The 56730-nt window shown below is 75.2% G+C and carries 50 protein-coding genes and 1 pseudogene (1 of these 51 only partly in view); 29 read left to right on the plus strand and 22 right to left on the minus strand.

Features of this window, described 5'->3' with window-relative positions; all coding sequences use genetic code 11:
* Positions 1-26: 26 nt before the first annotated feature.
* A complete protein-coding gene (gene rsgA / locus RND61_RS08810; RefSeq protein WP_315877261.1) occupies positions 27-1133 on the minus strand; it encodes a ribosome small subunit-dependent GTPase A in 1107 nt (368 codons plus the stop codon).
* 643 nt (positions 1134-1776) lie between these two features.
* Here rsgA and RND61_RS08815 point away from each other — a divergent pair.
* The 4 genes from RND61_RS08815 to RND61_RS08830 are packed head-to-tail and all read left to right on the plus strand — an operon-like array spanning position 1777 to position 6657.
* Positions 1777-3258 carry an alanine racemase gene (locus RND61_RS08815; protein WP_315877262.1) on the plus strand — a complete coding sequence of 494 codons (1482 nt, stop codon included), beginning with the start codon at positions 1777-1779 and terminating at the stop codon, positions 3256-3258.
* On the plus strand, positions 3255-4589 hold the full coding sequence (locus tag RND61_RS08820) for a pyridoxal-phosphate dependent enzyme (RefSeq protein WP_315877263.1): 1335 nt from the start codon (positions 3255-3257) through the stop codon (positions 4587-4589). Before RND61_RS08815 ends, RND61_RS08820 begins: the two co-directional genes overlap by 4 nt.
* 11 nt (positions 4590-4600) lie before the next feature.
* Positions 4601-5842: an aminotransferase class V-fold PLP-dependent enzyme gene (locus tag RND61_RS08825; protein ID WP_315877264.1), complete on the plus strand. Its 1242-nt coding sequence runs from the start codon at positions 4601-4603 to the stop codon at positions 5840-5842.
* 32 nt (positions 5843-5874) lie between these two features.
* Positions 5875-6657 (plus strand): class I SAM-dependent methyltransferase, encoded by a 783-nt coding sequence (locus tag RND61_RS08830; RefSeq protein ID WP_315877265.1) that lies wholly within the window; start codon positions 5875-5877, stop codon positions 6655-6657.
* A 63-nt stretch (positions 6658-6720) separates the two neighbouring features.
* On the opposite strand, the gene RND61_RS08835 is transcribed toward RND61_RS08830, so the two are convergent.
* Positions 6721-7959 carry a cation:proton antiporter gene (locus RND61_RS08835; RefSeq protein ID WP_315877266.1) on the minus strand — a complete coding sequence of 413 codons (1239 nt, stop codon included), beginning with the start codon at positions 7957-7959 and terminating at the stop codon, positions 6721-6723.
* Between the two features lie 2 nt (positions 7960-7961).
* Positions 7962-8432: a cation:proton antiporter regulatory subunit gene (locus RND61_RS08840; protein ID WP_315877267.1), complete on the minus strand. Its 471-nt coding sequence runs from the start codon at positions 8430-8432 to the stop codon at positions 7962-7964.
* Between the two features lie 177 nt (positions 8433-8609).
* Between RND61_RS08840 and RND61_RS08845 the strand changes: the two genes are divergently transcribed.
* Positions 8610-9005 (plus strand): VOC family protein, encoded by a 396-nt coding sequence (locus RND61_RS08845; RefSeq protein WP_315877268.1) that lies wholly within the window; start codon positions 8610-8612, stop codon positions 9003-9005.
* On the opposite strand, the gene RND61_RS08850 is transcribed toward RND61_RS08845, so the two are convergent.
* A complete protein-coding gene (locus RND61_RS08850; RefSeq protein WP_315877409.1) occupies positions 8945-9709 on the minus strand; it encodes a helix-turn-helix domain-containing protein in 765 nt (254 codons plus the stop codon). The genes RND61_RS08845 and RND61_RS08850 overlap by 61 nt on opposite strands.
* On the minus strand, positions 9706-10917 hold the full coding sequence (locus RND61_RS08855; RefSeq protein WP_391653117.1) for a YihY/virulence factor BrkB family protein: 1212 nt from the start codon (positions 10915-10917) through the stop codon (positions 9706-9708). The genes RND61_RS08850 and RND61_RS08855 overlap by 4 nt, the downstream gene beginning before the upstream one ends.
* 17 nt (positions 10918-10934) lie before the next feature.
* Here RND61_RS08855 and RND61_RS08860 point away from each other — a divergent pair, with 17 nt between their 5' ends.
* Entirely contained in the window at positions 10935-12599 is a 1665-nt protein-coding gene (locus RND61_RS08860) for an acyl-CoA dehydrogenase family protein (protein WP_315877270.1), read from the plus strand.
* Positions 12600-12925: 326 nt separating this feature from the next.
* Positions 12926-13285, plus strand: a complete 360-nt coding sequence (locus RND61_RS08865; protein WP_315877271.1) for a hypothetical protein — start codon at positions 12926-12928, stop codon at positions 13283-13285.
* On the opposite strand, the gene RND61_RS08870 is transcribed toward RND61_RS08865, so the two are convergent.
* The 4 genes from RND61_RS08870 to RND61_RS08885 all read right to left on the minus strand — a co-directional run bounded on the left by RND61_RS08870 (position 13279) and on the right by RND61_RS08885 (position 16684).
* Positions 13279-13971 carry a helix-turn-helix domain-containing protein gene (locus tag RND61_RS08870; RefSeq protein ID WP_315877272.1) on the minus strand — a complete coding sequence of 231 codons (693 nt, stop codon included), beginning with the start codon at positions 13969-13971 and terminating at the stop codon, positions 13279-13281. The genes RND61_RS08865 and RND61_RS08870 overlap by 7 nt on opposite strands.
* 215 nt (positions 13972-14186) lie before the next feature.
* Positions 14187-14891 carry an aspartate/glutamate racemase family protein gene (locus tag RND61_RS08875; RefSeq protein ID WP_315877273.1) on the minus strand — a complete coding sequence of 235 codons (705 nt, stop codon included), beginning with the start codon at positions 14889-14891 and terminating at the stop codon, positions 14187-14189.
* A 1-nt stretch (position 14892) separates the two neighbouring features.
* Positions 14893-15669: a sulfite exporter TauE/SafE family protein gene (locus RND61_RS08880; protein WP_315877274.1), complete on the minus strand. Its 777-nt coding sequence runs from the start codon at positions 15667-15669 to the stop codon at positions 14893-14895.
* A complete protein-coding gene (locus RND61_RS08885; protein WP_315877275.1) occupies positions 15662-16684 on the minus strand; it encodes a TauD/TfdA family dioxygenase in 1023 nt (340 codons plus the stop codon). Before RND61_RS08885 ends, RND61_RS08880 begins: the two co-directional genes overlap by 8 nt.
* A gap of 304 nt (positions 16685-16988) precedes the next feature.
* Between RND61_RS08885 and RND61_RS08890 the strand changes: the two are divergent.
* Positions 16989-18023, plus strand: a pseudogene (locus RND61_RS08890) (benzoate/H(+) symporter BenE family transporter); the annotation flags it as partial.
* Positions 18024-18035: 12 nt separating this feature from the next.
* Here RND61_RS08890 and RND61_RS32655 read toward each other — a convergent pair.
* Positions 18036-19100 carry a helix-turn-helix transcriptional regulator gene (locus RND61_RS32655; protein ID WP_391653121.1) on the minus strand — a complete coding sequence of 355 codons (1065 nt, stop codon included), beginning with the start codon at positions 19098-19100 and terminating at the stop codon, positions 18036-18038.
* Positions 19101-19738: 638 nt separating this feature from the next.
* On the opposite strand from RND61_RS32655, the gene RND61_RS08900 reads away from it, so the two are divergent.
* The 14 genes from RND61_RS08900 to RND61_RS08965 all read left to right on the plus strand — a co-directional run bounded on the left by RND61_RS08900 (position 19739) and on the right by RND61_RS08965 (position 35445).
* A complete protein-coding gene (locus tag RND61_RS08900) occupies positions 19739-21058 on the plus strand; it encodes a helix-turn-helix domain-containing protein (protein ID WP_315877277.1) in 1320 nt (439 codons plus the stop codon).
* Positions 21059-21337: 279 nt separating this feature from the next.
* The gene (locus RND61_RS08905; RefSeq protein ID WP_449343275.1) at positions 21338-25246 is read left to right on the plus strand and encodes a wHTH domain-containing protein; all 3909 of its coding nucleotides are present in this window, start codon (positions 21338-21340) and stop codon (positions 25244-25246) included.
* Positions 25247-25353: 107 nt separating this feature from the next.
* Positions 25354-25920: a GNAT family N-acetyltransferase gene (locus RND61_RS08910; RefSeq protein WP_315877279.1), complete on the plus strand. Its 567-nt coding sequence runs from the start codon at positions 25354-25356 to the stop codon at positions 25918-25920.
* Positions 25921-26057: 137 nt separating this feature from the next.
* Positions 26058-26141: a putative leader peptide gene (locus RND61_RS08915; RefSeq protein WP_315877410.1), complete on the plus strand. Its 84-nt coding sequence runs from the start codon at positions 26058-26060 to the stop codon at positions 26139-26141.
* Positions 26142-26267: 126 nt separating this feature from the next.
* Entirely contained in the window at positions 26268-27965 is a 1698-nt protein-coding gene (locus RND61_RS08920) for a nitrite/sulfite reductase (RefSeq protein WP_315877280.1), read from the plus strand.
* Positions 27962-28141, plus strand: coding sequence for a hypothetical protein (locus RND61_RS08925; RefSeq protein WP_315877281.1), 180 nt, complete (start codon positions 27962-27964; stop codon positions 28139-28141). Before RND61_RS08920 ends, RND61_RS08925 begins: the two co-directional genes overlap by 4 nt.
* A complete protein-coding gene (locus RND61_RS08930) occupies positions 28138-28839 on the plus strand; it encodes a phosphoadenylyl-sulfate reductase (RefSeq protein ID WP_315877282.1) in 702 nt (233 codons plus the stop codon). The genes RND61_RS08925 and RND61_RS08930 overlap by 4 nt, the downstream gene beginning before the upstream one ends.
* Entirely contained in the window at positions 28836-29402 is a 567-nt protein-coding gene (gene cysC, locus RND61_RS08935) for an adenylyl-sulfate kinase (RefSeq protein WP_315877283.1), read from the plus strand. Before RND61_RS08930 ends, cysC begins: the two co-directional genes overlap by 4 nt.
* Entirely contained in the window at positions 29399-30337 is a 939-nt protein-coding gene (gene cysD / locus RND61_RS08940) for a sulfate adenylyltransferase subunit CysD (RefSeq protein WP_315877284.1), read from the plus strand. The genes cysC and cysD overlap by 4 nt, the downstream gene beginning before the upstream one ends.
* Positions 30338-30339: 2 nt before the next feature.
* Complete coding sequence (locus RND61_RS08945) at positions 30340-31677, plus strand: sulfate adenylyltransferase subunit 1 (RefSeq protein ID WP_315877285.1); 1338 nt, start codon at positions 30340-30342, stop codon at positions 31675-31677.
* Between the two features lie 199 nt (positions 31678-31876).
* Entirely contained in the window at positions 31877-32992 is a 1116-nt protein-coding gene (locus tag RND61_RS08950) for an ABC transporter substrate-binding protein (protein WP_315877286.1), read from the plus strand.
* A 35-nt stretch (positions 32993-33027) separates the two neighbouring features.
* Positions 33028-33822 (plus strand): ABC transporter ATP-binding protein, encoded by a 795-nt coding sequence (locus RND61_RS08955; RefSeq protein WP_315877287.1) that lies wholly within the window; start codon positions 33028-33030, stop codon positions 33820-33822.
* Positions 33809-34702, plus strand: coding sequence for an ABC transporter permease (locus tag RND61_RS08960; RefSeq protein WP_315877288.1), 894 nt, complete (start codon positions 33809-33811; stop codon positions 34700-34702). The genes RND61_RS08955 and RND61_RS08960 overlap by 14 nt, the downstream gene beginning before the upstream one ends.
* A gap of 5 nt (positions 34703-34707) precedes the next feature.
* Entirely contained in the window at positions 34708-35445 is a 738-nt protein-coding gene (locus RND61_RS08965) for a sirohydrochlorin chelatase (protein ID WP_315877289.1), read from the plus strand.
* A gap of 129 nt (positions 35446-35574) precedes the next feature.
* Here RND61_RS08965 and RND61_RS08970 read toward each other — a convergent pair whose 3' ends face one another.
* Genes RND61_RS08970 through RND61_RS08990 form a run of 5 tightly spaced genes read right to left on the minus strand, consistent with a single transcriptional unit; the run spans position 35575 to position 40726 of the window.
* Entirely contained in the window at positions 35575-36444 is an 870-nt protein-coding gene (locus RND61_RS08970; protein ID WP_315877290.1) for an STM4011 family radical SAM protein, read from the minus strand.
* A 6-nt stretch (positions 36445-36450) separates the two neighbouring features.
* The gene (locus tag RND61_RS08975) at positions 36451-37830 is read right to left on the minus strand and encodes an STM4012 family radical SAM protein (RefSeq protein ID WP_315877291.1); all 1380 of its coding nucleotides are present in this window, start codon (positions 37828-37830) and stop codon (positions 36451-36453) included.
* Positions 37827-38633 (minus strand): STM4013/SEN3800 family hydrolase, encoded by an 807-nt coding sequence (locus RND61_RS08980; protein ID WP_315877411.1) that lies wholly within the window; start codon positions 38631-38633, stop codon positions 37827-37829. Before RND61_RS08980 ends, RND61_RS08975 begins: the two co-directional genes overlap by 4 nt.
* Before the next feature lie 19 nt (positions 38634-38652).
* The gene (locus RND61_RS08985) at positions 38653-39762 is read right to left on the minus strand and encodes an STM4014 family protein (protein ID WP_315877292.1); all 1110 of its coding nucleotides are present in this window, start codon (positions 39760-39762) and stop codon (positions 38653-38655) included.
* 10 nt (positions 39763-39772) lie between these two features.
* Entirely contained in the window at positions 39773-40726 is a 954-nt protein-coding gene (locus RND61_RS08990; RefSeq protein ID WP_315877293.1) for an STM4015 family protein, read from the minus strand.
* A gap of 166 nt (positions 40727-40892) precedes the next feature.
* Between RND61_RS08990 and RND61_RS08995 the strand changes: the two genes are divergently transcribed.
* Both RND61_RS08995 and RND61_RS09000 read left to right on the plus strand, forming a co-directional pair.
* The gene (locus tag RND61_RS08995) at positions 40893-41219 is read left to right on the plus strand and encodes a hypothetical protein (protein ID WP_315877294.1); all 327 of its coding nucleotides are present in this window, start codon (positions 40893-40895) and stop codon (positions 41217-41219) included.
* 34 nt (positions 41220-41253) lie between these two features.
* Complete coding sequence (locus RND61_RS09000; RefSeq protein WP_315877295.1) at positions 41254-42279, plus strand: DUF6745 domain-containing protein; 1026 nt, start codon at positions 41254-41256, stop codon at positions 42277-42279.
* Between the two features lie 12 nt (positions 42280-42291).
* Here RND61_RS09000 and RND61_RS09005 read toward each other — a convergent pair whose 3' ends face one another.
* Positions 42292-42912 (minus strand): mycothiol-dependent nitroreductase Rv2466c family protein, encoded by a 621-nt coding sequence (locus RND61_RS09005; protein ID WP_315877296.1) that lies wholly within the window; start codon positions 42910-42912, stop codon positions 42292-42294.
* Between the two features lie 43 nt (positions 42913-42955).
* Positions 42956-43519 carry a DUF1697 domain-containing protein gene (locus tag RND61_RS09010; RefSeq protein ID WP_315877297.1) on the minus strand — a complete coding sequence of 188 codons (564 nt, stop codon included), beginning with the start codon at positions 43517-43519 and terminating at the stop codon, positions 42956-42958.
* A 337-nt stretch (positions 43520-43856) separates the two neighbouring features.
* On the opposite strand from RND61_RS09010, the gene RND61_RS09015 reads away from it, so the two are divergent.
* The gene (locus RND61_RS09015; RefSeq protein ID WP_315877298.1) at positions 43857-44717 is read left to right on the plus strand and encodes a phosphotransferase enzyme family protein; all 861 of its coding nucleotides are present in this window, start codon (positions 43857-43859) and stop codon (positions 44715-44717) included.
* Positions 44718-44778: 61 nt separating this feature from the next.
* A complete protein-coding gene (locus tag RND61_RS09020) occupies positions 44779-45603 on the plus strand; it encodes an alpha/beta fold hydrolase (RefSeq protein ID WP_315877299.1) in 825 nt (274 codons plus the stop codon).
* 10 nt (positions 45604-45613) lie between these two features.
* On the opposite strand, the gene RND61_RS09025 is transcribed toward RND61_RS09020, so the two are convergent.
* Entirely contained in the window at positions 45614-46354 is a 741-nt protein-coding gene (locus tag RND61_RS09025; protein WP_315877300.1) for a 3'-5' exonuclease, read from the minus strand.
* Between the two features lie 109 nt (positions 46355-46463).
* On the minus strand, positions 46464-47705 hold the full coding sequence (locus tag RND61_RS09030; protein WP_315877301.1) for an SAV2148 family HEPN domain-containing protein: 1242 nt from the start codon (positions 47703-47705) through the stop codon (positions 46464-46466).
* A 527-nt stretch (positions 47706-48232) separates the two neighbouring features.
* Here RND61_RS09030 and glgX point away from each other — a divergent pair.
* Both glgX and treY read left to right on the plus strand, forming a co-directional pair.
* Positions 48233-50356 (plus strand): glycogen debranching protein GlgX, encoded by a 2124-nt coding sequence (gene glgX, locus RND61_RS09035; protein ID WP_315877302.1) that lies wholly within the window; start codon positions 48233-48235, stop codon positions 50354-50356.
* An 82-nt stretch (positions 50357-50438) separates the two neighbouring features.
* Positions 50439-52775: a malto-oligosyltrehalose synthase gene (treY, locus tag RND61_RS09040; protein ID WP_315877303.1), complete on the plus strand. Its 2337-nt coding sequence runs from the start codon at positions 50439-50441 to the stop codon at positions 52773-52775.
* Between the two features lie 64 nt (positions 52776-52839).
* Here treY and RND61_RS09045 read toward each other — a convergent pair whose 3' ends face one another.
* Positions 52840-53391, minus strand: coding sequence for a DUF1707 and FHA domain-containing protein (locus RND61_RS09045; protein ID WP_315877304.1), 552 nt, complete (start codon positions 53389-53391; stop codon positions 52840-52842).
* A 155-nt stretch (positions 53392-53546) separates the two neighbouring features.
* Here RND61_RS09045 and treZ point away from each other — a divergent pair, with 155 nt between their 5' ends.
* The gene (gene treZ, locus RND61_RS09050) at positions 53547-55304 is read left to right on the plus strand and encodes a malto-oligosyltrehalose trehalohydrolase (RefSeq protein WP_315877305.1); all 1758 of its coding nucleotides are present in this window, start codon (positions 53547-53549) and stop codon (positions 55302-55304) included.
* Between the two features lie 127 nt (positions 55305-55431).
* Here treZ and RND61_RS09055 read toward each other — a convergent pair whose 3' ends face one another.
* On the minus strand, positions 55432-56316 hold the full coding sequence (locus RND61_RS09055) for a LysR family transcriptional regulator (RefSeq protein ID WP_315877306.1): 885 nt from the start codon (positions 56314-56316) through the stop codon (positions 55432-55434).
* 61 nt (positions 56317-56377) lie between these two features.
* A protein-coding gene (locus tag RND61_RS09060; protein ID WP_315877307.1) for a nucleoside/nucleotide kinase family protein crosses the window boundary here: on the minus strand, positions 56378-56730 show its 3' portion. 274 nt of this gene lie beyond the right edge of the window; only the last 353 of its 627 coding nucleotides appear in the window; the start codon falls outside the window, past its right edge; it ends in the stop codon at positions 56378-56380.

A 56730-nucleotide genomic window follows, 5' to 3' on the forward strand; every position in this document is an offset into this window, starting at 1 on the left:
CGGGCGGCTCCCGTGCGGGCCGGGCGTCAGCGGGCCGGGCCGCCGCGCTTGGCCCGCAGGGCGGCACGGCCCTCCGCGCCCTTGCGCTTCCAGTCGCGCCGCAGCTCCGCCCGGACCCGGGCGTCGGTCTTGGCGACGATGTACTGGTTCTCCCGCAGCAGCTTGCGGTAGCTGTCCAGGCGCCGTTCCGGCAGGGTGCCGGCCTCGACGGCGGCGAGGACCGCGCAGCCGGGCTCGGCGCCGTGGGCGCAGTCGTGGAAGCGGCACGAGGAGGCCAGCTCCTCGATCTCGGAGAAGACCTGCCCGACGCCCGCCCCGGCGTCCCACAGGCCCACCCCGCGCAGCCCCGGCGTGTCGATGAGGACGCCGCCGCCCGGCAGGGCGAAGAGGTTGCGGGTGGTGGTCGTGTGGCGGCCCTTGCCGTCGACGTCCCTGATCTCCTGGACGGCCATGGCGTCCGTGCCGAGCAGGGTGTTGGCGAGGGTGGACTTGCCGGTGCCGGAGACGCCGAGCAGGACGCTCGTACCGCCGGCGACGGCCTCGCGGAGCGCGTCGACCCCCTCACCGGTGGCGGCGCTGAGGGCCAGCACCGGCACGCCGGGGGCGGCGGTCTCCACGTCGTGGACGAGGTGGGAGACCCCGGCCGCGTCCGGTACGAGGTCGGCCTTGGTGAGGACGACGAGCGGCTGCGCGCCCGACTCCCAGGCCAGCGCCAGGAACCGCTCGATCCGGCCGAGGTCGAGCTCGGCGGCGAGGGAGACCGCGACGATCGCGTGGTCGACGTTGGCGGCGAGGATCTGCCCCTCGGACCGCTTCGACGACGTGGAGCGCACGAAGGCGGTGCGGCGCGGCAGGTACGCCCGTACGTAGCGGGGCGTGCCGCCGGCCGGGTCGACGGCGGCCCAGTCGCCGGTGCAGACGACCCGCAGGGGGTCGTGGGGCGTCACGAACGCGGTGTCCGCCCGGATGACGCCCTCGGGGGTGATGACGTCGCACTGCCCGCGGTCGACGCGGACGACCCGCCCGGGCAGCAGGCCGCGCTCGGCGTACGGGGTGAACTCCGCCTCCCAGTGGGTGTCCCAGCCGTAGGAGGAGAGCGGGGAGGAGGAGGTGGTGGTGAACGAGGAAGACAAGGGGTGCCCTTCGCGAGGGTGGCCCCGGCGGCGCGCGCCTCGACGGGCGCGGCGGGAAAGGACTCGGGTCAGCCGGAGACCACGGGAGCGGGAATGCTGATCTTCTGAGGCCGGGTCAGCGCCCGGGCGGCGGCAGTCGTCAACGTCCTCACCTCCCTGGTTCGTCGCGTCGGGTCGTCGTCGGCGTTCACGCTAGCCGGGGCGCGTCCGGACGCGCCACCGGTTTTTCCACCGCAGCGCCCGTACGGCAGACGACGTATGACAAGGCCCCCCATTTCGCCGTATCCGGGAGCGGCGCCCGATGGCGATCCGTCGAGGTGTGCGTACGCCGGTCGCAGGATGTGGTCGCCCGCGACGGGCCCGCGCGCCTGGTCCTCGCGCCGGGGCGCGCCCAACGGCGCACCCCAGCCAGCCCACGGAACAACACCTTCCGTTTGCGCGGGATCGGTGCTGGACGCGGAGAACGCTTATGACAACCATTGTCGTTTGATGGCATGCTCGTCCTCCGTCCGTCCCGCCGCCACACTCGGGCCCAGCACGCAGTCCTGCCCAGTTCCACGCCCCGTCCCTTCGAACAGTCCGCTCGAGCAGTCCCTTCGAGACGACCTCACAGAACCTTCGAGAGGACCAGGACCAGACCCGCATGAGTGAACCGCTGTATCTCGCGCCACGCCTGGAGCCGCGGCTCGCGGCGCTGCTGGACTCCCCCGCCTTCCTCCACCCCCTGGTGACCGCCCTGGGCTCGCCCCTCAACATCGTCCTGCCGGACCAGATCGCCGACAACGTCCGCGGCTTCCGCGACGTGTACGCCCGGCACCGGCTCACCGGGCGGATCTTCTTCGCCCACAAGGCGAACCGTTCGAGCGCCCTGGTGCGCCGCCTGGCCGCCACCGGCCCCGAGGCCGCCGTCGGGATCGACGTGGCCTCGCTCGGCGAGCTCCAGCACGCGCTGGGCGGCGGCCTCACCCCGAACCGGATCGTCGCGACCGGCCCCAAGGACCCCGACTACCTGTGGCTCGCGGCCCGTACGCGCACCACCGTCGCCGTCGACTCCCCCGCCGAACTGACCGCCCTCGCCGCGCTGGTGGAGCGGTTCCGGCTGCCGCGCGTGCCCGTCCTGCCGCGGCTCTCGGAGTTCACCGCGCCGGGCACCCGCGTCCTCACCCGGCGCAGCCGCTTCGGCACCCCGGCCGACGACGCCGGCGCGCTGCTCGACCTGGCCGAGAAGCACCAGGGCAGCGTGGAGTTCACCGGGGTCTCGTACCACCTCGACACGATGGGCCTCGCCGAGAAGGCCGTCGCCCTCGAAGGCTGCCTGCGGGTCCTCGACGAGGCCCGCCGGCGCGGGCTGCGGCCCCGGGGCCTCGACATCGGCGGCGGATTCGGCGTCGACTACCTCGCGGACGGCGCCCAGTGGGAGCGGTACACCACCGAGCTGACCCGGGCCCTGCTCGGCCGGCGCGCCCCGCTCACCTGGGAGGGCCACGGCTACGGGCTGCGCGGCGAGAACGGCACCCTGCGCGGCGCCCTCGGCGTCTACCCGGGCCACCGCCCCGTCGCCGGCCCCCGCTACCTCGACGAACTGCTCGCGCAGACCGCCCCGTCGCTGGGCCGCCCGCTGGCCACCCTGCTCCTGGAGAACCTGTACGACCTGCACACCGAACCCGGCCGCGCCCTCACCGACCAGTGCGGCCTCACCCTCGCCCGGGTGCTGGAGGTGCGCGTCACGGCGGCCGGCGAGCGGCTGGTGCGGCTCGCGGCGAACGCCCGCGACATCGGCCTGGAGGACCACGGGCTGCTCCTCGACCCCGTCCTCGTACCGGGCGCGCCGGAGGAACCGGGGCGGGGCGGCCCGCCCGTCGGGGTGTACCTCCTGGGCAACCTCTGCCTGGAGTCGGACCTGATCAGCCGCCGCCTGGTGTTCCTGGAGCGCGAGCCGCGCCCCGGCGACCTGCTGGCCTTCGCCAACACCGCCGGGTACTTCATGGACTTCACCGCCGACCACGCCCTGCACCAGCCGATCGCCCGGAAGGTCGCCGTGTACCGGAGCGGCGAGGACGGCCCCTGGAGCTGGTGCCTCGACGAACAGTACTGGCCACACCTCACCGCGGGGGACGACGAATGAGGTACGAGCACATCACCGACGCCATCGGCGACACCCCCCTCGTCCGCATCGACCCCGAGGTCCACGGACTGCGCCACATCGACCTGTACGCGAAGCTGGAGATGCTCAACCCGTTCGGCTCGGTGAAGGACCGGGCCGCCTGGCACATGGCGCGGCCCCACCTGGAGGAGGCCCGGCGGCAGGGCCGTACCGTCGTCGAGCTGTCCAGCGGCAACACCGCCAAGGCCCTCGCCGTCATCGCCGGCATGCACGGGCTGCCGTTCCGCAGCGTCACCAACCGGATGAAGGTCCCCGAGATCAAGGACCTGCTGCTGCTCCTCGGCGCCGAGATCGAGGAGCTGCCCGGCCAGGCCGAGTGCCTCGACCCGACCGCGACCGAGGACCCGCTCACCCGCATCCACCGGATGCTCACCGAGGACGACGGCCGCTACCTCCACACCGACCAGTACTACAACCCGGCCAACGCGGAGGCCCACGCCTCCGGCACCGGCCCGGAGATCGTCAAGGACCTGGGCGGGACGGCCCCCGACTGGTTCGTCGCCTGCGTCGGCACCGCCGGGTCGTCCACCGGCGCCGCCCGCGCCCTGCGCGCCCACGACCCGGCGACGCGCGTGGTCGGGCTCGTCGCGCAGAAGGGCGACTTCGTGCCGGGCATCCGCAACATCGACGAGGTCCACGAGGTCGGCCTGTTCGACCCGGAGACGTACGACGCGCTGGAGGCCGTCTCCGCCGACGAGGCCATCGACGGCATGCTGACGCTGGTCCGCCGCTGCGGCATCCTCGGCGGGCCGACCGGCGGGGCCGCGTACTTCGGGGCCGTACGCCACCTGCGCGAGCGGGACGCCGAACTCGCCGAGGCCGGCGGCGGGCGGCGCGCGACGGCCGTCTTCATCGTCTGCGACCGCGTCGAGAGCTACATGAGCTACGTGCGGCAGCGCCGCCCCGAGCTGCTGCGCCGCCCGCCGCGCCCCAACTCCCCCGCCACGCTCACCCCCCAGGAGCTGGCGGCCGTGCACGTCATCGGGGTCGAGGAGGCCCGGGCGTGGATCGCGACCGAGCGGCCCGTCGTCGTCGACCTGCGCGGCTCGTTCGCGTTCGCGGCGCTGCACATCGAGGGCTCCGTCAACATCGTCGACGAGCTGTTCGAGGAGCTGCTGCACGGCGGGCTGCCGTTCGGCCGGTCGCAACCGGTGCTGCTGGTCTGCCCGGTCGGCGAGCAGTCGGTGACGTACGCGGCGCTGCTCACCCGCATGGGGCACCGCAACGTGCGCAGCCTGGCCGGCGGGGTGATCGCCTGGCGGGACGCGGGCGCGCCGATGGTGCGGGACTGAGGGGGCCGCCGATGCGTACTTCTCCGACCGGCACCGCCCCGGCCGCCGGGCTGCGCGAGTGGCAGCGGCCGCTGCGGGAGCAGTTCCCGATCGTCACCGGGCACCCCGGCCTCGCCTACCTGGACAGCGCGGCCACGGCGCAGAAGCCGAAGGCCGTCCTCGACGCCGCGCAGGCGTACCTGACCGGTTGCAACGCCAACGCCGGGCGCGGCACGTACACGTGGGCCAACCGGACGACGGCGCTGATCGAAGAGGCCCGGGAGCGCGTCAAGGCGTTCCTGGGCGACCCGGACCCGGACCGGTCGACGGTGTGGTTCACCAGCGGGACCACGGAGGGGCTGCGGACCGTCGCCCGCGACTGGCTGGTGCGGGAGCTGGCGGACGGCGACGAGATCGCGGTGCCGTTCGCCGACCACGAGGCCAACCACCTGCCGTGGCTGGAGGCCCGGGACCTGCTCGCCGAGCGGGGCGTGCGGATCACCGTGCACCCCGTGCCGTACCAGCAGGACTCGGGCGACTACGACCTGGAGGCGCTGGCCGCGCTGGCCGCGGCGGCCGGGGAGCGCCTGCGGTTCGTGGCGGTGACGCACGTCCACCACGTGTACGGCGCCGACATGAACGTCCACCGGGTGCGCGAGGTGGTCGGGCCGGACGTGCCGCTCTGCCTGGACGCGGCGCAGAGCGTGGGCCACCTGCCGGTGGACCTGGGGGCCCTGGACGTCGACTTCGTGGTGTTCTCCGGGCACAAGGCGATGGCCCTGCCGGGCACGGGCGTCGTGTGGGCGCGCGGGCGGCGGGGCGGCCCGTTCCGGCCGGGCGGCTGGCAGGGCACGCCCAACACGGCCGGGATAGTCAGCCTGCGGGCCGCGCTGGACTGGCTGGACGCGGCGGGCCTGGCCCGGATCGAGGAGTGGACGGTCGGGCTCGGCGCGCGCCTCACGGACGGGCTGAGCCGCCTGGAGGCGTACGAGGTGCTGGGCTGCGGGCTCAGCCTGGCGGCCGACTCGACGGTGCAGCGCCGCCAGGGCCTGGTGACGTTCCGGCACCGCGCGATAGGCGCCAACGACCTGGGGTTCATCCTCGCCGCGCACGGGCTGCTGGTGCGGGCCGACGGGCTGTGCCAGGCCCGGGCGGGCGAGAGCGAGTCCTCGGTGCGGGTGAGCCTGCACGTCTACAACACGCCCGAGGAGGTCGACCGACTCCTCGGGGTGCTGTCCGACCTGGCCGACGACCGGCCCGGCGGGCGGCGGTAGCAAGGAAAAGAGCAAGGGAGCACAAGGGGACGATGTCTCGAGGATTGATGTCGCGCCGGCTGACGGCCGAGCGGGCGGGCGAGTGGATCCGCCGGTGGGACCTCCAGCAGCAGCGGTACGCCTGCGACCGGGAGGCCCGCTTCACGGTGATCGCCGATGTCGTGGAGACGGCGGTGGCGGGGGTGTCCCGCCCGCTCGTCGCCGACCTCGGGTGCGGCCCCGGCTCGCTGGCGGCCCGGCTGGCCGGGCGGCTGCCGCACGCCGAACTGGTCGGCGTGGACACCGATCCGCTGCTCCTGGCGCTGGGCCGGGCGCACCACGGCACGCACGTGCGGTTCGCGGACGTGACGATCGGCGCGCCCGGCTGGCTGGCCCGGCTGGACCTGGGCCGGCCGATGGACGCGGTGGTGTCGGCGACGGCGTTGCACTACCTGCCGGAGCCGGCGCTGCTGTCGGTGTACGAGCAGGTGCGGGAGTCGCTGCGGCCGGGCGGGGTGCTCGTCAACGGCGACCACCTGTTCCAGGAGCACCCGGCGGTGGCGGCGCTGGCCGAGGTGGTGGGCCGCCGCCACGCCGAGCGGCACGGGGCGGACGCCCACGAGGACTGGCGGGGCTGGTGGGAGGCGGCGGAGTCGGCGCCCGAGCTGGCCGGGCCGCTGGCCGAGCGGGCCCGGCGCGGGCCGGGGGCGGGCGGCGACAACGGGCTGACGCTCCAGCGCCACGTGGAGCTGCTCCGCAAGGCGGGCTTCGACGCGGCCGGCCCGGTGTGGCAGTACGGGCCGAGCTGCGTGCTGGTGGCGGTGCGGGGCGGGTGAGGGCGTACCGCCGCGCACCGGCGCGGCCCCGGAGGCGGCGCCGTCTCCGGGGCCGCGCCGCGGTCAGCCGGCCGCCGGGACCTCGGTGCTCTCGGTGAGTTCCCCGTGCCCGGGCGGCGTGCCCCCGCGGCGGCGCCGCCCGGTGTGGACGACCAGGTCGCGCACCCCGTCGACGGCGGGCTGCGTCCAGCGGGCGGCGAACGGGCCGAGCATGACGAGGATCAGCACGTACGCGGTGGTGAGCGGGCCGATCCCCGGCTCCGCGCCGGCCGCCAGCCCGGCGATGACGACGGAGAACTCGCCGCGGGCGATCAGCGCCCCGCCCGCCCGGAGCCGCCCGCGCCGGCCGACGCGGGCGCGGCCGGCCGCGTACCAGCCGGTGGCGATCTTGGTGAGGGCGGTGACGGCGGCGAGGAGCAGCGCGGGCAGCAGGACGGGCGGGATGGACGCGGGGACGGTGGACAGGCCGAAGAAGAGGAAGAACACCGCGGCGAACAGGTCGCGCAGCGGGGCGAGGATCCTGCGGGCGCCCTCCGCGACCTCCCCGGACAGGGCGATGCCGACGAGGAACGCGCCGACGGCGGCGGAGACCTGGAGCCGCTGGGCGACCCCGGCGACGAGGACCGTCATGCCGAGGACGACGAGGAGCAGCATCTCGGGGTTGTCGGAGGAGACGGCACGGCTGATGTGGCGGCCGTGGCGCAGCGCCAGGTAGAGGACGACGGAGACGGTGCCGAGGGAGATCAGCAGGGTGACGCTGCCGCCGGCGAGGCCGACGCCCGCGATCAGGACGGTGAGGACGGGCAGGTAGACGGCCATCGACAGGTCCTCCATGACGAGGACGCCCAGGATGACGGGGGTCTCGCGGTTGCCCAGCCGTCCGAGGTCGGTGAGGACCTTGGCGATGACGCCGGACGACGAGACCCAGGTGACCCCGGCGAGGGCGACGGCGGCCAGGGGCCCCCAGCCGAGGAGGAGGGCGGCGGCGGCGCCGGGCAGGGCGTTGAGGACGAAGTCGACGGCCCCGGCGGGGTACTGGGTGCGCAGGCTGCTGACGAGTTCGCCGGCGCTGTACTCCAGGCCGAGGAGGAGCAGCAGCAGGATCACACCGATCTCGGCGCCGACCGCGACGAAGTCCCCGCTGGCGTCGAGCGGGACGACGCCGCCCTCGCCGAGGGCGAGTCCGGCGAGGAGGTAGAGCGGGATCGGGGAGAGCCCGACGCGTTCCGCGAACCGGCCGACGAGCCCGAGGGCGAGGATGACCGCCCCCAGTTCGATGAGGAGCGCGGTGGTGTCGTGCACGGTCACTCCCCGCCGATGATCGCGGTGAGCGCGTCGACGCCCTCGCGGGTGCCGACCACGACGAGGGTGTCGCCGATGGCGAGGCGGAAGTCGGGGCCGGGGGCGGGGTGGGCGCTGGTGCGCCGCAGGACGGCGACGACGGACGCGCCGGTGCGGGAGCGGGCCCCGGTGTCGCCGAGCAGCCGCCCCCCGTACGGGGAGCGGCGGGTGACGGGGATGTGCCCGGTGACGAGGTCCAGGCCGTCGGTGCGGATGCCGTCGGCCGGGGCGGGGTCGATGAGCCGGGCGAGGGCGGTGGCGTCCTGGGGGGTGAGGGGGACCGTCGCCTCGCAGGTGTCGGGGTCGTCGGGGCGGTAGAAGCCGAGGAAGCGGCGGCCGTCGTGGTGGACGACGACGGAGAGGTGCCGCCCGTCCTCGGTGGTGAAGTCGTACTGCGTGCCGACACCGGGCAGGGGGGTGCGCCGCGTACCCATGACCGCACCTCCGGGACGGCGGATGACGGGTGGAGCGAGGAGCCTCACCCTATCAACCCACGCCCTTTATGACCCCGTATGCCAGGATCAGTCCCCTCCGGGGCGGTGGGCGGGCGCCGAACCTCCGTGTCCGATCCGTACAAGACCGGGGCGAGCGGCGGCCCGTACGGTGCGGGCATGACCGTGACACCCCGTTTCGACGCGATCGGCCTCGTCGTCTCCGACATGGCCGCCTCCCTCGCCTTCTACCGCCGCCTCGGCCTGGACGTCCCGCCGGAGGCCGACTCCGCGCCGCACGCGGAGGCGACGCTGCCCGGCGGGCTGCGGATCATGTGGGACACCGAGGAGGCGGTCCGCGCCTTCGACCCCGGCCTGGCCGCCGGCGGCGGCGACCGGACGGCGCTCGCCTTCCGCTGCGACGGCCCGGCCGGGGTCGACGCGCTGTACGGGGAGCTGGTGGCGGCCGGGTACCGGGGGCACCTGGCCCCGTGGGACGCCCCGTGGGGACAGCGCTACGCGGTGGTCCTCGACCCGGACGGGCGGGGCGTGGACCTGTTCGCCGACGTCGCGTAGGCCGCCGGGGTCCGGCCCGTCAGGGCGCGCACGTCGCGGGTCAGGTGCGCCTGGTCGGTGTAGCCCGCGGCGGCCGCGACCGCCGCGCACGGGGTTCCGGCACGGATCAGGGCGAGGGCCCGCTGGAGGCGGAGGACGCGGGCGAGGGTCTTCGGCCCGTACCCGAAGGCGTCCAGGGAGCGCCGGTGCAACTGCCGCGCGCCGATCCCCACCGCGTCGGCCGTGGCGGCGACGCTCCAGCCCGCGTCCAGCCGGGCCGCGACGGCGCGGAGCAGCGGATCGGGGCGGGGAGCGGCGGCGGCCACGCTCAGGGCCGCCTCCTCCAGGGCGGTGGCCGGGTCCCCGGGGGCGGCGGCCACGCGGGCGGCGAGCCGGCGGGCGCGGGCGGCGGGCCACAGGTCGGCCAGGTCGACGCGCCGGTCGCGCAGTGCGTGCGCCGGTACGCCGAGCAGGGCGGGCGCGTCGCCGGGCGCGAAGCGGACGCCGGCCCAGGCGGCGCCCGCGCCGTCGGGGGCGTACGCGCGGGTGTCGGGGCCCGCGACGAGGAGCCGTCCCTCGGTCCACAGCAGGTCCATGCAGCCGTCCGGAAGGACCGGGTGGACCTCCCCGCCGGGGCGGGCCGCCCCGCCCGGGCGGGCTCCGGTCAGGGTCCACACGACCGCGCCGTCCAACCGGGAGGGCCGCTCCCGGTAGCGGGGGGTCAGTCCGGCTCCCCGTCGCGGCCCCGCGGGACCGGCCCGCCCTGGGCGGGCCCCTCCTTCGACTGCCGGTCCTTCTCGGCCCTCTCCCGCTGGAGGCGGGCCCTCACGTCGTCCGGGGGGAGGAAGCGGGACCAGCGCTCCGGGAACTCCGACGGCATGTCCGGGTCGCCGTCGCCGGACTGGGCGCGGGCCAGCAGGGCGGCGACCTCCGCGGCGCGGGCCCGTTCGGTCTCGGCGCGGGCGGCGGCCGTGGCGACGGACGGCCAGACCCGGTCGACGGCCGCGTTGACGGCGGCGCCGACGAGGACCGCGAAGGCGGAGATGCCGATCCACAGCAGCACGGCGATGGGCGCCGCGAGGGAGCCGTAGATGGTAGGGCCCTCGACCGTGCTCGTCAGGTAGATGCGCAGCAGGAAGCTGCCCAGCACCCACATGGCGAGCGCCACCAGCGCGCCCGGCACGTCCTCGATCCACGGCGACCTGACCGGTACGGACACGTGGTACAGGGTCGTGAGGAACACGATGGACAGCAGGATCACGACCGGCCAGTACAGGACGGACACCACCTCCGTGCCGAACGGCACCACCGCCACGACCCGGTCCGGGCCGACGACGGCCAGCGGCAGGACGACCGCGCCGATCACCAGGGCGATCAGGTAGAGGAGGAAGGCGAGCAGCCGGGTCGCGACGATGCCGCGGTGCCCGTCGAGGCCGTACATGACGGTGATCGTGTCGATGAAGACGTTCACCGCGCGCGAGCCCGACCAGAGCGCTATGGCGAAGCCGATCGAGATGACGTCGGGCCTGCCGCCCCGGGTGACGTCCTCCAGCAGGGGCCTGGCGATCTCGTTGACGCCCCGGTCGGACAGGACCGTGCCGACCGCGGCGAGGCTGTTCTTCTCGATGGACGCGACGGTGGTGGTGTTCGTCCAGTCGTCGATGTAGCCGAGCAGGCCGAGCAGGCCGAGCATCAGCGGCGGCAGGGACAGGAGCGTGAAGAACGCGGCCTCGGCGGCGAGGCCGAGGATCCGGTACTCGATGCACGAGTTGACGGTGTCCTTCAGGAGGAGCCAGGCCATCTTCCGCTTCGACACGTTGCGGTAGAGGGCGCGGGCCCGGTGGAGCCGGCCCGGGGACGCGTCGGGGGCCGCGCCCTGTCCTGCGGGGCCCGGGGACCCGGCCGGCTCGGGTGTTTCCTTTGCTGCCTGCACCTCCTTACCGTATCCGCATGGCAGCCACCACCCACACCGTGACCAACCAACCCCCGCCCCTGGTCGGGTACGACGTCTTCACCGCGGACCGGGCCCTGGTCGAGGCGGTGGAGCGACACCTTCCGACCGGACTGCGCGAGGAGGCCCGCGAGGAGCTGTCGTCGCTGGGCACCACCGCCGGATCGGCGCAGGCGCAGTCCTGGGGTGCCCTCGCCAACGAGTTCCCGCCCCGGCTCCGCACCCACGACCGGTACGGCAACCGCGTCGACGAGGTCGAGTTCCACCCGGCGTGGCACCGCCTCCTCGGCCACGCCGTCACGTCCGGGCTGACCTCCGCCTGGGGCCGGCCCGGCGGGCACGTGCGGCGCGCGGCCGGGTTCCTGGTGTGGTCGCAGACCGAGGCGGGGCACGGCTGCCCGCTGTCGATGACGCACGCGGCGGTGCCCGCGCTGCGCACGGACCCCGAGCTCGCGGCCGTGTGGGAGCCGAAGCTGACCTCGAAGGTGTACGAGGGCGAGGAGTTGCTGCCGCCGACCGCGAAGGCGGGCGTGCTGTTCGGGATGGGCATGACGGAGAAGCAGGGCGGCAGCGACGTCCGCGCCAACACGACGGCGGCGAAGCCGCTGGACGCGGCGGGCGAGTACGTCCTGACGGGCCACAAGTGGTTCTGCTCGGCGCCCATGTCGGACGGCTTCCTGGTGCTGGCGCAGGCCCCCGGTGGGCTCACCTGCTTCCTGGTGCCGCGGGTCCTGGAGGACGGCACGCGCAACGTGTTCCGGATCCAGCGGCTGAAGGACAAGCTCGGCAACCGGTCGAACGCGTCCGCCGAGGTCGAGTTCGACGGGACGTGGGCGCGCCGGGTCGGCGAGGAGGGGCGGGGGGTGCGGACCATCATCGAGATGGTCGCCGCGACCCGTCTCGACTGCGTGCTCGGCTCGGCCGCGCTGATGCGCCAGGCGGTCGCGCAGGCGGTGCACCACACGGCGTACCGCAGCGCGTTCGGCGGGCCGCTGATCGACAAGCCGCTGATGCGCAACGTCCTGGCCGACCTGGCGCTGGAGTCGGAGGCGGCGACGGTCCTCGGGATGCGGCTGGCGGCGGCGTACGACGCGGTGGAGTCGGGCGCCCCCGCGGCCGGCGGCGGGTCCGCGGAGTCGGAGCGGGCGCTGCTGCGGCTGGCGGTGCCGACCGCGAAGTACTGGGTGACCAAGCGCTGCACGCCGACGGTGGCGGAGGCCCTGGAGTGCCTGGGCGGCAACGGGTACGTGGAGGAGTCGGGCATGCCGCGGCTGCTGCGCGAGTCGCCGCTCAACTCCATCTGGGAGGGCTCCGGGAACGTCCAGGCGCTGGACGTGCTGCGGGCGCTCCAGCGGGAACCGGGCGCGCTCGACGCGTTCCTGCGGGAGGTCGGGCAGGCGCGCGGCGCGGACCACCGGCTGGACGCGGCGGTCAAGGGCCTGCTGACGGAGCTGGCGGACCTGGACGGGATCGAGGCGCGGGCGCGGCGGTTGGTGGAGCGGATGGCGTTGGTGCTGCAGGGCTCGCTGCTGGTGCGGTGGGCGCCGCCGGAGGTCGCGGACGCGTTCTGCGCGTCCCGGCTGGGCGGCGACCGGGGGGCGGCGTTCGGGACGCTGCCGCACACCCTGGACCTCCGCGCCGTCGTGGAGCGGGCCCGGCCCTAGGCGGTGCCGCCGCGCGGTGCCGGGCGCCGCGGGTGGGGTCCGCCGCCCCGGACCGGCCGGCGCCGGGGACGCGTCCACCAGTCGCCTCGGCCGGGGCGGGGCGGGGCGGCTGGGGCCCGAACGGGATCGTGCGGAGGCCCGGGGCCGGGCCGGGCTGGGCTGCGGGGCGGGGCGGGGCGGGGCGGGGCGGGGCGGGGCGGGGCGGGGCGGGGCGAACGGTTCAACCGTTGACCTGGTCGGCGCCTTTCGTTGTCCCGCCCTTCGGCATGGGATGGGATCGCCTCACGGGCGGAGGCGGAGGAGCCTCCGGCGACGAAGGGGGATCCATGAATACTCAGCGACTTCGCGTGAAGCGGGCTCTGGCCGGCGTGGTGGCGGCCGCCGCCCTGAGCGGCCTGCCGGTGGTGACTTCGACCGCCCACGCCGACCCCAGCTGCTCCGTCAGCGCGTCGGGCTCCGTCGCGAACAACAACGCGCTGACGGTGACCGTCAAGAGCAACCCGTGCGGCCGCCAGGTGCGCGCATGGGTCGAGTGCGTCACGGCCACGGGATACACCAGCCAGAAGACCAGCGGCTCCACGACGGGCACCGGGACGCTGAGGGTGGACTGCGGGACGGCGTACGTGAACCGCTCGGGCCACGAGGTCTACGTCTCCGGCCAGGGGTGGACCCGGTACGTCTACTGACGGCCGGCCGCCAGCGCCGCCGCGGCACGCCGGAGGTGGTCGACGCAGACCGGGAGACCGGCGTCGAGGACCGCCGGGTCCGCGGTGACGCCCAGCGCTCCGACGGCGATCCCGAACCGGAGGACGGGCGCGGCGATCATCCGCGTCCCCCGCACCGGCCCCGGGGAAGCGGCCCATCCCCGCGTGCGGACGCGGTGGCGCTCCTCGGGGCACGGGTGGGGAAGCGCCAGGTGCGCGAGGACGGCCCGGCCCGCGGCATCGGCGTGGAGCGGCCTGGGCCGGCCGACCGCGGACCGCAGGGACACGCCGCGGGGGGCCTCCGCGTAGCCCGTGCACATCTGCATCGGCACGTCGGCCAGGACGGCCGTGTGCAGGCTCACCGTGTGTCCCAGCCGGTCGGCGAGGGCGCGCAGCACGTGGTGGGCGGCGGCGGAGGGCTGCGGCGGGGCGCCGTCCGCGTCGAGCTGTGCGGCGAGCGCGTAGTGGCCGTGCCTGGGCTGCCGGATGACCCCGGCCCGCAGGCCGGAGGTGATGACCCGCTGGACCGTGGAGCGGCTGAGGGCACTCCGGTGGACGATGCTCCTCAGCGGGTGGGGGCCGCGGCCCATCTCCCGCATGGCTCCCAGGACCCGGAAGGCCCGGTCGGAGACCCGCTCGGGCTCCTTGTCGTGGCGCAGTGCGGTCACCGCCGCCTCCTCCTCGTCACCGCCGCCTCCCCCTCGTCACCGCCGGGCGCCCCGGGGTGTGCCGGGGCTTTTGCGCCCCGAGTGCGCGCCCCCTCCAGGGCGCCCGTGTCCGCGGGCACCGGCCCGCACGGCCGGGCCCGCGCCGCCCGCGCGGCGGGCGAACGCGTCTCCGCCGCCGCGGGGAAGGGCCGCCCTCCCCCGCCGCGCGGGGCCCGTCAGACCGGCGCCGGCCGGCTCAGGGCCTCCCGTACCGCCGCCCGCGCCAGGACGGCCGTGGGGTCGACGACCGGCAGGCCGGCGCTCCGCTCGCCGAGGAGCAGCGGCAGTTCGGTGCAACCCGCCACGAGCAGGTCCGCGCCCCGGACCGCCAGTTCCCCGGTCGCGCGCTCGATCAGGCAGACCCCGGCCGCGCCGAGGTCGCCCGCCTTGACGCGGCGGATGGCGCCCGTCACGGCTTCGCCCTGGGTGAGCTCGCCCGGCACCACGACCCGCAGGCCCGCTGCCTCCAGGGCCCGTTGGTAGAGGCCGGCGCGCACCGTGCCGGTGGTGGCCAGGAGCCCGACCGACACCACCTCCGGGTGGTGGGAGCGGATCTCGGCGACCGTCTCCGCGATCATGTCGAGCATCGGGACGCGCACGCTGGTCCGCACCCCGTCGAGGAAGGCGTGCGCGGTGTTGCACGGGGTCGCGATGAGCCGCGCCCCCATCGCCTCGAGCCGGTGCGCGCCGCGTACCAGCCAGGGCGTCGGGTCGGGCCCGTGCCCGCTCAGCGCCGCCGAGCGGTCCGGGACCGTCGGGTCGGCCCACACGACGACCGGCACGTGCTCCTGGTCGGTACCGGCCGGGGTCGCGTCGATCACCTTCCGGTAGAAGTCGACGGTGGCCAACGGGCCCATTCCGCCCAGAATTCCGATGGACATCTCACGTCCCCCATTGATCGAGTGCGAGCTTGCCGACCAGCACGGTCACGACGACGAGCAACACGGCGCGCACGAAGCCGCTGCCGCGCTTGAGCGCCATGCGCGCGCCCACCGAGGCGCCCGCGAGGTTGAACACCGCCAGGAGCGGCGCGAGGGCCCACAGAACGGTCCCCTGGTACGCGAACATCGCGAGCGCGCCCAGGTTGGTCCCGACGTTGACGACCTTCGCGGTCGCCGACGCCGTGACCATGTCCATGGACAGGACCGCGACCAGGCCGATCACCAGGAAGGTCCCGGTGCCGGGCCCGAGCAGGCCGTCGTAGAAGCCGATGCCCGCGCCGACGACCACGACGGCGGCGAGGACCCGCTGCCGGGTCACGGCGCCCCCGGGCTTCTGCCCGAACTGCGGCCTCAGGACGACGAAGGCGGCGACGGCGAGCAGCAGCACCATGATCACGGGGCGCAGCACCTCGCTCTTCACGCCGGCCGCGAAGAACGCCCCGGCCACCGCCGCCAGGGCCGCGACGGAGCCGAGCCGGACCGCGAGCCGCACGTCGACGGGGGCCCTGCGGGCGTACGTCACCGCCGCCGCCGACGTGCCGACGACACCGACGGCCTTGTTGGTGCCGAGGGCGTACGCGGGGGGCAGGTGCGGGAAGGCGATCAGCAGGGCGGGCACCTGGAGGAGCCCGCCACCGCCGACCACGGCGTCGACCCAGCCCGCCAGCGCGGCGGCGACGCAGAGCAGCACCGCCGTGGTGAGGGTCAGGTCATGCACGGGCGTAGCTGTCCTTGCTGAGCACCCGGCCGCCGGCCCGCACCAGGACGTCGGGGCGCAGCTCGCCGGGGTACGGGTAGAACCGGCGCAGCCAGCGGTCCTCGCCGTCGTAGCGCGGCGTGAAGTCGCTGCGGCCGTGCACCACGATCCGGTTGTCCACCAGGAGCAGGTCGCCCCGGTCGGCCCGCACCGCCCGGTGCACCGTGTGCATGGCCCGGTTGAGGCGCTCCAGGGCCTCCTGTGCCGGGGCGTCCGTGCCGAAGGTGTTGTGCATGTTGAACCGGACCCTCGTACCGGGGGCGTCGGCCGGGCCGTCCGTGAGGACCGGGTGCGGATCGGTCACCGGCCGCTCGTCCTCGGCGAGGCCCCGCGTGAAGGAGAGCGGGAAGCGGCTCCGGTAGCGGTCGGTGCGCAGCAGCTCGCGGTCGGCGGCGGAGAGCAGCGGTTCGGCCTCCCGGACCGAGGCGACCATGGTGGCCGCCCGCCGGTCGTGGTCGGGGCGCAGGCACAGCAGGCCCAAGTGCGAGGGGCGCACCGGGTGGTGGACGTTCTCGGTGTGGAAGTCGAAGAGCGTGGAGCCGGAGTTCAGGGGCTTCGCCGCGTCGGTGGGGACCGGGTACACGTCGTGCACGAGCGCCCCGGACTTCTCGTCCTCGTAGCCGATCAGCCCGCCCAGCGGGTGGGCGAGCAGGGCGACGAGCAGGCTGGAGGAGTGCGTCTCGCCGAGGACGTTGGAGCCGTACACCGCCGGGGTCGCCGGGACGTCCCCGACGGGCAGCCCGCGCACCACGAGCAGGCCGTGGTCCGGCGGGGTGTCGCGGAAGGACTCGACGCCCTCGCGCAGCCGGGTCGGCAGGCGTGCGGCGAGCGCGGCGAAGGCCGCGGTCTGCAGGGTCTGTTCCAGGGGGCCCGGCAGCTTCGCCGTGTCGTGGAGCAGCTCCTCCAGGCGGGCGGTTTCAGCCGGGTCGAGGGTGAGCGCGTCAAGGTCCGCGCGGGGTTCCGCATACGTCGTCATGCCGACGATCCTGTGGCTCCGGCAAGCGCTGCGACCAGGGGTTTCGCCCGTCCGGAAGGGTCCATGACCCACACCGGTCACACCCCGGTCCTGTCCGGTAGGGGACGCGGCCTGAAGCGGACGCCCCCCGGCGCGCCACGGCCCCGTGCGGTACGGCAGCATGTGCGGCGCGGCAACGTCTTCGGGGGAGGTGTCGTGATGTCCGTTGTTCCTCTGTTCTCGTTCATCTGGGGCTGAATCGGTGCGATTGGTGCGGTCGGTACGGTCGGTGTCCTTCTCCGCCGTCAACGCGGGCGTGGTGGCGATGGCGGTCTCCTACGCGGGGCCGCTCGCCCTCGTCCTGGCCGCCGCCGAGGCCGCCGGCCTGAGCGCGGCGCAGACCTCGTCGTGGGTGTGGGCGATCTCCGTCGGCGCGGGCCTGACCTGCGTGGGGCTGAGCTGGTGGAGCCGCACCCCGGTGATCACGGCGTTCTCCACGCCGGGCGCGGCCATCCTGGTCACGGCCCTCGCGCAGCACGACTACGCCGAGGCCGTCGGCGCCTTCCTGTGCGCCGGCGTCGCGGCCACGGTGCTGACCGTCACGGGGGTGTTCACCCGGGTCCTGGCCCGGGTTCCGGAGGGGGTGGTCTCGGCGATGCTCGCCGGGATCCTCTTCTCGTTCGGCACCGCGATCTTCACCTCACTGCGCGCGGCCCCGCTGCTCGCGGGCGCCATGGTCGTCGGCTACCTGCTCGCCAAGGGCCTGTGGCCGACGTACGCGGTGATGTGCGCGCTCGCCGTCGGGCTCGTCGTCGCCGGGGCGAGCGGCGGCCTCCACCTGGACGTCGCGGGCCCCGGCCTGGCCGTGCCGCACCTCACGGCACCGGACTTCTCGGTGGGCGCGCTCGTCGGCATCGGCGTGCCGCTGCTCGTCGCCACGCTCGCCGGGCAGTACGCGCCGGGGATGGCCGTGCTGCGCGCGGACGGCTACCGGCCGGACGAGCGCGTCGTGTGCGGGACGACCGGGGTCGTGTCGACGCTGCTCGCGCCCTTCGGCTCGCACGCGATCAATCCGGCGGCCATCACCGCCGCGATCTGCACCGGCCCCGAGGCGCACCGCGATCCGGCCAGGCGGTGGGTGGCCGGGGTGAGTTGCGGCGTCGGCTACCTGGTCGTGGGCTGCTTCGGCTCGACGCTCGTGGCCCTGTTCACCGGGTTGCCGGAGGCGCTCGTGGCCACCCTGGCGGGGGTGGCGCTGCTCGGGGCGCTCTCCGGCAGCCTGGCCCGTACGGTCGCCGACGAACGCCACCGCGAGGCGTCCGTCGTCACCTTCCTGGCGACCGCCTCCGGGGTGACGGTCGCCGGCATCGGCTCACCCTTCTGGGGGCTGCTCGCCGGTGTCCTCGCGCACCTCCTGCTCAAGGTCCGCAGGGTCGAGCCAGCCGGCGCGTTCGGCGAGGACCGCGACCTGGAACCGGCTGGTGGCTCCGAGCGCCGACGTCAGGTCGCCGACGATCCGGCGGACCGTGCGGTCCGAGATGCCCAGGCGCCGTCCGACCCCCTCGTCGGTCAGGCCCTCCGCGAGTAGCCGGAGGACCGCCCGCTGCCGCCGGTCGGGCTCGCCCCACGAGCCGCCCTCCGCCGCGGTGCGCGTCCCCGTGCCGAAGGCGGTGGCCTGTGCCCACGCGTACTCGAACTGGCTGCGGAACACCTCGACCAGGGACGGGTCGTACACGACGACGACCGCCTGCTGCCCGTCCGTTCCGGTCGCGGGCACGATCGCCAGGTGCTGGTCGACGATGATGAGCCGGTGCGGCAGCGTCACGGCGGTGCGCACCTGACCGCCCGCCTTGCGCAACTCCCGGAGGTAGGCGGCCATGTGGGGCAGCGCGGCGGACGAGGCGAGGTGGACGGTGCGCATCGCGACGCCGCGCCGCAGCGCCCGCCGGTCGCGCGCCAGGCCCTCCTCCACCATGTGCTCGGGTGCTCCGCGGCCCGGGTGCAGCGAGACGACCTCCTCGCGCGCCTGCTGGGCGGCGTCCTCCAGGGCGGTCGCGATGTTGGCCGTGCCCTCCACGAGTTGGGCCTGGGTGCCGGAGATGCGCACGGCGTGGATGGGGTGGAAGTCGGTGAGCATCCGCACCATCGCCTCGCGGGTGCGGGTGATCTGCTCGATGAGTTCGTCGACGCGGCGGGCGTCGGCGGCGAGGAGGTGGTCGAGCGCGGACTCGGACGACACGCAGGCCCAGCCGCTGGGCGTGGCGGTGGTCCGCACCAACAGGCCGAGTTCGGACAGGACCTGGATGGCAGCGGTGTACTCCTCGCTGCTCCAGCCGAGCCGCCGGCAGACGGCCGCGGGCGTCCAGGCGGCGTCCTGGATGGCGATCGCGTAGAGGCTCTGCGCGAGCTTGTGCTCCAGCGCGGTGGTTCTGGTCAATGGGTCCCCCTTGTCGACGCTGCCCCGGGCGTGACGAAGGGCCGTCCCTCCCACCCGGGGAGTGACGGCCCTCGTCACACAGTACGACTCACCCTACGCCGAACGGCACCGGCCGGCCCGTCACGGCCGAGGCGTCCGCGCGTCCGCGACATGCGGGGCGGCCCGTACGCGTGCGGTTCCGGCCCGGACCCCGCGCCGGTGCTCGACCGGCCGCCGGCACCGCGTCCTTCGAGGGGCGGAACGGCGCTCCGACCGGCTCGGGCCGTGGCGCGGCACCGCCGGCGCGGGCGTGGCGTCCGGCGGCGGCTCCCGGGGCGCGGCGCTCGGGGGGCGGACGCTCGGGGGGCGCGGGAGGCGGGACGCGGAAGGCGCGGGACGCGGGCGCGCGGGGGGACGTGCCGCGGGCGCGGGACGTCGCACGGCGTCCCGCGCCCGGAGCGCGGCCGGGATGGTGCTGCGCCGACACGGCACCATCCCGTCCCGTACCGGCGAACCGGTACCCGGCCACTCTCGTACGGGACGGGGTCCGGGCGCGAGGGTTGCAGGGGGTTGCGGCGGTGGCGCGTTCTGAGCGGCCCCGGGCCGGACGGCCGCCCGGGCGGGGGATGATGGGGGCTGTACGGGAACGGGAGGGCCCGGTGCGGAACGCCACAGTCGACATCACCCGGCTCGCCGCGATGAACGCGCGTGAGGCGACGCTGCTGCTGAAGAACATCAGGGACGCCGCCCTACGCGGCGGCCGGGCGCCGCTGGCGCCGCGCGCCGAGATAGGGGCGTCGTGGCAGCGGATGCTCCGCGAGGGCGTCGACCCGGACCGCGACCGCCGCTCGGGGCTGCTGTCGCCGGCGGAGTTGGAGGCGCGGCGCGCCGGTTCGCCGCTCGCGGACCTGCTGCCGCTGCTCCGCGAGGGCCTCATGTCGGTGCCGGGCGCGAGCACCGGCGCGGTGCGGCACATCATGGTCGTCGCGGACGCGGACGGGCGGGTGCTGTGGCGGGAGGGCCACCCGTCGGTGCTGCGGATGGCGGACGGGCACGGCTTTGAACCGGGCGCGGACTGGCGGGAGTCGACGGTCGGGACGAACGGCGTGGGGACGGCGCTGGTGGTGCGGCGCCCCGTGCAGGTCCACTCGGCGGAGCACTTCGTCGCCACGCACCACGCGTGGACGTGCGCGGGCGCCCCGATCACGGATCCGCGCGACGGGCGGCTGATGGGCGTCGTCGACGTGAGCGGCCCGGTGACGACGGTGCACCCGGCGACGCTGCTGCTGGTCGGTTCGGTGGCGCGGCTCGCCGAGGCGGAGCTGCGCAACCGGCACCTGGCGGGTCTCGCCCGGCTGCGGGCGGTGGCGGCGCCGATGCTGTGCCGGGTGGGCGGCCGGGCGCTGGCGGTGGACCGGCACGGCTGGACGGCGGCGGTGACGGGGGTCGCCCCCGTGGACCGGGTGCCGGTGCCCCCGTCGCTGGAGGCGGGGCGGGGGTGGCTGCCGACGCTGGGCGAGTGCGACGTGGAGCCGCTGCCGGGCGGCTGGCTGGTGCGGCCGCTGGACGCCGCGGACGCGCGGGCCGGGGGCGTGGCGACCCGGCTGGTGCTCGACGTGAGCCGCCCCCGCGACTGGACGGTGCGGGTGTCGGGCGCGGTCGGCTGCTGGACGCGGGAGTTGAGCCCGCGCCACGCGGAGTTGCTGTACGTGCTGGCCGCGCGCCGGGACGGCCGTACGGCGGCGCAGTTGGCCGAGGACGTGTTCGGCGACCGCACGCGGACGGTGACCGTGCGGGCGGAGATGTCCCGGATGCGGCGCACCCTGGGGGGCGTGCTGGCGCACCGCCCGTACCGGTTCCGCGACGAGGTGGAGGTCGAGGTGGTCGCCCCGGCCGACGCGGGCGACCTGCTGCCGTACTCGACGGCGCCCGCCGTGGTGGCGGCGCGGCACGCGGACGGCGGCGACCGCGCCGAATGAGACGGCCGCCTCCGGCGCCGGTTCCGAGCGGTACGTCCCCCTGACCGGGTCCCGGGGGAGCCGGTTCCGCCCGCCCCCGTGCTCCTGGCCGCGCGGGAGTCGGGGCCGACGCCGCCGGGACGGGCTCCGGGGCGCCCGCCGCCGCGCCCGTGCGTGTCCGCTCCCGGCCTTCCCCGCCGCCCCGGGCGCGGGACGGCTCCTCGATGCGCGCGTGCCGCGGTCGCGCGGGGCGGCTCCTAAGCTGGACTCCTTGTCGGGGCGGGGGAGGTACGGGTGGCCATGCGGGAACCGGGCACGTGGAACAGGGTGGAGGACAGCACGGTGACGGGTCCGCTCATCCAGGCCGGGCACATCGGCCGGGTGACGTTCCAGCAGGTGGCGCCGGAGCCGGAGGCCCCCGCCGCCGGGGACCCCTGGGTGGACCTCGTACGCGACTCGACCGTGTGGCGGCACGTGCCGGACGGGCGGGACCCGGCGCGGTGCCGGGACGCCGCCGCCGCGGTCGCCGCCTCGCTCGCCCGGCTGCGCGACGCGGCGGAGGAGCGGCTGGCCGGCGACCCGTGGCAGGACCCGCGCGGCCCGGAGCGGTTCGCGGAGCACCTGGAGTGGTTGCTGGGCGAACCGGACGGCGGCGCCGGCCTCGACCTGTACCCGGTGGAGGCGGCGCTGTTCGCACTGGTCCCGCTGCTGGCGCGGGTGCACGACCTGCGGATGGCCGCCGACCGCCTGCACGTCGAGCCGTGGCGCCTCGACCCGGCCGGGGACGGGACGCCGCCCTCACCGGAGCGGTCGGCGTTCGAGGCGTACGCGGACGGGCACGGGGTGCTGGTGCAGCGTGCGCTGCTGCGGCCCGGCACGGCGGAGCCGATCGGCTGGTGGCTGTTCCACCGCTGGCTGGTGCGGCACGAGGCGTACGCCGCGCCGGAGGCGGTGCGGGAGCTGCTGGACGCGCTCGGGGAGGCGGACGGCGGGGTGCTGGGCGACGCGCTCGCCCCGGACCGGGTCGGCCGGCTCCTGCACGGGCTGCGGCGCGGCCCCCACGTCTGCAACCCCGAGTTCCTCGGCACCCTCCCGCCCGACGACCTGCTGCGCGGGCCGGGCCGGCAGCGGGTGCGGGACCAGCGGCTGGTCCTGCTCACCTCCCTGGCGTACGCGCTGACCGCCAGGATGACGACGCTGCCCGACGTCGTCGCCGAACACCTGGGCGTCCCCCACCCGGTCGACCTGGCCGCGCTGCGCGCCACGCTGGAGAAGTCGTCGTGGGGCGGGTCGCCGGACCTGCCGGTGCTGCGGGCGGAGTGCTCCCACGAGGCGGTCGTGGAGGGGCTGCGGTCGGCGGTGGGCCGCATGGACGAACTGCTGCACGCGGTGACCCGTACGGTGCGGGAGCGGGTGACACAGCCGATGCCGCACCTCCCGGTGCGGCTCTCCGCCGACGGCGTGGTCCCCGTCGAGGGCGCCTTCACCGGGTGGGCGAGCTTCCGGCTGGACGAGCGGCGGGTGCGCGACCTGCTGATAGGCGTCCAGCTCTACAAGGACCGGGACCTGGCGATCCGGGAGCTGTACCAGAACGCGCTGGACGCCTGCCGGTACCGGCGGGCCCGCACGGAGTACCTGGACCGCACGCACCCGGCGGCCACCTACGCGTACGAGGGCTCCATCGTCTTCGAGCAGGGCGTCGACGACGACGGCCGCGCGTACGTCGAGTGCCGCGACGACGGCATCGGCATGGGCGAGGCCGAGCTGCGCGGGGTGTTCTCCCACGCGGGCGCGCGGTTCGCGGAGCAACCGGACTTCCGCGAAGAGCGCGCCGACTGGGCCCGTCTCGACCCTCCCGTCCTCTTCTACCCCAACAGCCGCTTCGGCATCGGCGTGCTCAGCTACTTCATGCTCGCCGACGAAATGCGGGTGACGACCTGCCGGATGGACCGGACGGGCATGCCGGGCCCGGTGTTGGAGGCGTCGATCTTCGGGCCGGGGCACCTGTTCCGGATCGCGCGGCGCGCGGACCGGGGCGAGCGCCCGGGGACGACGGTCCGGCTGTACCTGCGGGACGCGGAGCCCGGCTGGTCGTGCCCGGAGGTGTTGGCCCGGCTGCTCGGCGTCGCCGAGTTCCCGACGGTGGCCCGGCACGGCACGAAGGTGGTGCGGTGGGCGCCGGGGGTGTTGCGGGGACGGCGGGCCGGGGGCTGGTTCAGCCTCGACGCGGACGGCCCCGTGGAGGAGTGGCCCGACGCCCCGCCCGGGGCCCAGGTGTTCTGGTGCCGGTGGGGCGGGGGGCTGCTGGTCGACGGGCTGACGGTGCGGCCGGCCGTCCGCGGGGGTGTGCTGACCGATCAGGAGACGGGGCTCGTCGGCGCGGTGGTGAACCTGTCGGGGCCGCTCGCCCCGGAACGGCTGTCGGCGGACCGGGCCCTGATCCTGGACGACGTGCGCGACACGGTCGGGAAGCTGCTGGCCGGGGCGGTGGACCACCTGCTGGGCGTGGGCGGGCCCCTCCTGGACTTCCCGTGGCTGAGCGAGGTGACCGACGCGAGCAAGGCGCTGGCGGACCTCGTCGTGGAGCGCTGCGTCGCGGTGGGCCGCGAGATCCCGGGGGGCCCCGCCACCGGGATCTCCCGGGCGGGGTTCTTCCCCGACGACCTTCCCCTCCTGTTCCCGGACCTCCAGTCCCCCACCGCGTGGCGGACGTCCCGCGACGTCATGGGGGTGCCCGACCACATCCTCCTCTGGCGGTTGATCGCCCACCGGCCCGAGCCGGTGTGGGCGGAGCTGCTGCGGATCTGTCCGGAGCTCACCGCCGTCGGAGAGGTGGCGCCCGCCCTGCCGTCCGACCTCAGCGTTCTGAAGCTCGCGCGCCTCCCGCAGATCACCGACCCCCGTGTGGCATCCAAGCTCCTCAAGAGCTCCCTGGAGAACGATCAGGTCCTCCAGATCGCTGCCGGTCTGGGCCGCTCTCCCCGGGCGGTCGCCCTGCGCGCCAAGACCCTGGGGCTGTACGACGGGCCGTGTGACGGGTTCTCCGACACGCGTCCCGAGGAGAGGCCGTTCGGCAGGAGGAGACCGGCCGGGAACCGGCACGACAGGCGGGTCACCCCGAGCCTCCTCGTCCGGACGGCCCGCGAGGAGGGACAGTCGCTGGAGGCGCAGGCGGCCCGGTGGCGGCGGGCCGGGGTCGATGTGCCGGACGAGGTCCTGGCCATGGCGCGGGCCGGTGCGGCGGACGGGGTGTTGGGCCCCTACCTGGGTGCCGCGCCGTGCCCGTGGTTCCAGCCCGGCGCGCAGGTCCCGCCCGGTCTGCTGGTCGCCCTCTCCTCCGAGCTCGGCCGGCCCCTGTCCGATCTGTGCGCACGGCTCCGGGCGTGCGGGCTCGCGGTGGAGCCGTCCGTCCTCCCCGACCCGCCCCCGGCCCGTCTCGTGCGCGCCCTGAGCGAGCACCTGAGCGGTGCGTCCCCCTGGCTGGATCCCGAGGAGCCGGTTCCGCCCGCCCACGTGCTCCTGGCCGCACGGGAGCTGGGGCTGACGCCGCCGGAAGCCGCTGCGTGGTTCGAGCGGCTGGGTTTCCGCGCGCCGGAGACGCTCCCCGACGAGACGGAGTCCCACGATCTGGACATTCTGACGCCACCGGTCGAACCCAGGACCCTGCGCTTCTCCCCTCTGCGGCCGGGGAAGCCGGTCCTGTACACCCAGATCCTGGAGGTCGCCGCGCGCGGGGGGCTCAGCCCGGCGGTGGTCGCCTCCCGCATGAGGGCGTACGGACTGGCCGCGCCCCCCTTGCGTTCCGTGTCCCCGTCACAGGGGGACGACAGGCTGCTCGCGGTGGACGGCCCGCTGGGCTGGCGCGGACTGCGGTCGGACCGACCCGTCCCGTTCGCCCGGGTCCTGGAGGCCGCCGGCCACCTGCTGGTCCCGCCGGCGGACATCGCGGCCCGGCTGGCGGAGCACGGCATCGCCTGCTCGTGCCCTGACCTGCCCGAGGGGCTGTCGTACGAGCGGGCGTCCAGGCTCGTCGCGGGGACCCTGTCACCGGACAGCGGACGCGTCGGCCTGCAGGAGCTGCTCGACCGGTCGCGCGCGCTCGGCGAGCCCGTCGGCCGGATCCACCACTGGCTCGTCGAGCTCGGCGTCGACGTCGTCGACCCCGCGCAGGCCGTCCGCGAGGCGCTCCCCCGCGTCCCCCGTCCGTAGCCCTCGTCCCCGGCCCGTCGGCCACCGGACCCCCGTCCGTGGCCCGGTGGGCCGGGGACCAGGACCGCGCTGGCCACAGGCGCACGCTCCGTGGTTCCCTGGCCGTCATGAGCATCGCCGTCACCACCTGGTACCTGGAGCAGACCTCCCCGGACGACCTGCGGCCCGCCGCCGCGCCGGAGGGGGACGTGGAGATCGTCCGCGCAGAGGTGCCCTCGCCCGAGTTCAGCCGCTTCCTGTACTGCGCCGTGGGGGGCGACGTCTCCTGGGTGGACCGGCTCGGACTGACGTACGCGCAGTGGCGGGAGATCCTGGAGCGGCCCGGCGTCGAGACGTGGGTGGCGTACGAGAAGGGGACGCCGGCCGGGTACATCGAGTTGGACCCGCAGGACGAGGGCGTCGTCGAGATCATGTACTTCGGGCTGGTCCCGGCGTTCCGGGGGCGGCGCATCGGCGGGCACCTGCTGTCGTACGGCACGGCCCGCGCCTGGGACCTGGCGGACCGCTGGCCGGGGCGGACGCCCACCAAGCGGGTCGTGCTGAACACCTGCTCCCTCGACGGGGAGCACGCGCTCGCCAACTACCGGCGGCGCGGCTTCCGCCTCTACGACACGCGGGTCGCGCAGAAGCCGGCCGTCGAGACGCCGGGGCCCTGGCCGGGCGCCTCCGCCTGAGCCCGCGGCACGTCACGGGGCCGCGGAGCGGTCCCGCGGACGTGACCCATACCACACTTGTCCACAATGCGGGACATCTTTGTCCGAGATATGGACAAAGGTGGACTGAGTCCAAACTCGCATGACACGCTTCCGTCATGTCTCGAGCTGGAATTGCCTTGGTGAGTCGGCGGCACGTCGACCTCGGCCGCATGTCCAGCGCCATGTGTCCGGCGCGCTGAGCGAACCAGCCACGCCGCGATCCCCGATCTTCTGAACCCGCCGCGCAATGTCGCGCAGGAGCTCTGCCCTGCGCGACATTGCGCAGGTCAGAGCCGCCCTCCTGCAGTCCCGAAGGACGTATAGCCATGGCCGCCACCCCGGAAAAGCCCGCACCCGCCACGCCACGCCGCAAGGTGGGGCGCCACCGTGGCGAGGGCCAGTGGGCCAGGGGCCACTTCACGCCCCTCAACGGCAATGAGCAGTTCAAGAAGGACGATGACGGTCTCAACGTGCGGACACGCATTGAGACGATCTACTCGAAGGCCGGATTCGACTCCATCGACCCCAACGACCTGCGCGGCCGGATGCGCTGGTGGGGCCTCTACACCCAGCGCAAGCCCGGGATCGACGGCGGCAAGACGGCCGTCCTGGAGCCGGAGGAGCTGGACGACGAGTACTTCATGCTGCGCGTCCGCATCGACGGCGGCCGCCTGACGACCCGGCAGCTACGGGTCGTCGGCGAGATCTCCCAGGAGTTCGCCCGGGGCACCGCCGACATCACCGACCGGCAGAACGTCCAGTACCACTGGATCCGCATCGAGGACGTCCCCGAGATCTGGCGCCGCCTCGAAGAGGTCGGCCTGTCCACGACCGAGGCGTGCGGCGACACCCCGCGCGTCATCATCGGCTCGCCCGTCGCCGGGATCGCCGAGGACGAGATCATCGACGGCACGCCCGCCATCGAGGAGATCCACCGCCGCGTCATCGGCAACAAGGAGTTCTCCAACCTGCCCCGCAAGTTCAAGTCCGCGATCTCCGGCTCGCCGCTGCTCGACGTGGCGCACGAGATCAACGACGTGGCGTTCGTGGGCGTGGAGCACCCCGAGCACGGGCCCGGCTTCGACCTGTGGGTCGGCGGCGGGCTGTCCACCAACCCGAAGATCGGTGTCCGCCTCGGCGCCTGGGTTCCCCTCGACGAGGTCCCGGACGTCTACACCGGCGTCATCTCGATCTTCCGTGACTACGGCTACCGGCGGCTGCGCAACCGGGCCCGGCTGAAGTTCCTCGTCGCCGACTGGGGCGCCGAGAGGTTCCGTCAGGTCCTGGAGGACGAGTACCTCCAGCGCAAGCTCGTCGACGGCCCCGCCCCCGCGCAGCCCGTCCAGCAGTGGCGCGACCACGTCGGCGTCCACCGCCAGAAGGACGGCCGCTTCTACGTGGGCTTCGCCCCGCGCGTCGGCCGCGTCGACGGCGCCACCCTCACCAAGATCGCCGAGGTGGCGGAGGCGCACGGCTCCGGCCGCGTCCGCACCACCGTCGAGCAGAAGATGATCGTCCTCGATGTCGAGGAGGCGCAGGTCCCCTCGCTCGTCGCCGCTCTGGAGGCGCTCGACCTGCGGGTGAACCCGTCGCCGTTCCGGCGCGGCACCATGGCCTGCACCGGCATCGAGTTCTGCAAGCTGGCCATCGTCGAGACGAAGGCGCGCGGCTCCTCCCTCATCGACGAGTTGGAGCGCCGCCTGCCCGACTTCGACGAGCCGATCACCATCAACATCAACGGCTGCCCCAACGCCTGCGCCCGCATCCAGGTGGCGGACATCGGCCTCAAGGGCCAGTTGGTCCTCGACGACGAGGGCCGCCAGGTCGAGGGCTACCAGGTGCACCTCGGCGGCGCCCTCGGCCTGGAGGCCGGCTTCGGCCGCAAGGTGCGCGGCCTGAAGGTCAGCTCCGCCGAGCTGCCCGACTACATCGAGCGCGTCCTCACCCGCTACCGGGCGGAGCGCGAGGACGGCGAGCGCTTCGCCACCTGGGCCACCCGCGCGAGCGAGGAGTCCCTTTCGTGAGCGAGAGGGCCGCCCCGTTCTACTGCCCGTACTGCGGCGACGAGGACCTGCGCCCCGCCGAGCAGGGCCACGGCGCCTGGGAGTGCGCGGCCTGCAATCGAGCCTTCCAGCTGAAGTTCCTGGGCCTGCTGGCCCGGGGCCTCCAGCGCCACGACAGCGGAGGGGACCCGACATGACCGTCACGCGGACCGACGAGGAACTGAAGGCGCTCGCCGAGCGCGCCGGCCGCGAGCTGGAGGACGCCCCGGCGCTCGACGTTCTGAAGTGGGCCGCCGACACCTTCGGCGAGCGCTTCTGCGTCACCTCCTCCATGGAGGACGCCGTCGTCGCCCACCTCGCCTCGCGCGTCTTCCCCGGCGTCGACGTGGTGTTCCTCGACACCGGCTACCACTTCCCCGAGACCATCGGGACGCGCGACGCGGTCGACGCCGTGATGGACGTCAACGTCATCACGCTGACGCCGCGCCAGACCGTCGCCGAGCAGGACGCCGAGTACGGGCCGAAGCTGCACGACCGCGACCCGGACCTGTGCTGCGCGCTGCGCAAGGTCAAGCCCCTCGAAGAGGGCCTGACCAAGTACGCCGCGTGGGCGACCGGGCTGCGCCGCGACGAGTCCCCGACCCGGGCGAACACCCCGGTCGTCGGCTGGGACGCCAAGCGGCGGAAGGTCAAGGTGTCCCCGATCGCTCGGTGGACCCAGGACGACGTCGACGCGTACGTCGCCGAGCACGGCGTCCTCACCAACCCGCTGCTGATGGACGGCTACGCCTCCGTCGGCTGCGCCCCCTGCACGCGCCGCGTGCTGGAGGGCGAGGACGCGCGCGCCGGCCGCTGGGCGGGCCGCGCCAAGACGGAGTGCGGGCTGCACGCATGACGAACGACCACTCTTCTCAGGAGAAGCACGTGACTGGGGCCACCATCTGGCTCACCGGTCTGCCGAGCGCCGGCAAGACCACCATCGCGTACGAGCTCGCGGGCCGGCTGCGCGACGAGGGCCACCGCGTGGAGGTGCTCGACGGCGACGAGATCCGCGAGTTCCTGTCGGCGGGCCTCGGCTTCAGCCGCGAGGACCGGCACACCAACGTGCAGCGCATCGGCTTCGTCGCCGAACTGCTCGCGTCGAACGGCGTGAAGGTCCTCGTGCCCGTCATCGCCCCGTACGCCGACAGCCGCGAGGCCGTCCGCAAGCGCCACCAGCGGGAGGGCACCCCGTACGTGGAGGTGCACGTGGCGACGCCGGTCGAGGTGTGCTCCGTACGCGACGTGAAGGGGCTGTACGCCAAGCAGGCCGCCGGCGAGATCAGCGGCCTGACCGGCGTCGACGACCCGTACGAGGAGCCGGAGAGCCCCGACCTGCGGATCGAGTCCCACAACCAGACGGTGCGGGAGTCCGCGCAGGCGCTGCACGCGCTGCTGACCGAGAGGGGCCTGGCGTGACCACGACGCTCAACGTGACGGAGGAGCAGCAGGACAGCCCGTTCGCGCTGTCGCACCTCGACGCGCTGGAGTCCGAGGCCGTCCACATCTTCCGCGAGGTGGCGGGCGAGTTCGAGCGGCCGGTGCTCCTGTTCTCCGGCGGCAAGGACTCCATCGTCATGCTGCACCTGGCGCTGAAGGCGTTCGCGCCCGCCCCGGTGCCGTTCTCGCTGCTCCACGTGGACACCGGGCACAACTTCCCCGAGGTCATCGAGTACCGCGACCGGACCGTGGCCCGGCACCACCTGCGGCTGCACGTGGCGTCCGTCCAGGACTACATCGACCGCGGCGTCCTCAAGGAGCGCCCGGACGGCACCCGCAACCCGCTGCAGACCGTGCCGCTGACCGAGGCGATCCAGCAGCACCGCTTCGACGCGGTGTTCGGCGGCGGGCGGCGCGACGAGGAGAAGGCCCGGGCCAAGGAGCGGGTGTTCTCGCTGCGCGACGAGTTCTCCCAGTGGGACCCGCGGCGCCAGCGGCCCGAGCTGTGGCAGCTCTACAACGGCCGGCACGCCCCGGGCGAGCACGTGCGGGTGTTCCCGCTGTCCAACTGGACCGAGTTGGACGTGTGGCAGTACATCGCCCGCGAGGGCATCGAGCTGCCCGAGATCTACTTCGCGCACGAGCGGGAGGTGTTCTCCCGCAACGGCATGTGGCTGACCGCCGGTGAGTGGGGCGGCCCGAAGGACGGCGAGACCGTCGAGAAGCGGCTCATCCGCTACCGCACGGTCGGCGACATGTCCTGCACGGGCGCCGTCGACTCCGACGCCACCACGCTCGACGCCGTGATCGCCGAGATCGCCGCGTCCCGGCTGACCGAGCGGGGCGCCACCCGCGCCGACGACAAGCTGTCCGAGGCCGCGATGGAAGACCGCAAGCGCGAAGGGTACTTCTAGAGATGTCCAGCACCACCGCCGCCGAGCAGCTCTCGGCCACCACCCTGCTGCGTTTCGCGACCGCCGGGTCCGTCGACGACGGCAAGTCCACCCTCGTGGGCCGGCTGCTGCACGACTCCAAGTCGGTCCTCGCCGACCAGTTGGAGGCCGTCGAGCACGCCTCCCGCTCCCGCGGCCAGGAGGCCCCCGACCTGGCGCTGTTGACGGACGGCCTGCGGGCCGAGCGCGAGCAGGGCATCACGATCGACGTGGCGTACCGTTACTTCGCCACGGCCCGGCGCCGGTTCATCCTCGCCGACACGCCCGGCCACGTGCAGTACACGCGGAACATGGTCACCGGCGCGTCCACCGCCGAGCTGACCGTGATCCTCGTCGACGCGCGCAACGGCGTGGTCGAGCAGACCCGCCGGCACGCCGCGATCGCCGCGCTGCTGCGCGTCCCGCACGTCGTGCTGGCCGTCAACAAGATGGACCTCGTCGGGTACGAGGAGGCCGCCTTTGCGGGGATCGCCGAGGAGTTCACGGCGTACGCGGCGGAGCTGGGCATCCCCGAGGTCACCGCGATCCCGATCTCGGCGCTCGCCGGCGACAACGTGGTGGAGCCGTCCGCGACGATGGACTGGTACGGCGGCCCGACGGTGCTGGAGCACCTGGAGACCGTGCCCGTCAGCCACGACCTGACCGGCTGCCACGCCCGGCTGCCCGTGCAGTACGTGATCCGCCCGCAGACCGCGGAGCACCCGGACTACCGGGGCTACGCGGGGCAGATCGCCGCCGGGACGTTCCGCGTCGGCCAGGAGGTGACCGTGCTGCCCTCGGGCCGTACGTCGCGGGTCTCCGGGATCGACCTGCTGGGCACGCCCGTCGACATCGCGTGGACGCCGCAGTCCGTCACCCTCCTCCTGGAGGACGACATCGACGTCTCGCGCGGCGACCTGATCGTGCCGTCCGGGGACGCCCCGGCGACCAGCCAGGACGTCGAGGCGACGGTCTGCCACGTGGCGGACCAGCCGCTGGCGGTGGGCCAGCGGGTGCTGCTGAAGCACACGACCCGTACGGTCAAGGCGATCGTCAAGGACATCCCGTCCCGGCTCACCCTGGACGACCTGTCCCAGCACCCCGCCCCGGGCCGGCTCGTCGCCAACGACATCGGCACCGTCAGGATCCGCACGGCCGAGCCGATCGCGTTGGACGCGTACGCCGACTCGCGCCGCACCGGCTCGTTCCTGCTGATCGACCCGGCGGACGGCACCACCCTCGCGGCGGGCATGGCGGGCGAGTCGTTCGCCGGGGAGAAGGCCGTGGCCGCCCCCGCCGACGACGACGGCTGGGACTTCTGATGGCGCGCGCCGCCTTCGCGGCCCCCGCCGGGCGGGGCGGTCGCGCCGGCGCGGGCACCGGGGGTGTCGCGCGATGTGCCCGATGACCCGCCGCCCGCTCCCCCGCCGCCCCGGACCACCGCCCACCGCCGCCCGCCCCGCCGCCCCGCCCCTCCCGTACGGGAGGTAGCGGCCGGGCCGACGAGAGGAACCCCTCCCCGTGCCTGCCACCTCCCGCCCGCTGCCCGCGCCGCGCCGCGGCCTCGCCCTCGCCGCGGTCCTGCCGCTGCTGCTCGCGGCGCTGGTCTCGTGCGGGTACGGCTCGCAGGCGGTGGAGAACAGGGCGAAGGTGGTGGCCCAGGGGCCGAAGCTGTCCGCGGACACGGTGCGCGTCGGGTACTTCGCGAACCTCACCCACGGCACGGCCCTCGTCGGTGACCGGGAGGGCTTCCTCCAGAAGGAGCTGCGCGGCACGCGGCTGCGGACCGCGACGTTCAACGCGGGCCCGTCCGCGGTCGAGGCGCTCAACGCCGGCTCCGTCGACATCGCGTTCCTCGGCCCCTCCCCCGCCCTCAACGGCTACACGAGGTCCGGCGGGAAGAACCTGCGGATCGTCGGCGGCGCCGCGTCCGGCGGCGTCCGGCTCGTCGTGAACCCGGACCGGGTGAGGAGCCTCGCGGACGTCAGGGGCAAGCGGATCGCCACCCCGCAGCTCGGCAACACGCAGGACGTGGCGTTCCTCCACTGGGCCGCCGAGCAGGGCTGGAAGGTCGACCCGCAGAGCGGCAAGGGCGACGTGTCGGTCCTGCGCGTCGACAACAAGATCCTCCCCGACGCCTACCGGTCCGGGTCGGTCGACGGCGCGTGGGTGCCCGAACCGACCGCGTCGAAGCTGATCGCCGAGGGGGCGAAGCCGCTTCTCGACGAGGCGTCGCTGTGGCCCGGCGGGAAGTTCGTGATCACCAACATCGTCGCCTCGCAGGGCTTCCTGGAGCGGCACCCGGACGTGGTGGAGGCGGTGCTGCGCGGCTCGCTGAAGGCCAACGCGTGGATCAACGCCCACCCCCGGGAGGCCAAGGCCGCCGCGAACGCCCAGATGAGGGCGCTCACCGGCAAGGCGCTGCCCGACGCGGTCGTCGACTCGGCGTGGCCGACGCTCCGGTTCCTCGACGACCCGCTGGCCGGGACGCTGCGCGAGCAGGCCGGCCACGCCGTGGCCGCCGGGCTGCTGGAGGACCCCCGGCTGGCCGGGATCTACGACCTGCGCCCGCTGAACAGGGTCCTCGCCGCCGCGGGCAGGGCGCCCGTCCCCGACGCCGGGCTCGGTGTCCGTTGAGTCCGCGTCAGACCAGCTCCCAGGAGGTGACGACCATGGCCATCACGATCGGTACGGCGGCCCGCGCCGAGGACCGCAAGGCGGCCGAGTACGCCGCGCGGATCGAGCGCGTCTCGAAGTCCTTCGCCGGCCCCACCGGGCAGCAGCTCGTCCTGGACGACATCAGCCTCGATGTCGCGCCGGGTGAGTTCGTCACCCTCCTCGGGGCCTCCGGCTGCGGCAAGTCGACCCTGCTCAACCTGGTCGCCGGGCTCGACCGGCCGTCGTCGGGGACGATCGCCACGGACGGGCGCCCGGCCCTGATGTTCCAGGAGCACGCGCTGTTCCCGTGGCTGACGGCCGGCAAGAACGTCGAGCTGGCGCTGAGGCTGCGCGGCGTGCCGAAGGCCGACCGCCGCGACGAGGCGGAGCGGCTCCTCGAACTGGTCCGGCTGGGCGGCGCGTACGGCAAGCGCGTCCACGAGCTGTCCGGCGGGATGCGGCAGCGCGTCGCGATGGCCCGGGCACTCGCCCAGGACAGCCGGCTGCTGCTGATGGACGAGCCGTTCGCCGCGCTCGACGCGATCACCCGCGACGTGCTGCACGGCGAGCTGACCCGGATCTGGGTGGAGACGGGCCTGTCGGTGCTGTTCGTCACCCACAACGTGCGCGAGGCCGTACGGCTGGCGCAGCGCGTGGTGCTGCTGTCGTCCCGGCCGGGGCGGATCGCCCGCGAGTGGACGATCGACCTGCCGCAGCCGCGCCGCATCGAGGACGCCGCGGTGGCGGAGCTGTCCCTGGAGATCACGGAACGACTGCGGGGGGAGATCCGCCGACATGGCCAGCACTGACACGAGGGCCGGCGCCGGCAGGACGGACGACCTGGCGGGCCTGGAGGCCGGACTCGACGCGCTCGACGCCGTCGAGACGCGCCGGACGCCGCTGCGCGAGACGCTGGTGGGGAAGGTCCTGCCGCCCGCCGTGGCGGTGGTCCTCGTCCTGGTCGTGTGGCAACTGCTGGTGTGGGCGGAGGTCACCGACGCGTACAAGCTGCCCGCGCCGTCCGCGGTGTGGGACAGCCTGTCCGAGATGTGGTTGCAGGGGACGCTGTTCGGCGTCATGTGGACCAGCGTGTCCCGCGCCCTGTTCGGTTTCGTGCTGGCGCTCGCGATCGGTACGCCGCTGGGCCTGCTCGTCGCCCGCGTGAAGGTCGTGCGGGCCGCGATCGGGCCGATCCTGTCGGGCCTGCAGTCGCTGCCGTCCGTCGCGTGGGTGCCGCCCGCGGTGCTGTGGCTGGGCCTCAACGACCGGATGATGTTCGCGGTGATCCTGCTCGGCGCCGTGCCGTCCATCGCCAACGGGCTGGTCGCCGGCGTCGACCAGGTGCCGCCGCTGTTCCTGCGCGCGGGCCGCACGCTCGGCGCGACCGGGCTGCGGGGCGCCTGGCACATCGTCATGCCGGCGGCGCTGCCGGGCTACCTGGCGGGCCTGAAGCAGGGGTGGGCGTTCTCGTGGCGGTCCCTGATGGCCGCCGAGATCATCGCGTCGTCGCCGGACCTGGGCCTCGGCCTGGGCCAGTTGCTGGAGAACGGCCGCAACAACGCGGACATGCCGGGGATCTTCCTGGCGATCCTGCTGATCCTGCTCGTCGGCATCGCCGTCGACCTGCTCGTGTTCAGCCCCGTGGAGCGCGCGGTGCTGCGCCGCCGCGGACTGCTGGGCCGGGGCTGAGCGCCGTGGCCGGCCCCGTGCTGCTCGTCGTCGCCCACGGCAGCCGCGACCCGCGGCACGCCGCGACCGTCCACGCCCTGGTGCGGGTGGTGGCCGCGCTGCGCCCCGGCGTCCGGGTGGAGACCGCGTTCCTCGACTTCAACGTACCGTCCGTGCCGGCCGTCCTGGCGTCCCTCGCGGCCGGCGGCGTACGGGACGTGGTGGCCCTGCCGCTGCTGTTGAACCGGGCGTTCCACGCCAAGGCGGACATCCCGGCCGTGTTGCGACAGGCGCCGCCGGTACTGCGGATCCGCCAGGCGGAGGTCCTCGGTCCGTCGCCGCTGCTGCTGCGCGCGGCGGAGCGCCGCCTGTACGAGGCGGGCCTCACCCCCGCCGACAAGCCCGCGACCGGGGTCGTCCTGGCCTCGGCGGGCTCCACCGACCCGGAGGCGAGCGCGGTGTTCGCTGAAACGGCGCGGGAGCTGCGGCGTGCCGGTTGGTGCGCCGTGCGGCCCGCGTTCGCCTCCGCGGCCCTTCCCCGCACCGAGGACGCGGTGCGGGAGCTGCGCGCCGCGGGCGTCCGGCGGGTGGCCGTCGCCCCGTACGTGATCGCCCCCGGTCGGCTCCCCGACCGGATCGCCGCGGGCGCGGCGGACGCCGACGTCCTGGCCGACGTGCTCGGCCCGGCCCCGGAACTGGCCCGGCTGCTGCTGGAGCGGTACGACGGGGCGCGGGCGGCCCACCCGCTGGCCGCGGCGGTCTAGGCCCCGCCCGGCGGCCACGCCGACTCCGGCGCCCGGCCGCGCCCCCGCCCGCGGGGGCGGGGGTCCGCGGTGGGCGGGCGGCCCGCGGTCCTCGTGGACGTCCTCCGACGGCCCGGCGGGCGGGGACCTTCAGCGGCGTTCCGGGGCGGCCGGCGCGTGGGCCGCCGGAACGCGTTCGAGGACGCCGCCCGCGAACACGTCGTACAGCGGCAGCGTCTCCAGGTGCACGTACCCGATGTGGCAGTCGCAGACCGCCAGCGGGCAGGGGCGCGGGGCGAGCGCGGCACGGTACGAGCCGTCGTAGAGGTTGCCCAGCTCGGTGCGGACGAAGTGGCAGCGGCGGACCGTGCCGTCGCCGTCGACGGAGACGACCGACTCGCCCGTGCGGCACGGCAGTCCGCGCGAGCGGTGCGGGTGCCGGCTGTAGGGGAACAGCGGGTCGATGGCCGTCCAGGCGGCGGCCTCGTCGTCGGTGTAGGTGCGGCCCTCGGCGGCGTTGACCCACAGGTAGACGTGGGCGGGCAGGGCGGCGCGCAGCCGCCGGGCGTCCTCCAGGTGTTCGGGCAGGCCGACGACGCCGACGCTGTGGCGCACGCCCCGGTCGGCGAGGTCGCGGGTCTTCGCGAGGAACCGTTCGTAGGGTGTCTGGCCGGGGTGGTAGGTGCACCACAGGGCGACGGTCTCGGGGTCGGCCTCCGCGAGCCAGTCGGTGCGGCAACTGAGGTTGGTCTGGATGGCGACGCGCCGGACGTGCGGCCGGTGCGACAGCTCGACCAGGGCCCGCCGGTACCAGGAGCGGACCAGGCCCTCCCCCCAGGGCGTGAACAGGACCGACAGCCGGTCACCGGTCGGGGCGCCGGCCCAGCCGGTGAACCGTTCGAGCGCGGCCCGGTCGGCGCGCAACTGCGCGGGGGTGTCGCGGCGCTTGGCGAAGGGGCAGTACGGGCAGTCGTAGTCGCAGGAGGCGAGCGGCCCCCGGTACAGGATCGTCAGGTCCACGGCGGGCTACTTCGGCTCGTACGCGGCCATCGCGGCCCGTACGGCGGGTGAGAACAGCTCGGGGCCCAGCGCGTCGGAGTGGGCCAGGCCCTCCGGGGAGAGCCGCAACCGGGCGCCCGCGCCGCCGCCGGGGTCGCCGCCGGGGCCGTCGTCGAGGAGCCAGCCGCGCTCCGCGAAGGCGGCGAGCTCGGCGGGGAAGTCGTCGTACGGGTCGGTGCCGAACCGGTCGCGGTAGTCGGCGAGCGGCATGCCCTGGGCCTGGAGGAGCGACTGGAGGAGGTGGCGGCGGCGCGCCTCGTCGCCGTCGACGGGCCGGCCGTGGACGGCGCGGCCGAAGTCCTCGGTGGCGGTGTAGTCGTCGATGATCGCCCGTATCTCTCCCATGTCGACGGCGTAGTCGAAGGAGTAGTGGAGCGTGGAGGTGTAGGAGCGGGCGCCGCAGCCGAGGCCGATCATGCCGTCGGTCTGGCAGGCGTGGTCGTCGGGGCCCTGCGGGGCGGCGCCGGCGCGGCGGAACATGCGCATCGACACCTGCTCGTAGCCGTGCGCGAGGAGGTGGTCGCGGCCCTGCCGGTAGAGCGTCAGGCGCTGTTCGTCCCAGGCGCGGTCGGTGTGGGCGGTGCGCCGGGCGAGGCCGGTGAGGGGGCGGACGTACAGCGGGTACAGGTACAGCTCCTCGGGCCGCCAGGCGAGGGCGGCGTCCAGGGAGGTGCGCCAGGTGGCGGGGGTCTGGCCGTCGATGCCGTAGATGAGGTCGATGTTGAGGACGGGGATCCGCGCGTCGCGGACGCGGCCGAGCGCGGCCTCCACGTCGGCGCGGCGCTGCGGCCGTACCGCCGCCCTGGCCTCCTCGTCGACGAAGCTCTGCACCCCGACGCTGAGGCGGGTCGCGCCGCGCTCGGCGAGGACGGCGAGCCGGTCGGCGGTCGCGGTGGCGGGGGACGCCTCGACGGAGAGGGGGACGGCGCGCAGGTCGGCGCCCATGCGTTTCTCCGCGATGTCGCAGAGGCGGTCCAGTTCGCCGGCGGTCAGGAAGGTCGGTGTGCCTCCGCCGAACGCGGCGTTGGCGAAGCGCACGGGGCCCGTGCCCCCGTCGCCCGGCGCGTCGAGGGCGTCGCGGACGGCGGTGGCCTGGCGGTCGAGGGCGTCGAGGTAGCGGCCGGTGAGCCCGTCGGGGGCGCCGATGCGGGTGAAGAGGTTGCAGAAGCCGCAGCGGACCTCGCAGAACGGGACGTGGAGGTAGAGGGAGAGCGCGTCCCTGCGCTCGTCCCGCCACAGGTCGCGCAGGGCGGGCCGGTCGGGCAGCGGCCGGTACGCGGTCTTGTGCGGGTAGGCGTAGACGTACGCCTGGTACGGGCGGACGGGGGTCGCGGCGGGCGCGGTCATGCGGACGGCTCCAGGAAGAAGTGGGCGTACGGCACGGTCCACACGGCCTCGTGGCCGAGGCGGTGACCGGTGTAGCCGTCGTCGCCGTAGGTCGTGCCGTGGTCGGAGCAGACGACGGCGAAGCAGCGGCGGCGGGAACTCATCGCGGCGAACAGCCGGCCGACGTGCCGGTCGACGTACTCCAGGGCGGCGGCGTGGGTGGCGCGGCTGTCCCCGGCCTCGCGGGTCGCGCCGGGCAGGTGGAACCAGTTGGGCTGGTGCAGTGCCGAGACGTTGAGGAAGAGGAAGAGCCGCTGCCGCGGGGGGAGCGCGGCGACGATCCGCTCGGCCCGGCCGACCTGCGCCTCGAAGGAGGTGGGCGACGCCACGCCGAACTCCGGCTCCCAGTGGCTCTCCTGGAACAGGCCGGGCAGTACGCCGCCCAGCGCGCCCCGCTTGTTGAAGAAACCGACGCCGCCGACGCACACCGTGCGGTACCCGGCGGCGGCGAGCCCGGAGACCAGGTCGGGCGTATCGAAGACGTACGTGCGCCCGGCGGTCGTCTCGCTGCCGGCGAACCGGGCGGCGAACAGCCGCGGGTGCGGCCCCGGTTCGGCCGGTGTCGGCAGGAAACCGGCGAACATCGCCTGGTGGGAGGCGTAGGTGAAGCTGCCCGGCGCGTGCCGCTTCTCCCAGGCCCCGCCGGGGAGGTGGCGGGCCAGGTGGGGGATGCGTCCGGCGGCGGCCAGTTCGGCGGCCACGTCGTAGCGGAGGGTGTCCAGGGTGAGCAGGAGCAGGTCGTCGCGGCCGACGACCTCGTTCATGTCGGGGAGCTGGGTGCTGTCAGAGGGGTGCACGGAGGGTCCTCGTGTGGTGGTGCCGCTGTACGGCCGCGACCTGGGCGGCGTAGGTGTCCAGGCCCTCGGCGCCGCTGCCGGGGAGTCCGGTGAGGCCGGGCAGGAGGTCGCCGAAGGCGTTGACCTCGGCGACGGCGAACCGGCGCCAGCCGACCGCCGGGAGCAGGTCGACGCCGACGCACAGCGTGCCGGGGAAGCAGGCCGCCACCCGCTCGCACGTCTCCAGGGCGTCGGCCCAGTGCGGCCCCGCGGCGGCGACGGCGGCGGCCAGGTCGCCGCGCCGGCCGCCGAGGTGGAGGTTGGTCATGGGTGAGCGGCTGGAGCGGACGACGGCGTGGGTGGCCCGGCCGGCGACCACGACGACGCGCAGGTCCGTCACCCCGCCGTCCAGGGACGCCTTGGGCCACCACCGCTCGATGTGCAGTCCGTCCGGGGCGAGCGCGTCGACCAGGGCGGCGACCTCCCGCTCGCTCGTGCTGCGGCGGACGCGCAGCGAGTTGTGGAGGCGGCCGTCGCCGGTGCTCTCCACGGAGGTGGTCGCCCTGATCCGGCCGCGGCCGGCCGTCTCGACGGCGACGATGCCGGACGCGGAGGACCCGTGGGCGGGCTTCAGGAACGCGCGCGGCATGCCGCGCGCGTCCATCAGGGCCCGTACGTCGTCCCAGCCGCGCACCGGGGCGCCGCCGCCGGACGTCGGCGACTCGGGGACCGGCACCCCGGCCCGGTCCAGGGCTCGGTGGCAGCGCCGCTTGTCGAAGAGGACGGCCAGCTCGCCGGGGTCGTCGAGGCGCACGCCACCGGTGAGGGACCGTACGGCGGCGGTGAACCGCGCGTACCAGCGGGCGCCGCCCTCGACGCGGGTCGGGTCGTCCACTCCGCGCAGGAGGCGGTCGACCTCGGCGTTCTCACCGGGCGACTCCAGCCGTACGACCTCGTCGGGGGCGAAGCCGGCGCCGCCGTCCCGCAGGACCTCCGTCCACGGCACGACGCGCGGCGCGGGCAGCCCCGCCTCGCGGACCGCCCGGCCGAACAGGGCGACGCGGCGGTTCTCGGGATTGCCGACGACCGCCCAGCGCGTCGGTGCTTCCTCCGTCACGGCCCGTCCGTCACTCGCCGACGGCGACGTAGCGCCAGACGCGGCCGTCCCACTCGTCCTCGTCGGCGTGGCCGCGGTCCAGGTCGAGGGTGACGCCGGCGCTCTCCAGCGTCTCCCTCAGTCGCTGCCGCAGCGGCTCGCCGAGGTAGTTGTGGTGGAGGTCGAGCTTCTTCAGGTGCGTGAGCGGCTGGCCGCCGAGCAGCGCGGTCGCGCCCTCGTCGGTGAGGACGCCCATCGAGAGGTCGAGGGTCTCCAGCCGGGCGACGACGGGCGCGGACGCCACGGCCGCGGCGATCCCGTCCTGGATGTCGCTGTTGCGCAGCGCCAGGTGGCGCAGGCTCGGCAGGCGGGACCCGTCGAGGATCGGCGCCACGTCCTCGACGGAGCAGTCGCCGCCGTAGCTGTCCGTGCCCAGCCACAGGTCGAGGTGGACCAGCGCGGGCAGGTCGCTCGCGGCGACGCCGCGCACGGCCTCGGCGGGCATGCCGCCGGTCTGGACGGTCAGGGAGCGCAGCCGGCCGTGGGAGACGGCGGGGAAGCGGAGGCCGGTGCCGCCGCGGACGCCGAACTCCTCCAACTCGGGGAAGCCGTCGAGGAGCGGGGTGACGTCGCCCTGGTTGATCCAGGAGATCTCGCACTCCTCGGACTCCATGTCGCCGAGGAACAGGGCGCGCAGGGCGGTGAGTCCGCCCCGCGCGTCGAGGAGCGCGGCGATGACCGGCTCGGGCCCGGTTTCGTACGCCTCCTCCCAGGCGCCGACGACGATCGCGCGGACCCGGCCGAGGTCGACGGCCGCGGCGAACCGGGCGAACGCCTCCGGCCAGCTCTCCTCGCTGTCGTACGTGTCGGACGAGACCCGCCACGCGACGGTGTCCGCCTCGGGCAGCGGCGTCTTCCCGCCGTCCTGCGGGCCCGGGAAGTCGAAGACCGGAAGCCCGTACGACTCCCGCAGATGCGCCACCATGTTCTCCCCGCCGTTCCTCGCCTGTTCGCTGTCGATGTGCCTGCAAGTTGTAGCAAGCGCCACTGACAGCGCCCGGGGCGGGGCCGGTCGGGAGGCGTTGTCAGACCCTCCGCCTACGGTCGGACACGACGCGGCGCACCGGGCGGCGCGGGGGAAGGGGACAGGTATGTACCGGCAGGGGGACGTGCTCGTCGTGCCGCTCGACGAGGCGGCCGTTCCGGCGCACGTCGCGGACGCGCCGGCGGAGCCGCGGGACGGGCGGGGCCGGATGGTGTTGGCGCTGGGCGAGGTGACCGGACACGCGCACGCCGTGGTCGGTCCGGGGCGGCTGGTGTGGGAGCCGGGCGCGTCCGGGCCGCTGCTGCTGCACCTGCCGGACGGGGGGCGGGTGGTGCACGAGGAGCACGCCGCGATTCCCCTGCCGAAGGGCTGGTACCGGGTGGTGCGGCAGCGGGAGTACGTGCCGGGCTCGGTGCGGATCGTGGCGGACTGAGGAACCGGCGGCCGAGGGACGAAGGGGGACGGCGATGAGCGGTGTCGACGCGTGGAGGGCCGTCGCGGCGGCCACGGGCCCGGCGGACCGGGCGGCGGCGGAGGCGGGGGTGCGCCTCGCGTATCGCCGGGCGGGGCTGCGGGAGCCGGAGCGGATCGTGTGGGCGGGCTCGCCGCGGGAGGCGGTGCGGCTGCTGCGGGACGCGCCGGACGGCCCGTGCGGGCCGCGGGCGCGCGGCCGCGGCGTGCGGGACGCGGTGCGCAGCGCGCCGTGGGCGGCCGAGCGGAGCCGGCTGCACGAGCTGATCGGCCCGCGCGGCTGGGGCCGGCGGTGGAACGCGACCGGCGCCCGCGTGTGGGAGGCGACGGAGCGGCTGGTGGACCGTGTCCGGGCCGGGCTGGTCGAGGAGCTGGCGGACGGCCGCGCCGAGGAGGCGGAGATCCGGTTGCTGCTGCTCGACGCGGTGCTGGGCCAGCACGACGCGGCGTGGCTGTGCGCGTTCGGCGCGCAGGAGGGCACGCCGCTCGACGGGCTCGCCGCGGTGGCCCGGTCGGCGGGCTGGTGGTGGCCGTACGAGCGGCTGGCCGTCGTGTGCGAGCGCCCCGTCGAGCTGCACCGGGACGAGGCGGGCCGGCTGGACCGCGGTGACGGCCCGGCGCTCGCCTACCCGGACGGCTTCGCGCTCCACGCGTGGCGCGGCATGCCCGTTCCCGCCGCGTTCCTGGCGGAGCTGCGGACCCTGACGCCGCAGCGGATCCGGGGGGAGGAGAACGCGGAGCTGCGCCGGGTGATGCTGGAGTTCTACGGCTACGACCGCTACCTGCGCGAGTCGGGCGCCGAGCCGGTGCACCGGGACGGGACGGGCGTGCTGTGGCGGATACCCCTGCCGGACGACGAGGACGTCGTCATGGTGGAGGTCGTCAACTCGACGCCGGAGCCCGACGGCACCAGCCGTACGTACTGGTTGCGGGTGCCGCCGGAGACGCGGACCGCGAAGCAGGGGGTGGCCTGGACGTTCGGGCTGGACGCCGAGGTGTACGCGCCGCTGCGGGAGACGTGACGGGCGGGCCGGTCAGTCGTAGTCGAGGCCGCCGGTGCGGGCGCGCTTCAGCTCGAAGAACCCGCTGTGCCCGGCGAGGGCGCGGAAGGCGTCGAAGAGGCGGGCGGCCTCCTCGCCGCGCGGGATCGCGTTGAGGACGGGGCCGAACCAGACGGCGCCGTCGACGTGGAGGGTCGGCGTGCCGACGTAGCCGCCGGCGGCGGGGTCCCTGCCCGCGTCGTGGCTGCGGCGCACCGCCTCGTCGTACGCGGGGTCGTGCGCGGCCTTCGCGAGGTCGGCGGGCAGGCCCAGTTCGGCGAGGGCCTCGGCGACGACCGCGTCGAAGTCGTCGTTCCCCTCGCGGTGGATGCGGGTCCCGAGGGCCGTGTACAGGTCGCGGAGCACGTCTTCGCCGTGGTGGTGCGCGGCGGCGGCCGCGACCCGGACGGGGCCCACGGAGCGGTCGACGAGGTCCCGGTACCAGTCGGGCAGCTCGTTGCCGGTGTTGTGGAGGTGGAGGCTCATCACGTGGAAGCGCACCCGGAGGTCGCGGTGGCGTTCGACCTCCAGGATCCAGCGGGAGGTGATCCAGGCGAAGGGGCAGGCGGGGTCGAACCAGAAGTCGACGGTGACGGTGGGCTGTCCGGTGTTCATGCTCGTGACGCTAGTCGGCGGGTGGTCCGGGTGAGCGGGCCAATCACGGGACGGGTTCCTGGGCCATTTCGGCGAGCTTGAGGACGGTGTTCCAGTTACGGGTGGTGGCGACGAGGCCCCTGAGGACCGTCGGGCGGGCGAGGGCCTCGGCCAGCTTGGAGCGCCCGAGGCCGTCCGGGACGTACAGGTACAGCGCCCGGTCCCCGAGGCGGAACTCCTCCGGGAGGCGGGCGGCCCGGTCGACGGCGGCGAACCGGTCGACGCTGACGGGCGCGGAGAAGTAGGTGACGTGGAGCTGCCTCGGTTCCAGCTCCGCGGCGGGGAACGGGCAGGCGTCGACGACGGCCCGCAGGTACGGGCCGCCGCGGACGAGGCAGTCGACACGGAACCCGAAGCGCTCCTCCAGCGCCCGCTCGATCGCGGCGGCGAGCGCGTCCTCGTCCGCGTCCGACGCGGTGGTGAAGAAGGCGTTGCCGGACTGGAGGTGGGTCCGCACGGCGGTGTGGCCGAGTCCGGTGAGGACGGCGCGCAGTTCCGCCATGGGGACCTTCCGGGGGCCGCCGACGTTGACGCCGCGCAGCAGGGCTGCGTATCGGGTGGTCGTCATGGCCGCCACTCTAGGCCGCCGCCCTGCCCCGCCGCCCCGCCGTCCCACCGCCGGGCGGGCGCGGCGGTGGGGAAGGCCAGCGGCTCGGGGTGCACCCCGCCGCCCCGCCGCGCGGGCGGGCGGGCGGCCCGTCCCGTGGGCCCCGGCGGGCGCCAGCCGCGCCCGGGCGGGGCACGCGAAAGCGCCCGGGCGGGGCGTACGGGGGCGTGTGCCGGCCGGTCGGGCCCGGTGGTCCTCCCCCGGCGCGGCGCGCCCCGCGCCGGGTGCGAGACTGGCCGGCGACGAGGTCGGCGGCGCGAGCGGCGGACCGGCGAAGGGCGGAGGGCGAGACGGCGGCATGGACGAGGCGAGGGCGCGGGAAATCCTGGACGCGGCCGGGTACGCGGCGGGCGGCGCGGACGCGGCGCTGCTGGCGCTGGGCGAGAACGCGGTGTTCGCCGCCGGGGACCTGGTGGTGAAGGTGGGCCGGGACGCCGGGCTGCTGGACCGGGCGCGGCGCGAGGTGGCGGTCGCCGACTGGCTGGCCGAGGCGGGGGTCCCGGCCGTGCGGGCGGCAAAGCCCGGGGCGCGGCTGGTGGAGGGGCACCCGGTGACCGTGTGGCGGCGGTTGCCCGACGCCGTACGGCCGGCCGGGCCGCGTGATCTGGCCCCGCTGCTGCGCCGGGTGCACGAGCTGCCCGCACCGCCGTTCCCGCTGCCCGGCCGGGACCTGCTGGGCGGGGTGGAGCGGTGGCTGCGGCTCGCCGGGGACGCGATCGACCCGGCGGACGCCGCGTTCCTGCGGGAGCGGCGGGACGGTTTCGCCGAGGCCGCGGCGGCGCTCGTACCGCACCTGGAGCCGGGCCCGATCCACGGCGACGCGCTGCCGCGCAACGTCCACGTGGGCCCGGACGGCCCCGTCCTCGTCGACCTGGAGACGTTCTCCCTGGACCTGCGGGAGCACGACCTGGTGGTGCCGGCCCTGTCGCGGGACCGCTACGGCATGGACCCGGCGGCGTACGACGCGTTCACGGCCGCGTACGGCTGGGACGTGCGGGAGTGGGAGGGCTGCGCCGTGCTGCGCGGGGCGCGGGAGACGGCGAGCTGCGCGTGGGTGGCCCAGCACGCTCCGGCGAACCCGAAGGCGCTGGCCGAGTTCCGCCGCCGGGTGGCGTCGCTGCGGGACGGCGACCCGGGGGTCCGCTGGTACCCGTTCTGACGTGCTGTCATGATGACCGCGTCAGGACGTGTGCGGCCCACCGGACATCGGAGACTCGCGGATGCGTGTGGAACTCACCGAGGTGACCCTGGAAGTCGAGGACAGCGGGGGCTCCGGCCCCGCGGTGCTGCTGGTGCACGGCTTCCCGGACACCCACGACTGCTGGCGCCACCAGGTGCCCGCCCTCAACGCGGCCGGATACCGGACGATCGCCCCGGACCTGCGGGGCTTCGGCGGCTCCGACCGGCCGGCGGAGACCGCGGCGTACGCCCCGGCCCGCTCCGCGGCGGACCTGCTGGAGCTGCTCGACCGGCTGGGCGTCGGCCGGGTCCACCTCGTCGGCCACGACTGGGGGTCCGGCATCGCGCAGGGCCTGGCCATGGCCGCGCCGGACCGGGTGGCGAGCCTGTCGCTCCTGTCCGTGGGCCATCGGGGCGCGCTCGCCGACGCGGGCTGGGAGCAGCGCAGCCGCTCCTGGTACATGCTGCTGTTCCAGCACGAGGGCGTCGCCGAGGAGTGGCTGCTGCGGGACGGCGCCGCGCACGCCCGGGAGTTCCTCACCGAGCACCCGGACGCCGACGAGGTCGTGGAGCGGCTGTCGGAGCCGGGCGCGCTCACCGCGGCGCTCGCCGTCTACCGGGCGGGGCTGCCGCCGCGGGCGCTGTTCGGCCCCGAGGTGCCGCTGCCGCCGCTGCCGGGGCCCGTGCTGGGCATGTGGAGCACCGGTGACCGGTTCCTCACCGAGCGGGCGATGACGGGCACGGAGAAGTACGTGGCGGGCTCCTGGCGGTACGAGCGGGTCGAGGGTGCGGGCCACTGGCTCCAGTTGGAGGCGCCCGAGCGGGTGAACGCGTCGCTGCTGGGCTTCTTCGCCGACCACGCCTGAGCGGTCCGGGTCAGCCGGTGGCCACCGCGGACGCGGAGGCCGGATCCGGTTGCCGGAGCGGCCACCGCGGGTCCACGACGGCGTCCGGGCTGCCCTTGCGCCGCAGGAAGTCCTGGAAGTCGGCCGCCCACTGCGCGTACCACTCCACCTGGCGGGCGTGCAGCTCGCGCGGCGCCAGCCGGGCCACCAGCGCGTGCCGCTCGGCTATCGCGCAGGCGACGAGGACGGCGGCCAGCGCGTCGGCGGCCGCCTCGTGCGCCCCGTCGAGCGCCACGCCGTACTCGGCGCAGACCGCCTCCAGGTTCCGCTTGCCGCGCCGGTAGCGGTCGACGGCCCGGTCGATGGTGTACGGGTCGACGACGGGCCCGACCGGCGCGCCGTCCAGCCGCTCGCCGAGCGACGGCAGACCGTGTCGCCGCAGCTCGGCGGCGAGCAGCGTCAGGTCGAACGCGGCGTTGTACGCGACGACGGGCACGCCCCGGGCCCAGTACCCGGCGAGGGCGCCGGCGACCTCGTCGGCGACCTCGCGGGCCGGGCGGCCCTCGGCGGCGGCGCGCTCGCTGCTGATGCCGTGGATCGCGGACGCCTGCGCGGGTATGCGGACGCCGGGGTCGGCGAGCCATTCGCGGCGCGCCAGGGTGCGCCCGTCCCGTACCTCCACGACCGCGGCCGTGACGATCCTCGCCTCGAACGGCTCCGTCCCCGTCGTCTCCAGGTCGAAGCCGACGAGGGTCTCCCCGTGCCAGTGCATCCCGAACCTCCTTCGCGGCGCCGCGGTCCGCGCGGCACCCTCCCCCAGTGGGTCTTCACCCTCGCACGCGGCACTGACAACGCACCCCGGGACCCCCGCAAAGGTATCTTCAGGACACCGGGCGCGAATCCGCCCAGAACGACTCGAACTCCTCGCGGTACGTCTCGAACAGCCCGTGGTCGCCGTCCGGCGCGGAGGCGACGACGGACCGCCGCCCGCCCCGCAGGACCAGGACGGGCGCCTCCATGCCGCGGGCCCGCCGGAGGTAGGACTGGACGACGCCGACGCCGTCGGGACCGTCGCCGTCGACCAGGTAGGCGGTGAAGCGGGGCGTCTCGTCGAACACCTGGATCTCGAAGGCCCCGGGGTCGCGCAGCTTGGAGCGGACCCGCCGCATGTGCAGGATGTTCATCTCCACGGAGCGGCTGAGCTCGCCCTTCTTGATGCCGAGCTCCCGCTCGCGCCGCTTGACGGCGCTGCTGGCGGGGTTGAGGAACAGCAGCCGTATCCGGCAGCCGGACTCGGCGAGCCGGACGAGCCGGCGGCCGGAGAAGTTCTGGACGAGCAGGTTGAGGCCTATGCCGATGGCGTCGAGGCGGCGGGCCCCGCCGAAGAGGTCCTCGGCGGGCAGCTGCCGCTGGAGCCGCACCCGGTCGGGGTGGACGGAGACCACGTCGGCGTACCGGTCCCCCACGAGGTCCTCGACGGCGTCGACCGGCAGCCGGTGCGCGGAGGGCACGCCGGCCCCACTGCCGAGGATCTCCAGGAGCCGGGCCGAGGCGCGCTCCGACTGGTCGAGGACGGTCCGGGACAGGGCGCGGTTGCGGGAGACGACGTTGCGGGTGACCTCCAGCTCGTCGAGGGCCAGCTCCAGCTCTCGGCGGTCGTCGAAGTACGGCTCGAAGCAGGGCCAGTGCTGGACCATCAGCTCGCGCAGCTGGGGCAGGGTGAGGAAGCTGAGGACGTTGTCGTCGGCGGGGTCGAGGAGGTAGCCCTTGCGGCGGGAGACCTCGCGGACGGCGACGGCGCGCTGCACCCATTCCTGGCCGGCCGGTCCGGCCGCCGCGACGACCCAGTCGTCGCCGTGCATGGGTTCGTACACGGGCCGCAGCACGGCGGCGACCACCGCGCGCAGACGCTGTTCGACCAGATTCAGCCAGATATAGGCCCGTCCGGCGCGCTGGGCGCGGGTGCGCACCTCGCTCCAGTCCCGGGCGTCCCAGTCCAGCTCCGCACCGATCTCCATCGGCCGGGCGAGTGAGACCGCGCCGGGCGGGACATCTGCGGAGTCAGTGGAGTCCCCCTCATGACCCGAGTCACCTGGGGGCAGCTCCAGCCCTCCCGAGCTCACCCGCGCACCGCCTTTGGTTCCGAACGCACGTCTCCAACGATCAAGGAAGGGTACTCCGGGAGGGCGACGCGGTGCAGCCGGATGGACAGGCTCGTTCCCCCACCCCCCTTGTTCCCGGCGGCGGTTCCGGGGTCCGGTGCGGGCGGAGCGGGCCGATTCGCGGGGGCGGGCCGCCCGTCACCCGCCCCGGCGCGGACCACCCGTGCGGGTGAGGGGCGGACGGCCCGTGCCGCCCGCTCCGGGGAACGCGGGGGGCGCGGGGTTGACCCGTCCGCCCGTACGGCCGCGCGACGCGGCGGCCGTACGGGGCCGCGCGCGCCGCCGGTCCCGCCGCCGCCGCGCGGCCACGGCGCGCCAAGAAGGACGATTTCCGGCCAGACCACCGCACCGGACCCGGCCCCGGTCACCCGGTAGGACCGTCCGGCGTCCTAGGCGGGCGGGCGGATTTCGTGGAGGATCGGATGAAGTGACCCCATCAGCCGGAGAAGTGACCCCATCAGCCGGATCAGAATGGAAGAGTCTTATCTATGCAGGTCTGGCCGGGACAGGCGTATCCCCTCGGTGCCACCTACGACGGCGCCGGTACCAACTTCGCGGTCTTCTCGGAGGCCGCCGACCGTATCGAGCTGTGCCTGCTGCACGACGACGGCTCGGAGACCGCCGTGGAGCTGCGGGAGACCGACGCGTTCGTGCGGCACGCCTACCTGCCCGGGGTGATGCCGGGCCAGCGGTACGGCTTCCGGGTGCACGGGCCGTACGCGCCGGAGCGCGGGCTGCGCTGCAACTCCGCGAAGCTGCTCCTCGACCCGTACGCGCGCGCGGTCGCCGGGACCGTCGACTGGGGCGAGGCGGTGTACGGCTACCACTTCGGCAGGCCGGACTCCCGCAACGACCTCGACTCGGCGCCCCACACCATGTCGTCCGTCGTCGTGAACCCGTACTTCGACTGGGGTGACGACCGGCCGCCGCGCACCGACTACCACCGCACGGTGATCTACGAGGCCCACGTGAAGGGCCTGACGATGCTCCACCCGGCGCTGCCCCAGGAGTTGCGCGGCACGTACGCGGGCCTCGCGCACCCGGCGATCATCGAGCACCTGACCGAGCTGGGCGTGACGGCCATCGAGCTGATGCCCGTCCACCAGTTCGTCCACGACCACCGGCTCGTCGACGCGGGGATGGCGAACTACTGGGGCTACAACACGATCGGCTACTTCGCCCCGCACAACGCCTACGCCTCCTGGGGCGACCGCGGCCAGCAGGTGCTGGAGTTCAAGTCGGCGGTGCGCGCCCTGCACAAGGCGGGCATCGAGGTCATCCTCGACGTGGTGTACAACCACACGGCGGAGGGCAATCACCTGGGCCCGACGCTCTCCTTCCGGGGCCTGGACAACCCCTCGTACTACCGGCTCGTGGAGGACAACCCCCGGTACTACATGGACACGACCGGCACCGGGAACTCGCTGCTCATGCGCTCCCCGCACGTCCTCCAGCTCATCATGGACTCGCTGCGGTACTGGGTGACGGAGATGCACGTCGACGGCTTCCGCTTCGACCTGGCGGCGACGCTGGCCCGCCAGTTCCACGAGGTGGACCGGCTGTCGTCCTTCTTCGACCTGGTGCAGCAGGACCCGGTGGTCAGCCAGGTCAAGCTGATCGCCGAGCCGTGGGACGTGGGCGAGGGCGGCTACCAGGTGGGGAACTTCCCCCCGCTGTGGACCGAGTGGAACGGCAAGTACCGCGACACGGTCCGCGACCTGTGGCGGGGCGAGCCCCGGACGCTCGCGGAGTTCGCGTCCCGGCTGACCGGCTCCTCGGACCTGTACCAGGACGACGGGCGGCGGCCGCTCGCCTCGGTGAACTTCGTGACCTGCCACGACGGCTTCACCCTGCGGGACCTCGTCTCGTACAACGAGAAGCACAACGAGGCCAACGGCGAGGGCAACCGCGACGGCGAGAACCACAACCGCTCCTGGAACTGCGGGGTCGAGGGGGAGACCGACGACGCCGGCGTCCGGACGCTGCGGGCGCGCCAGATGCGCAACTTCATCGCCACGCTGCTGCTCTCCCAGGGCGTGCCGATGCTCAGCCACGGCGACGAGTTCGGGCGCACCCAGCACGGCAACAACAACGCCTACTGCCAGGACGGCGAGCTGTCGTGGGTCCACTGGCCCGGCGCGGACGAGGAGGAGGCCAGGTCGCTGCTGGAGTTCACCCGGTCGATGGTGTGGCTCCGCCGGGACCACCCGGTCTTCCGGCGGCGCCGCTTCTTCCACGGCCGGCCGGTGGAGGGCACGCACGACGACCTGTCGGACATCGCGTGGTTCACCCCGGGCGGCCGGGAGATGACCGCGCGGGACTGGCAGGCCGCGCACGCCAAGGCGCTGTCCGTGTTCCTCAACGGCCACGCCATCTCCGAGCCGGGCCCGCGCGGCGAGCGGATCTCCGACGACTCGTTCCTGCTGATGTTCAACGCCGGTGCCGACGACCTGGACTTCGTCGTCCCCGTCAACCACGGCCGCCAGTGGCAGGTCGTCGTGGACACCGCCGTGCCGGAGGGCACCCCGCCGGGCCAGGGCGACAAGGTGGCGGCCGGCGACCGGCTCACCCTGGTCGGCCGGAGCCTGGCCGTACTGCGTCGCCCGGCGTAGCGGCCGGGCCGTGCGTCCACCGAACGAGGTGTTCGGCGGGTGCGAGGGGAGAGGCGCCGCGCGGGCGGGTACGTACGTTCGCATGACGTCCCACGCGCCCGGTGCCCCGCTCGCCACGTACCGGCTCCAGCTCCAGCCGGACTTCCCGTTCGGGGCCGCCGCCGAGGCGGTGCCGTACCTCGCCTCCCTCGGCGTCACCCACCTGCACCTGTCGCCGGTGCTGGAGGCCGTCCCCGGCTCGACGCACGGCTACGACGTGACCGACCACGGCCGGGTGCGGGAGGAGCTCGGCGGCGAGGCGGGGCTGCGGGACCTCGCCCGCACCGCGCGGGCGCACGGCCTCGGGCTCGTCGTCGACCTGGTGCCCAACCACATGGCGGCCGCGCTGCCGCACAACCGGGCGCTGTGGGAGGTGCTGCGCGACGGGCCCTCCTCGCCGTATGCCCGGTGGTTCGACATCGACTGGGAGGCGGGGGGCGGCAAGGTGCTGCTGCCGGTGCTCCCGGCCCGGCTCGGGGACGTGTTGGACGAGCTGCGGGTCGACGCGGACTCCTCCGTCCTGCGGTACGGCGCGCAGGTGTTCCCGTTGCGCGCCGGGACGGCCGGGCTGCCGCTCGCCGAGCTGCTGGACGCCCAGTGGTACCGGCCGGCGTGGTGGCGGCTGGCCCGCACGGAGCTGAACTACCGGCGGTTCTTCACCGTCTCGGACCTCATCGGGGTGCGGGTGGAGGACCCGGAGGTGTTCGAGGCGACCCACGCCAAGATCGTGGAGCTGGTGCGGGACGGGGTCGTCGAGGGGCTGCGGATCGACCACCCGGACGGGCTCGCGGACCCCGAGGCGTACCTGCACGCGCTGGACCGGGCGACGGGCGGGGCGTGCTGGACGGTCGTCGAGAAGATCCTCACCGGTGACGAGCGGCTCCCGGCGGGTTGGCCGGTGGCGGGCACCACCGGGTACGACGCGCTGCGCCGCGTGGACGGGCTGTTCGTCGACGGGGCGGGCGCGGAGGAACTGGGCGGGCTGTACCGGCGGTTCGCGGCCCCGCCCGGCGACCGGGGCGGCCACTGGGAGGCGACGGCGCGCCGGGCGGCGTACAAGGTGGTGACGCACGAGCTGGCGGCGGAGGTGGCGTTCCTGACCCGGACGGCCGGGCGGATCTGCGCGGCGGACACGGGGCTGCGCGACCACGCGCCGTGGGCGCTGCGGGCGGCGGTGCGGGAGCTGCTGATCCGGGTGCCGGTCTACCGGCCGTACCGGATCGGCGCGGAGGAGGTGCTGACGGAGGAGGCGGCGGCCGAGGCGCGGGGGACGTTCGCGGTGCCGGAGGAGGCGGCGGCCGTGGACGTCGTCCGGGAGCTGGCGCTGGGGCGGCTCGGGGAGGGGCCCGACGCGGCGGCGTTCCGGACGCGGTTCGCGCAGACGGCGTCGGCGCTGCGGGCGAAGTCGGTGGAGGACACGGCGTTCTACCGGTACGTGCCGCTGCTGTCGGCGAACGAGGTGGGCGGCGACCCGGGCAGGCCGGCGGTGTCCCCGGCGGAGTTCCACGCGTACTGCGCGCGGATCGCCCGGGACTGGCCGACGACCGGGACGGTGCTGTCCACGCACGACACGAAGCGCAGCGCGGACGTGCGGGCGCGGATCGCCGTCCTGTCGGAGTGCCCCGGCCGGTGGGCGAAGCTGCTGGGCGACGTGGCGCGGGTGCCGGCGCCGGACGGGCAACTGGCGTGGGCGGCGTGGCAGACGGCGCTGGGGCTGGGCCGGCCGTCGCGGGAGCGGCTGGACGGGGCGCTGCTGAAGGCGGCGCGGGAGGCGGGCCTGCACACCGGCTGGACGGAGCAGGACGCGGCGTACGAGCGGGCCGTGGCGGAGTTCGTGGCGGAGGGCCCGGCGGGGCCGGTGTGGCACCCGGTCGCGGAGCTGGCCCGCGAGCTGGAGCCGCACGTGCGGGCCAACGTGCTGGGCGCGGCGCTGCTGCACCTGGCGATGCCGGGCGTGCCGGACCTGTACCAGGGCACGGAGGCGGTGTACGAGGCGCTGGTGGACCCGGACAACCGGGCGCCGTTCCGGGAGGCCCGGCCGGACGGGAAGACGGCGGTGACGCGGGCGGCACTGGGGCTGCGGCGGCGGTACCCGGAGGTGTTCGGCGCCTCGGGGACGTACACGCCGCTGGCGGCCCGGGGCCCGGCGGCGGACCACTGCGTGGCGTTCCTCCGGTCGGACCGGGTGGTCGCGGCGGTGACGCGGCTGTCGCTGCGGCTGGCGGAGGCGGGCGGCTGGGCCGGTACGGCGCTGACGCTGCCCGAGGGCCGGTGGGTGGACGCCCTGGACGGGGCGCGGGTCGTGGACGGGGGGCGCGCGGTCGCGGTGGCGGAGCTGTTCGGGGAGCGGCCCGTGGCGCTGCTGAGCCGCGCGGAGTGAGCGCGCCGCGGCGGGGGCCGGGGCCGGGCGGCCGGGCCCCGGCGGCTCAGCGGGCTCCGGCGGCTCAGCGGGCCGCGAGGCGGAAGGCCATCCGGCCGAAGGAGACCATGTCGCCCGGCTGGACGACGACCGTGCCGGTCACGCGCCGCCCGTTGACGGTGGTGCCGTTGGTGGAGTTGAGGTCGCGCAGGACCCACGACCCGCCCTGCATGCCGAGTTCGGCGTGCAGCCGGGAGACCGTCTCGTGGCTGAGCCGCAGCCCGTTCACCGGGTCGCGCCCTATCCGCAGCGGGTACGGGCCCGGCTCCGGCAGCAGCAGCTTCGGCAGCCGCTCGGCCTGCCAGGCGTGGCCCAGCCGCACCGTGAACGCGGAGATCCGCTCGACGGCGCCGAACAGCCGCCGCGACCAGCCCCCGTCCCGCTCCCGGAGGTCGTCGGTGAGCACCGCCAGCTCGTCGAAGTGGCGGGCGGCCAGGGCGAGCTCCGTGCGCCGCAGGAACGTGTCGTGGGACAGCTTCCCCTGCACCGCGCCCTCGCGGATCAGCTCCAGCGCCCGGTCCCGCTCGGCGTCCGACAGCCGGGCGGGATGCGTCTGGGGATCGAAGGGCGACGTCACGGAGGGATTGTCGGTCGCCGGGGCCCGGGGTGTCCAGACGGGTCGCCACCGGACGGCCCGCCCCGCCCCGGCGGCGAAGTGCCGTGCTTCCCGGCTCCGGTCTTGCCAGGATGGGGCGCGGTGACGGGACCTGGCCGACGACGAGGGGATCGCCAGTGCTGTTCGAAGTGTGGGCGCCGAACGCGCGCGAGCGGGTGGAACTGGAACTGGAGGGTGCCCGGCACCCCATGGAGCGCGATCCGCTGCGCGACGGCTGGTGGACGGCGAAGGCCGGCGGCGACGTACCGGACGGGGCGCGGTACGGGTTCTCGCTGGACGGCGGACCGGTGCTGCCCGACCCGCGGTCGCGGCGCCAGCCCGACGGGCCGGACGGGCGGAGCGCGGTGGTGGACCAGGCGGCGTACGCCTGGCGGAACGAGCCGCCGCGGCGCGGGCTGCGCGGGGCCGTCCTGTACGAGCTGCACGTGGGGACGTACACGCGCGAGGGCACCCTCGACGCGGCGGCGAAGCGGCTGGACCACCTGGTGCGGCTGGGGGTGACGCACGTGGAGCTGATGCCGCTGTGCCCGTTCCCCGGGCGGCACGGCTGGGGGTACGAGGGGGTGTCGCTGTGGGCGGTGCACGAGCCGTACGGCGGGCCGGCGGCGCTGAAGCGGTTCGTGGACACGGCGCACGGGCTGGGCCTGGGCGTGGTGCTGGACGTGGTCCACAACCACCTGGGGCCCTCCGGCAATCACCTGCCGGCCTTCGGCCCGTACTTCACGGACACGCACCACACGCCGTGGGGCGCGGCGGTGAACCTGGACGCGCCGGGCTCGGACGAGGTGCGGGCCTTCCTGCTGGGCAGCGCGCTCGCGTGGCTGCGGGACCACCGGATCGACGGGCTGCGGCTGGACGCGGTGCACGCGCTCGCCGACACGCGGGCGCTGACGTTCCTGGAGGAGCTGTCGGCGGCGGTGGACGAGCTCGCCGCGGAGCGGGGGCGGGAGCACTTCCTGATCGCCGAGTCGGACCGGTGCGACCCGTGGACGACGACGCCGCGCGCGGAGGGCGGGCTGGGGCTGCACGCCCAGTGGAACGACGACTTCCACCACGCGCTGCACACGGCGCTGACCGGCGAGTCCCAGGGCTACTACGCGGACTTCGCGCGGGCGCCGCTGGCCGCGCTGGCGAAGGTGCTGGGCGAGGTCTTCTTCCACAACGGCACGTTCTCGACGTTCCGGGGCCGTACGCACGGCCGCCCGGTGGACCCGGAACGGACACGGGCGCACCGCTTCCTCGGGTACGCGCAGACGCACGACCAGGTCGGCAACCGGGCGCAGGGCGACCGGCTGTCGGCGTCCCTCTCCCCCGGCCTGCTGGCGTGCGCGGCGGTGCTCGTCCTGACGGGCCCGTTCACGCCGATGCTGTTCATGGGCGAGGAGTGGGGGGCCCGCACGCCGTGGCAGTTCTTCACCGACCACACGGACCCGGAGCTGGCCGAGGCGGTGCGGCGCGGCCGGCGGCGGGAGTTCGCGGCGCACGGCTGGCGGGAGGAGGACGTCCCGGACCCGCAGGACCCGGCGACGCGCGACCGCTCGTGCCTGGACTGGGAGGAGCCGGCGCGCGAGCCGCACGCGCGGCTGCTGGACTGGCACCGGCGGCTGATCGCACTGCGGGCCGCGCGGCCGGACCTGACCGATCCGGACCTGGCGGCGACGCACGTCGTGTACGACGAGGAGGCCCGCTGGATCGCGTACCGGCGGGGGGACGTGCGGGTGGCGGTGAACCTGGCGGACCGTCCGGCGCGGATCCCGCTGGGCCCGGACGGGGGGCGGGTGCTGGCCGCGTGGGAGCCGGTGGAGGCGCCGGGGGCGGAGGGCGGGGAGCTGGTGGTGCCGGCGGAGTCGTGCGTGGTCCTCTCCCTCTCCTGAGGGCTCCTGAGGGCTTCTGAGGGCTTTTAAGGGCCCGGGGGCCGGTTCCGGGGCGGGCCGCGCGGCTGTCGCGGCCGGCCCCTCCCCCGCCTGCGGCAGCCGCGCGGCGGCCGTGCGCCCCGCCGGTTCACCCGCCGGTGAGCCGGGCGGTCAGCTCCGCGGCGGGGCCGGCCGGTTCGCCCGTGTGGAGCAGTTCGACGCGGTGGACGAGGCGCGGTTCGACGAGGGGGACCGCGGTGGCGGCGGGCGCGGCGGGGACGGTGGCCGGGAGGAGGGCGAGGCCCTGCCCGGCGGCGGCGAGCGCGGTCAGGGTGTGCACGTCGGTGCCCTCGTAGCGCAGGGCGGGGCGGAAGCCGTACGTGCCGTGGGCGGCGCGCAGCTGGTCGAGGGGGAGGCCGGCGGCGGGGGCGTCCAGCCAGCGGGCGGCGGTGAGCTCGCCGATGCGCAGGCCGGGGCGGTGGGCCAGCGGGTGGCCGGCGGGCAGGTGGACGGCGAGCGGCGCCTCGGTGACGCGGAGGGCCGTCAGCGGGGCGGTGCCGCCCGTCGGGGCGGTCCCGGACAGGGGCAGCGGGTCGCCGGTGACGGCCAGGCCGTCGACGAGGCCGAGGTCGGCGGTGCCGTCGGCGAGCGCGGCGGCTATCGCGTCGCGGGGCCGGACGCGCAGGGTGACGCGGGCGGTGGCGGCCGGGAGGGCGGCCAGGAGCCGGGGGCCGACGGCGAGCGGGGCGGCGGCGACGGCCAGTTCGCCGGCGGGCGCGGCGACGAGGCGGGCGAGGTCGGCGCGGGCCGCGTCGAGGCGCAGCAGCAGCGGTACGGCGTGCTCCAGGAGGCGCGCGCCCGCCACGGTGGGGACGACGGGCCGCCGGGTCAGCAGCGGCAGGCCCAGCTCTCTCTCCAGGGCGGCGACGTGCCGCGCCACGGCGGCCTGGGTGCACCCGAGTTCGCGCGCGGCCGCCGGGAACGAGGCGAGCCGGCTCACCGTCACGAACGTGCGCAGGAGGCGGGGGTCCATGACGCCCAGTCTGGACCGCCGGGCCCGGCCGTGACCGGCGTCCGGCGCAACTGGCGGATCGTCAGTCGACGGGGACGACGAGGTCGGCGCGGGCCCGGCCGGGGGCGATCAGCCTCGCGTTGGCCTCGTCGGAGTCCCGGACCCAGCGCTCGGCGTCGGCGCGGCCCTTGCCGTACCGGACGTGCCGGTCGACGAGGCGCCGGATCCGCAGGTCGTCGTCGGCCTCCACGTACCAGACCTCGTCGAGGAGGGCGCGGACCGGGACCCACGCGGGGTCGTCGTACAGCAGGTAGTTGCCCTCGGTGACGACGAGCGGCACGTCGGGCGGGACGGGCACGCTGCCGGCGACGGGCTCCTCCAGGGCGCGGTCGAAGGCGGGCGCGTACACGGTGACGCGGGGGTCGGCGGCCCGCA

Origin of the sequence: Streptomyces tamarix, assembly GCF_032423885.1 — a bacterium.
GTDB lineage: Bacteria > Actinomycetota > Actinomycetes > Streptomycetales > Streptomycetaceae > Streptomyces > Streptomyces tamarix.

Bases quoted from the DNA above. Each gene is read 5' to 3' on its own strand.
- RND61_RS09015 (WP_315877298.1), top strand. From the start codon at position 43,857: ATGGACGAGGCGAGGGCGCGGGAAATCCTGGACGCGGCCGGGTACGCG.
- RND61_RS08825 (WP_315877264.1), top strand. From the start codon at position 4,601: ATGCGTACTTCTCCGACCGGCACCGCCCCGGCCGCCGGGCTGCGCGAG.
- treY (WP_315877303.1), top strand. From the start codon at position 50,439: ATGACGTCCCACGCGCCCGGTGCCCCGCTCGCCACGTACCGGCTCCAG.
- RND61_RS08980 (WP_315877411.1), bottom strand. From the start codon at position 38,633: ATGAACGAGGTCGTCGGCCGCGACGACCTGCTCCTGCTCACCCTGGAC.
- RND61_RS08830 (WP_315877265.1), top strand. From the start codon at position 5,875: ATGTCTCGAGGATTGATGTCGCGCCGGCTGACGGCCGAGCGGGCGGGC.
- RND61_RS08865 (WP_315877271.1), top strand. From the start codon at position 12,926: ATGAATACTCAGCGACTTCGCGTGAAGCGGGCTCTGGCCGGCGTGGTG.
- RND61_RS09010 (WP_315877297.1), bottom strand. From the start codon at position 43,519: ATGACGACCACCCGATACGCAGCCCTGCTGCGCGGCGTCAACGTCGGC.
- glgX (WP_315877302.1), top strand. From the start codon at position 48,233: ATGCAGGTCTGGCCGGGACAGGCGTATCCCCTCGGTGCCACCTACGAC.
- RND61_RS09025 (WP_315877300.1), bottom strand. From the start codon at position 46,354: ATGCACTGGCACGGGGAGACCCTCGTCGGCTTCGACCTGGAGACGACG.
- cysC (WP_315877283.1), top strand. From the start codon at position 28,836: ATGACGAACGACCACTCTTCTCAGGAGAAGCACGTGACTGGGGCCACC.
- RND61_RS08820 (WP_315877263.1), top strand. From the start codon at position 3,255: ATGAGGTACGAGCACATCACCGACGCCATCGGCGACACCCCCCTCGTC.
- RND61_RS08955 (WP_315877287.1), top strand. From the start codon at position 33,028: ATGGCCATCACGATCGGTACGGCGGCCCGCGCCGAGGACCGCAAGGCG.
- RND61_RS08945 (WP_315877285.1), top strand. From the start codon at position 30,340: ATGTCCAGCACCACCGCCGCCGAGCAGCTCTCGGCCACCACCCTGCTG.
- RND61_RS08920 (WP_315877280.1), top strand. From the start codon at position 26,268: ATGGCCGCCACCCCGGAAAAGCCCGCACCCGCCACGCCACGCCGCAAG.
- RND61_RS08975 (WP_315877291.1), bottom strand. From the start codon at position 37,830: ATGACCGCGCCCGCCGCGACCCCCGTCCGCCCGTACCAGGCGTACGTC.
- RND61_RS08930 (WP_315877282.1), top strand. From the start codon at position 28,138: ATGACCGTCACGCGGACCGACGAGGAACTGAAGGCGCTCGCCGAGCGC.
- RND61_RS08845 (WP_315877268.1), top strand. From the start codon at position 8,610: ATGACCGTGACACCCCGTTTCGACGCGATCGGCCTCGTCGTCTCCGAC.
- RND61_RS09005 (WP_315877296.1), bottom strand. From the start codon at position 42,912: ATGAACACCGGACAGCCCACCGTCACCGTCGACTTCTGGTTCGACCCC.
- RND61_RS08875 (WP_315877273.1), bottom strand. From the start codon at position 14,891: ATGTCCATCGGAATTCTGGGCGGAATGGGCCCGTTGGCCACCGTCGAC.
- RND61_RS08915 (WP_315877410.1), top strand. From the start codon at position 26,058: ATGTCTCGAGCTGGAATTGCCTTGGTGAGTCGGCGGCACGTCGACCTC.
- RND61_RS09000 (WP_315877295.1), top strand. From the start codon at position 41,254: ATGAGCGGTGTCGACGCGTGGAGGGCCGTCGCGGCGGCCACGGGCCCG.
- RND61_RS08885 (WP_315877275.1), bottom strand. From the start codon at position 16,684: ATGACGACGTATGCGGAACCCCGCGCGGACCTTGACGCGCTCACCCTC.
- RND61_RS08960 (WP_315877288.1), top strand. From the start codon at position 33,809: ATGGCCAGCACTGACACGAGGGCCGGCGCCGGCAGGACGGACGACCTG.
- RND61_RS08815 (WP_315877262.1), top strand. From the start codon at position 1,777: ATGAGTGAACCGCTGTATCTCGCGCCACGCCTGGAGCCGCGGCTCGCG.
- RND61_RS08905 (WP_449343275.1), top strand. From the start codon at position 21,338: ATGCGGGAACCGGGCACGTGGAACAGGGTGGAGGACAGCACGGTGACG.
- RND61_RS09055 (WP_315877306.1), bottom strand. From the start codon at position 56,316: ATGGACCCCCGCCTCCTGCGCACGTTCGTGACGGTGAGCCGGCTCGCC.
- RND61_RS08860 (WP_315877270.1), top strand. From the start codon at position 10,935: ATGGCAGCCACCACCCACACCGTGACCAACCAACCCCCGCCCCTGGTC.
- RND61_RS09020 (WP_315877299.1), top strand. From the start codon at position 44,779: ATGCGTGTGGAACTCACCGAGGTGACCCTGGAAGTCGAGGACAGCGGG.
- RND61_RS08995 (WP_315877294.1), top strand. From the start codon at position 40,893: ATGTACCGGCAGGGGGACGTGCTCGTCGTGCCGCTCGACGAGGCGGCC.
- RND61_RS08910 (WP_315877279.1), top strand. From the start codon at position 25,354: ATGAGCATCGCCGTCACCACCTGGTACCTGGAGCAGACCTCCCCGGAC.
- RND61_RS08990 (WP_315877293.1), bottom strand. From the start codon at position 40,726: ATGGTGGCGCATCTGCGGGAGTCGTACGGGCTTCCGGTCTTCGACTTC.
- RND61_RS08840 (WP_315877267.1), bottom strand. From the start codon at position 8,432: ATGGGTACGCGGCGCACCCCCCTGCCCGGTGTCGGCACGCAGTACGAC.